Origin of the sequence: Rhodopseudomonas infernalis, assembly GCF_022271405.1 — a bacterium.
In the GTDB taxonomy this organism is placed as follows: domain Bacteria; phylum Pseudomonadota; class Alphaproteobacteria; order Rhizobiales; family Xanthobacteraceae; genus Rhodopseudomonas; species Rhodopseudomonas infernalis.
Genome location: NZ_JAJNAL010000019.1, coordinates 57,672 through 98,123 on the forward strand (window position 1 = coordinate 57,672; position 40,452 = coordinate 98,123).

45 protein-coding genes and 1 tRNA gene (1 of these 46 cut by a window edge) are annotated in these 40,452 nt (G+C 63.3%); 30 read left to right on the forward strand and 16 right to left on the reverse strand.

From position 1 onward, the window contains the following. Positions 1-380, reverse strand: the 5' portion of a protein-coding gene (locus tag LPW26_RS14355) for a hypothetical protein (protein WP_238736086.1). Its footprint begins 220 nt before the window's first position; only the first 380 of its 600 coding nucleotides appear in the window; it begins with the start codon at positions 378-380; its stop codon lies beyond the left edge, outside the window. Between the two features lie 316 nt (positions 381-696). Here LPW26_RS14355 and LPW26_RS14360 point away from each other — a divergent pair, with 316 nt between their 5' ends. Further along, positions 697-876 carry a hypothetical protein gene (locus LPW26_RS14360; protein ID WP_238736087.1) on the forward strand — a complete coding sequence of 60 codons (180 nt, stop codon included), beginning with the start codon at positions 697-699 and terminating at the stop codon, positions 874-876. 314 nt (positions 877-1,190) lie between these two features. Here the strand turns inward: LPW26_RS14360 and LPW26_RS14365 are convergent, their stop codons facing one another. From LPW26_RS14365 to LPW26_RS14375, 3 genes are all read right to left on the reverse strand, one after another. After that, positions 1,191-2,612: a tetratricopeptide repeat protein gene (locus tag LPW26_RS14365; RefSeq protein ID WP_238736088.1), complete on the reverse strand. Its 1,422-nt coding sequence runs from the start codon at positions 2,610-2,612 to the stop codon at positions 1,191-1,193. An 83-nt stretch (positions 2,613-2,695) separates the two neighbouring features. Then, on the reverse strand, positions 2,696-3,739 hold the full coding sequence (locus LPW26_RS14370; protein ID WP_238736089.1) for a protein kinase domain-containing protein: 1,044 nt from the start codon (positions 3,737-3,739) through the stop codon (positions 2,696-2,698). A 19-nt stretch (positions 3,740-3,758) separates the two neighbouring features. After that, positions 3,759-4,112, reverse strand: a complete 354-nt coding sequence (locus LPW26_RS14375; RefSeq protein WP_238736090.1) for a MarR family winged helix-turn-helix transcriptional regulator — start codon at positions 4,110-4,112, stop codon at positions 3,759-3,761. Between the two features lie 94 nt (positions 4,113-4,206). Between LPW26_RS14375 and LPW26_RS14380 the strand changes: the two genes are divergently transcribed. From LPW26_RS14380 to dinB, 6 genes are all read left to right on the forward strand, one after another. Next, positions 4,207-5,748 (forward strand): DUF2235 domain-containing protein, encoded by a 1,542-nt coding sequence (locus tag LPW26_RS14380; protein WP_238736091.1) that lies wholly within the window; start codon positions 4,207-4,209, stop codon positions 5,746-5,748. Then, positions 5,745-7,193, forward strand: a complete 1,449-nt coding sequence (locus LPW26_RS25380; RefSeq protein WP_238736092.1) for an SMODS domain-containing nucleotidyltransferase — start codon at positions 5,745-5,747, stop codon at positions 7,191-7,193. Before LPW26_RS14380 ends, LPW26_RS25380 begins: the two co-directional genes overlap by 4 nt. 11 nt (positions 7,194-7,204) lie before the next feature. Further along, positions 7,205-8,128, forward strand: coding sequence for an S-4TM family putative pore-forming effector (locus LPW26_RS14390; protein WP_238736093.1), 924 nt, complete (start codon positions 7,205-7,207; stop codon positions 8,126-8,128). An 810-nt stretch (positions 8,129-8,938) separates the two neighbouring features. Continuing rightward, a complete protein-coding gene (locus LPW26_RS14400) occupies positions 8,939-9,388 on the forward strand; it encodes a hypothetical protein (RefSeq protein WP_238736094.1) in 450 nt (149 codons plus the stop codon). Positions 9,389-9,390: 2 nt separating this feature from the next. After that, positions 9,391-10,119 carry an SOS response-associated peptidase gene (locus tag LPW26_RS14405; RefSeq protein WP_238736095.1) on the forward strand — a complete coding sequence of 243 codons (729 nt, stop codon included), beginning with the start codon at positions 9,391-9,393 and terminating at the stop codon, positions 10,117-10,119. 4 nt (positions 10,120-10,123) lie between these two features. Beyond that, entirely contained in the window at positions 10,124-11,209 is a 1,086-nt protein-coding gene (gene dinB, locus LPW26_RS14410) for a DNA polymerase IV (RefSeq protein ID WP_238736096.1), read from the forward strand. Between the two features lie 93 nt (positions 11,210-11,302). On the opposite strand, the gene LPW26_RS14415 is transcribed toward dinB, so the two are convergent. Beyond that, positions 11,303-11,839 (reverse strand): hypothetical protein, encoded by a 537-nt coding sequence (locus tag LPW26_RS14415; protein ID WP_238736097.1) that lies wholly within the window; start codon positions 11,837-11,839, stop codon positions 11,303-11,305. A gap of 101 nt (positions 11,840-11,940) precedes the next feature. Here LPW26_RS14415 and LPW26_RS14420 point away from each other — a divergent pair, with 101 nt between their 5' ends. The 5 genes from LPW26_RS14420 (at position 11,941) to LPW26_RS14440 (ending at position 14,725) form a co-directional block, all read left to right on the forward strand. Next, a complete protein-coding gene (locus LPW26_RS14420; protein WP_238736098.1) occupies positions 11,941-12,237 on the forward strand; it encodes a helix-turn-helix domain-containing protein in 297 nt (98 codons plus the stop codon). A 371-nt stretch (positions 12,238-12,608) separates the two neighbouring features. Then, positions 12,609-13,334 carry a helix-turn-helix transcriptional regulator gene (locus LPW26_RS14425; protein ID WP_238736099.1) on the forward strand — a complete coding sequence of 242 codons (726 nt, stop codon included), beginning with the start codon at positions 12,609-12,611 and terminating at the stop codon, positions 13,332-13,334. A gap of 85 nt (positions 13,335-13,419) precedes the next feature. Continuing rightward, entirely contained in the window at positions 13,420-14,076 is a 657-nt protein-coding gene (locus tag LPW26_RS14430; RefSeq protein WP_238736100.1) for an acyl-homoserine-lactone synthase, read from the forward strand. Positions 14,077-14,278: 202 nt separating this feature from the next. After that, complete coding sequence (locus LPW26_RS14435; RefSeq protein WP_238736101.1) at positions 14,279-14,458, forward strand: hypothetical protein; 180 nt, start codon at positions 14,279-14,281, stop codon at positions 14,456-14,458. Positions 14,459-14,464: 6 nt separating this feature from the next. Continuing rightward, entirely contained in the window at positions 14,465-14,725 is a 261-nt protein-coding gene (locus LPW26_RS14440) for a hypothetical protein (RefSeq protein WP_238736102.1), read from the forward strand. A 58-nt stretch (positions 14,726-14,783) separates the two neighbouring features. Here LPW26_RS14440 and LPW26_RS14445 read toward each other — a convergent pair whose 3' ends face one another. The 3 genes from LPW26_RS14445 to LPW26_RS14455 form a co-directional block, all read right to left on the reverse strand. Beyond that, positions 14,784-15,545: a hypothetical protein gene (locus LPW26_RS14445; protein WP_238736103.1), complete on the reverse strand. Its 762-nt coding sequence runs from the start codon at positions 15,543-15,545 to the stop codon at positions 14,784-14,786. Between the two features lie 4 nt (positions 15,546-15,549). Further along, entirely contained in the window at positions 15,550-16,134 is a 585-nt protein-coding gene (locus LPW26_RS14450) for a hypothetical protein (protein WP_238736104.1), read from the reverse strand. A gap of 138 nt (positions 16,135-16,272) precedes the next feature. Then, positions 16,273-16,950, reverse strand: a complete 678-nt coding sequence (locus tag LPW26_RS14455; protein ID WP_238736105.1) for a DNA-3-methyladenine glycosylase — start codon at positions 16,948-16,950, stop codon at positions 16,273-16,275. Between the two features lie 398 nt (positions 16,951-17,348). Between LPW26_RS14455 and LPW26_RS14460 the strand changes: the two genes are divergently transcribed. After that, the gene (locus LPW26_RS14460) at positions 17,349-18,407 is read left to right on the forward strand and encodes a nucleoid-associated protein (protein ID WP_238736106.1); all 1,059 of its coding nucleotides are present in this window, start codon (positions 17,349-17,351) and stop codon (positions 18,405-18,407) included. After that, a complete protein-coding gene (locus tag LPW26_RS14465) occupies positions 18,370-19,935 on the forward strand; it encodes a hypothetical protein (RefSeq protein ID WP_238736107.1) in 1,566 nt (521 codons plus the stop codon). Before LPW26_RS14460 ends, LPW26_RS14465 begins: the two co-directional genes overlap by 38 nt. 364 nt (positions 19,936-20,299) lie before the next feature. Here the strand turns inward: LPW26_RS14465 and LPW26_RS14470 are convergent. After that, positions 20,300-20,389, reverse strand: a tRNA-Ser gene (locus LPW26_RS14470). Positions 20,390-20,583: 194 nt separating this feature from the next. Then, on the reverse strand, positions 20,584-21,711 hold the full coding sequence (locus LPW26_RS14475) for an ROK family protein (protein WP_238736108.1): 1,128 nt from the start codon (positions 21,709-21,711) through the stop codon (positions 20,584-20,586). Between the two features lie 329 nt (positions 21,712-22,040). Here LPW26_RS14475 and rplU point away from each other — a divergent pair, with 329 nt between their 5' ends. The 5 genes from rplU to LPW26_RS14500 all read left to right on the forward strand — a co-directional run bounded on the left by rplU (position 22,041) and on the right by LPW26_RS14500 (position 24,191). Continuing rightward, complete coding sequence (gene rplU, locus LPW26_RS14480) at positions 22,041-22,427, forward strand: 50S ribosomal protein L21 (RefSeq protein ID WP_238736109.1); 387 nt, start codon at positions 22,041-22,043, stop codon at positions 22,425-22,427. Positions 22,428-22,514: 87 nt separating this feature from the next. Beyond that, on the forward strand, positions 22,515-22,784 hold the full coding sequence (gene rpmA / locus LPW26_RS14485; protein WP_011439148.1) for a 50S ribosomal protein L27: 270 nt from the start codon (positions 22,515-22,517) through the stop codon (positions 22,782-22,784). 128 nt (positions 22,785-22,912) lie between these two features. After that, positions 22,913-23,509 (forward strand): GNAT family N-acetyltransferase, encoded by a 597-nt coding sequence (locus LPW26_RS14490; protein WP_238736110.1) that lies wholly within the window; start codon positions 22,913-22,915, stop codon positions 23,507-23,509. Positions 23,510-23,692: 183 nt separating this feature from the next. Continuing rightward, positions 23,693-23,869: a hypothetical protein gene (locus tag LPW26_RS14495; protein WP_238736111.1), complete on the forward strand. Its 177-nt coding sequence runs from the start codon at positions 23,693-23,695 to the stop codon at positions 23,867-23,869. 151 nt (positions 23,870-24,020) lie between these two features. Next, positions 24,021-24,191: a hypothetical protein gene (locus LPW26_RS14500; protein ID WP_238736112.1), complete on the forward strand. Its 171-nt coding sequence runs from the start codon at positions 24,021-24,023 to the stop codon at positions 24,189-24,191. On the opposite strand, the gene LPW26_RS14505 is transcribed toward LPW26_RS14500, so the two are convergent. After that, on the reverse strand, positions 24,184-25,113 hold the full coding sequence (locus tag LPW26_RS14505) for a DMT family transporter (protein WP_238736134.1): 930 nt from the start codon (positions 25,111-25,113) through the stop codon (positions 24,184-24,186). The two genes, LPW26_RS14500 and LPW26_RS14505, sit on opposite strands and share 8 nt — an antisense overlap. Positions 25,114-25,288: 175 nt before the next feature. Here LPW26_RS14505 and obgE point away from each other — a divergent pair, with 175 nt between their 5' ends. Beyond that, entirely contained in the window at positions 25,289-26,350 is a 1,062-nt protein-coding gene (obgE, locus tag LPW26_RS14510; RefSeq protein ID WP_238736113.1) for a GTPase ObgE, read from the forward strand. 236 nt (positions 26,351-26,586) lie between these two features. Continuing rightward, positions 26,587-27,762: a glycosyltransferase gene (locus tag LPW26_RS14515; RefSeq protein ID WP_238736114.1), complete on the forward strand. Its 1,176-nt coding sequence runs from the start codon at positions 26,587-26,589 to the stop codon at positions 27,760-27,762. On the opposite strand, the gene LPW26_RS14520 is transcribed toward LPW26_RS14515, so the two are convergent. Genes LPW26_RS14520 through LPW26_RS14530 form a run of 3 tightly spaced genes read right to left on the reverse strand, consistent with a single transcriptional unit; the run spans position 27,695 to position 30,048 of the window. After that, positions 27,695-28,276 (reverse strand): class I SAM-dependent methyltransferase, encoded by a 582-nt coding sequence (locus tag LPW26_RS14520; RefSeq protein ID WP_238736115.1) that lies wholly within the window; start codon positions 28,274-28,276, stop codon positions 27,695-27,697. The two genes, LPW26_RS14515 and LPW26_RS14520, sit on opposite strands and share 68 nt — an antisense overlap. Then, complete coding sequence (locus tag LPW26_RS14525) at positions 28,273-29,013, reverse strand: PIG-L deacetylase family protein (RefSeq protein ID WP_238736116.1); 741 nt, start codon at positions 29,011-29,013, stop codon at positions 28,273-28,275. The genes LPW26_RS14520 and LPW26_RS14525 overlap by 4 nt, the downstream gene beginning before the upstream one ends. Continuing rightward, on the reverse strand, positions 29,014-30,048 hold the full coding sequence (locus tag LPW26_RS14530) for an acyl-CoA dehydrogenase family protein (RefSeq protein WP_238736117.1): 1,035 nt from the start codon (positions 30,046-30,048) through the stop codon (positions 29,014-29,016). 438 nt (positions 30,049-30,486) lie between these two features. Between LPW26_RS14530 and proB the strand changes: the two genes are divergently transcribed. Beyond that, complete coding sequence (gene proB, locus LPW26_RS14535) at positions 30,487-31,617, forward strand: glutamate 5-kinase (protein WP_238736118.1); 1,131 nt, start codon at positions 30,487-30,489, stop codon at positions 31,615-31,617. A gap of 3 nt (positions 31,618-31,620) precedes the next feature. Here proB and LPW26_RS14540 read toward each other — a convergent pair whose 3' ends face one another. Continuing rightward, the gene (locus LPW26_RS14540) at positions 31,621-31,917 is read right to left on the reverse strand and encodes a type II toxin-antitoxin system RelE/ParE family toxin (protein WP_238736119.1); all 297 of its coding nucleotides are present in this window, start codon (positions 31,915-31,917) and stop codon (positions 31,621-31,623) included. Next, on the reverse strand, positions 31,907-32,164 hold the full coding sequence (locus LPW26_RS14545) for a type II toxin-antitoxin system ParD family antitoxin (RefSeq protein WP_238736120.1): 258 nt from the start codon (positions 32,162-32,164) through the stop codon (positions 31,907-31,909). The genes LPW26_RS14540 and LPW26_RS14545 overlap by 11 nt, the downstream gene beginning before the upstream one ends. 119 nt (positions 32,165-32,283) lie before the next feature. Between LPW26_RS14545 and LPW26_RS14550 the strand changes: the two genes are divergently transcribed. The 8 genes from LPW26_RS14550 to LPW26_RS14585 all read left to right on the forward strand — a co-directional run bounded on the left by LPW26_RS14550 (position 32,284) and on the right by LPW26_RS14585 (position 40,273). Continuing rightward, positions 32,284-33,576 (forward strand): glutamate-5-semialdehyde dehydrogenase, encoded by a 1,293-nt coding sequence (locus tag LPW26_RS14550; RefSeq protein WP_238736121.1) that lies wholly within the window; start codon positions 32,284-32,286, stop codon positions 33,574-33,576. Positions 33,577-33,606: 30 nt separating this feature from the next. Then, the gene (locus LPW26_RS14555) at positions 33,607-34,236 is read left to right on the forward strand and encodes a nicotinate-nucleotide adenylyltransferase (RefSeq protein WP_238736122.1); all 630 of its coding nucleotides are present in this window, start codon (positions 33,607-33,609) and stop codon (positions 34,234-34,236) included. A 251-nt stretch (positions 34,237-34,487) separates the two neighbouring features. Beyond that, on the forward strand, positions 34,488-34,847 hold the full coding sequence (gene rsfS, locus LPW26_RS14560) for a ribosome silencing factor (protein WP_319942181.1): 360 nt from the start codon (positions 34,488-34,490) through the stop codon (positions 34,845-34,847). Between the two features lie 111 nt (positions 34,848-34,958). Next, complete coding sequence (gene rlmH / locus LPW26_RS14565; RefSeq protein ID WP_238736123.1) at positions 34,959-35,441, forward strand: 23S rRNA (pseudouridine(1915)-N(3))-methyltransferase RlmH; 483 nt, start codon at positions 34,959-34,961, stop codon at positions 35,439-35,441. 19 nt (positions 35,442-35,460) lie between these two features. Further along, positions 35,461-36,828 (forward strand): murein hydrolase activator EnvC family protein, encoded by a 1,368-nt coding sequence (locus LPW26_RS14570; RefSeq protein WP_238736124.1) that lies wholly within the window; start codon positions 35,461-35,463, stop codon positions 36,826-36,828. Continuing rightward, positions 36,825-38,198, forward strand: a complete 1,374-nt coding sequence (locus LPW26_RS14575) for a S41 family peptidase (protein WP_238736125.1) — start codon at positions 36,825-36,827, stop codon at positions 38,196-38,198. The genes LPW26_RS14570 and LPW26_RS14575 overlap by 4 nt, the downstream gene beginning before the upstream one ends. 158 nt (positions 38,199-38,356) lie before the next feature. Beyond that, the gene (locus tag LPW26_RS14580) at positions 38,357-39,589 is read left to right on the forward strand and encodes a divergent polysaccharide deacetylase family protein (RefSeq protein ID WP_238736136.1); all 1,233 of its coding nucleotides are present in this window, start codon (positions 38,357-38,359) and stop codon (positions 39,587-39,589) included. A 180-nt stretch (positions 39,590-39,769) separates the two neighbouring features. Next, positions 39,770-40,273: an RNA pyrophosphohydrolase gene (locus LPW26_RS14585; RefSeq protein WP_238736126.1), complete on the forward strand. Its 504-nt coding sequence runs from the start codon at positions 39,770-39,772 to the stop codon at positions 40,271-40,273. The last annotated feature ends 179 nt before the right edge of the window (positions 40,274-40,452 follow it).

Sequence of the window (40,452 nt, forward strand, 5' to 3'; positions counted from 1 at the left end):
GCGAGCGGGATCCAGGCGTGGCGCCAGATGCTACGCGCCGCCGACAGCCGCGGTTCGCGCAATACGTCCACGGTCGTGACGGCCAGAATGCCCGAACACTCCAGCGCAAAACCGAGATGCATCAGACCCTCGCCCTGCGGGTCCTCCGGTATCCGGGCGTCGACGAAATCGACCACGAAGCGGCCGTCGTCGCGATGGACGACGATGGCGTCGGTTCTGACCACCCGGTCGTCGACCACGACGGTGGGGTGGAAGTCGATGCGGCGCACGCCGACGTCAAATGTGGACTGGATCAGGAAATCGCGGCGACGGGGCCGGGCACTCGGAATCGCTTGAGCGGTCTTGAAGCTGACGAACAGGGCGGCGCTCGGCTTGTGCATGGGGGTCCTCGGTGCATGGGCGCGCAGGCGCGCGCTCCCGCACGCAGACGCGCGAAAACAGAGCGCGCGTATCGGCGCGCGATGAGGCGGATTCGTCGGACGACCAGTTGGAGGGATGTTTGAACTAGATCACAAAACGGGGGGAAAGTCAAGGATTTCGATATCCAACAGATATCTATTGGATATCTCTATGTACGGAACTAGGAATTACGATCGCCGGAATCCGCGACCGAAATTTTTAAGAAAAGCCCGCGCGGGCGATCGACAGCGTGATAGTTTCAAGAGGGAATCGAGCGACGCGGGTCAGGAAGCGGAGATGGCGAAGACGGCCAAGAAAACGAAAGCGAGAAAGGACGGCCGCCGCGCGATGCTCGTCTACATGAAGCCCGAGCTCATCGAGGCCGTGAAGGAAGCCGCGGCTGCACGCGATCAGAAAGCGTGGCAATTCGTCGAGCGGGCGGTGATCAAGGCGTTAAAATCCAAGCGCGGCGACTGAAACTGTCGATCGCCGTGACCGTTCGCAAAGGCGCGGCACTAACGTCCGGCGGTTGTGGTCGCGGGCGTTCTCGCCGAACCTTGCAGGATGGCGGATAGCTGCCGCCAGCGCTGCTGACGTATCCTGCCACCTGCAGAATACCTACTACTAGCACTCGAATCCTCCGCGCGGGACCAGCTTTCCCCTGTCGCGAATGACTTTTACGGCCGCCTCAAACAGGAATTGCCTTAAACTTGTTAGTGGAACGGTAGAATACGTTTGACTGCACAGCCGCCGGCATCCGCCATCGTACGATAAGGCGTATTCAGTTCAATTCATTCGCCTCGCCCCGAGCGGTGACGGTGTTCGACGGCAGCCTGCCAGATCTTGGCTCGCTGGACCACAATTCGGCAGTCCGGCTGATACTTCATTTCCTTCGCCAGATCCTCTGCCTGCTTAATGAATTCAGGCGCTGCCGCTGCGCCGCTCCTAGCGGCCTCAAGGGCAAGGTAAGCCGATGCCAATGCCTCAAGATTCCTATTTCCCTGCCGCTTGAAGGTTGCGATCACCTTCTTGTAGCCAGCAATTCCGTCGTCAACTTCGCCGAGACGCATGGCCAGCATGCTTGCCGTTGCGGCCAAGAACTCGGCAGGCGTATCGTCCGTTTGCTTTTTGATCAGGGCTTGCCGAAGAATCTGGGACGCCCGAACATAGTCGCCCTTCTCGATAAGTGCGAAGGCCAGGTGGTTGCGGAATAGTAGGGATTCGGGCTCCAATTCAAGACCCCGATGGGCAAGGCGATAGCCGAGCTCTATATCGCCTTTTGTGATGGCCGCGCATGAGCCTACCGCATAGGGCTTGGACGCGAACGGTTCTTCCAGCGTCCACTGTTCACAGACTTGAATGACACTGTCAAAGTCGCCTTGCCAGTAAGCGTGAAACGCACGCGCTTCGCCGGAGTCGACTACGTTATCGATCTGCTTCGACGTGACTATCTCGCCACCCAGATGCGGGTTCGCCCACTCTGCTTGTGCGAGCGAATTTCCCGTCGGGTTGATTAAGCTTGTTCGGAAGAGCTTGCGCGCGCGACGGCTGCCGTCCCGCAGGTGCACCGTTCCGATCGCAGAGGCCAATTCGGAGATATGCAGCGGCTGAAATCCGCCGTCCTCCAGCATAGTGATCCCTACCTTCAAGAACTGGGGTTTTCGATCTGCGGCTGACGAGAGCGCAATCTCTCCGGCCACCAACCAGGGATCGCACTTCGTTGCCTCGTTTCGCTTCAGCACGTCGTGTGCCTGTTCCGGATCGTCGAAGTGGAGGTACATCCGCGCGGCGCTGCGTAGGACATGCCGATCGTGGGGTGCTTGTTGCAGGGCGACTCTCATGGCCCGCTGCGCCTTGTCCTTCACGCCCTTCGATACGTATCCCAAAGCGAGATCTACCCATGACAACGCGTCGTCTGGATATTGGTGCACGTGCTGGCGTACTGATCCGACGTCTATGCTGCGGGACTCGGAACCTTCCGGGTTCAGCCGCTCGAGCAGGAGTGAGGCCTGCTTCTTGACAAGAGGCGTCGCGCCGCTCCCCTCCCGGACCAAAGAGCGGGCGGCCCGCTCGCCTTCGCTTTCGCGTCCTTCAACGAGAGCCGTTTCGACGAGTTCAGCTGCAGCGATAACGTCGTCGCTTTTCCGCCAAGCTTCCAGTCTGTCCTTGAGCTCCTGCGGAATTCGGGCATCCCGTATCGGCCTGCCCGGCATTGACAACTCTCCCGCCGCAGCAACGCGCGCGGCCGGCCTCCACCGAGGAATAACGTCTCTTTTTTTCGGAAACGCTTGTGCCGTCATGCAGCGCTACGCGAGCGCGCCGACACGGTCGTGCGCTTCAGAAGGAGGTCCGTGTAGGACTTATACCGCTCCAACGAAAACTGGCTCGCGGATCCGATCCCCTTGCGGTGGCCTCGCCTCGCGATGTCGGGATTGCACAGCTCTCGCACCATCGTGGCGATTTCGGCTTGAACCAGTGAGTCGACTGCATTCTCTAGATCGACGAGCACTTTCGAGAAAGCGTGCTGAAGATGAGGTAGGACCTGATCATAAGTGCCGTTCCAATTGGTTGGATGAAACGCCGGATCGAGTCGAGAAAACACCGCAGCTGTGACGTTGATGCCCGAAAACAGAAATGCAGCCAAATTTCCAAGCAGATAAAGATCGCAACCGATCCGCCGTACGACGAAATCGGGATGGAGATTTGAGTAGAGGTGCTCCGGCGGAGCGTAAGTCCGGTCGCCGGCCACTACGAGATTGTCCATCCAGACCTGATAACCGCGCCGCGCAGACCGACCAAAGTCACCCACACGGCAGCCTCCGTCGGCATAGGTTAGGACGTTGGATGGCTTGAGATCCTGATGAGCGATCGTCTCACGATGCAACTGCATCATGCCGAGCGTCACGTCGTTCAGGATGCTGAGGCTGATCAGACAGTCGAGCCGATTTTTGAGATCGACCTGTTTACGAACGTCGCTCTCTGCGAGCTCGAAGATAAGGTAGGCGACGCGTCCATCGATAGCGCCGAAGTTCGGGACCTGCGCGTAGCCGTGAGTCACGGCAAGCACAACCCTCGAAAGTCGCCGATCGCGGCAGTGCTCAAGAACGTCCCTTTCATGATTGTAGGCGGAGGTCATGTTCTGCAATTCGCGGGCAGGATCGAGCGCGTTGAAAGCTTCGGAGAAATCGAGCGCTTTCAAAAAATGTTCCTTGCCGGATTTGTCTTCGACGATATACGGCACCGAGAACATTCCTCCAGAACTCGGAACGTGTGCGATTTTGCTGACGACCGTCCAGCCGCCGTCGAGCGTCATCCCTGCAAGGTGTTCTGCTGCCGACATGCTGTCCTCCTCTGGAAGCCTAGGTTGTGTGCGAGTCCGCGACCAGCGCTTTTAGGAGCGCCAGACCATTTGGGGAAAGAAACAGCGCCCTGCTCCGGGGATCGCTGGTACTGATTTCCTGGCGAATGAAGGCGCGCGGCACCACCGTTTCGGACAGCTGATAGCGCCCCAGAAGTACCGACACGTGTCGGCTCACCGTCTGCTGCGGCTGCTCAAGCCTTTCGGAGAGCTCGTTTACGGAAAGTCCGGGAGCCTTGGCGATCGCTATCAGCGCAAGCACTTGGGGAAGACTGAGTTCGGCTTGGCAGGATGTAAAGACCTCGAAAAGTGTTTCGAGGCGAGACGCTTCGATGGGGTCGAATTTTTCGGGCATGATCTCATACTTGATTATCTACTCGATTATGAGTATATACCACGAAACGACATCCGCAAGCCCTGATTTTGACCTCTCACCGGGGGATACCGATATGACCAAAAACATTGTGATTTATTCTGATGGGACCGGCCAGGACGGCGGAGCTCGACCTGAGCAGCGCACCAGCAACATTTACAAAATGTACCGCATTTCGCGGGATCACGCCGAAACCGGAATCGATCCTGCAAAGCAGGTGGTCTTTTACGATGCCGGACTGGGAACGGACATTGGCGCCACGGCTATCACCGCCCCGGTTCGTTTCGTTCAAAAGCTGCTCGGGTCCGTCACCGGCGCTGGCATCAAGCGCAACATCGCGGACTGCTACGAATTCATCATCAACCATTATGAGCCGGGAGACAGGATCTTCCTGTTCGGCTTCAGTCGCGGCGCCTACACGGTCCGTAGCTTGGCCAATCTGCTGATGCTGTGCGGCGTGCCCAGCCACAGTGCCGCCGGCGGCCCGTTACGCTTCCGCAAAACCTCCAAAGATATTGCCAAAGAGGCCGTCGACACCGTGTTGGAGCACGGCGCGGGGCACCCACGCGCCGAATTTGAGGCCGAACGGTTCGAATTGGCAAGGCGCTTCCAGGCTAAGTACGGGTCCGGAGACGGTTCCGACTCTAACGTGGCTCCATACTTCATCGGTGTCTTTGATACGGTAGCCGCGTTGGGAGCGAAGGGCCTGCGGTACTTCGTTATCCAAGCCGGTCTTGCAGCTGGTGTTGCGGCCACCGCTTTCATGGGCGGCCTCCTTCTGTCGATTGCCATGGCCTTGCTATGCTCATGGTGGTTCGACGCCGGGTTCATGCTGACCGGCTTCATCTCGCAGCTCTCCATCGTCGCTGGTGCGCTCGGTGCTTTCTGGTACTGGCAAAACAAGTCGACGACGAAGACTATTTCGAACTACCCGAAAGCTGGTGAGTCGCGCTCCCACAAGGCGATCTGGAAGGGCGACAACTTCGATCGCCTGCTGAGCCGCCACGTCGCCTTTGCCCGTTCCGCGAATGCCATAGACGAGATCCGGAGGGACTTCGATCGCGTTGGCTGGGGTGGACGCGACGAGGGCGCACCACAATTCCCCGGGCACGAACGGTTCAAGCAATGGTGGTTCTCGGGAAACCACTCAGACATCGGCGGCTCCTATCCAGAGCCCGAGTCGCGTCTTTCGGATATCGCCCTGGAGTGGATGTGTCGGGAAGCCATTTCGGTGCCCGACGGCCTGCTCACCGGACCGATTATCGTCGACGGAATGAAGATGGACGGCACCGGCGACGTCGGTCAGGCGCTGAATCTATATCCTGACGCCGGAGGTGTTCAGCATTGCGAGGTCGCGGGCATGCGGGACGCGATCGACGGATTGTCCGAAATGCTGCCGAATTGGTCGTGGCTGCGGGGCCTGCTGGCCGGTCGCAACTGGCCTACTAAATTGCGCGATATTGGCAACGCGTCGAAAGTCCACCCGACCGTCGCATGGCGTTTTGAGCTAACGACCGTCGTACAGTGCGCGGCCGGAACCTCTCCCTACCGCCCTGAAGCGCTCCGCGGGCATGACGAGTTCAAGCGCTACTATCCGACTGAAGGGAGCGCATCGTGAAGCTCGTTTCACTTTTCGACGATTTCCTGAAGGATACGGTCAACCTCAACAAGACAAGGATCGACCTCCTGGACGCCAGCATCCCTGCGCTCAAGTCATTCGTCCGGGAATCCGACTGGAAGCCCAAGGTCCGCACCTTCGTCGAGCAGGGTTCATGGGCCCACCAGACCATCATCCGACCTGTCGACGGTGGAGAGTTCGACGCCGATCTGCTTGTGATGGTTGACAAGGTCGACGGCTGGACTGCCGCGGAGTACGTGAACAGCCTCGGTCGCGTCTTTTCTGGCAGCAAGGCGTATGGGGACAAGACGAAGACGTGGGACTACTGCGTCACCATCACATATGCCGGAGATCGCCGGGTCGACCTAGCTCCCTGCGTTGTCGGCCGCCTGTACGAAGGAAGCCTGGAGGTGTGCAATCGCAGGGGAACCTTCGAACTCACGTCGCCGATCGAGTACACGGAATGGATGAAGGAGCGGAACGCGTACTCCGGCAACAATTCCTTCCGCAAGGTGACACGGCTGGTCAAGTACCTTCGCGACATCAAGCATACCTTCACTTGTCCTTCGGTCCTGCTTACGACGCTGCTCGGCAACGAGATCCAGTGGTTCGAGAAGGGCAGTGAAGAGTTCGCCGACGTTCCCACCACCCTCAGGACCCTGATGGGCCGCTTGGACAATAGGCTGCGGATTCATCCGACCAGGCCTGCGGTGACGAACCCGAAGCTTCCTAGCGAGGATTTCTCCTCCCTTTTTGGCACAGACGATCAATATTCAAACTTCCGGACTGCGATCGCCCGTTACCGAAAATGGATCGATGAGGCCCATGCAACTGAAGGCCGGCAAGAGTCCATTGCGGCCTGGCAAAGGGTGTTCGGTAGCGATTTCGCGAAAGGCGAGGTCTTGAAGACCGCACAAGCACTGACCGAGAGCGGCAGCCGGTCCCTGATCGAACACTTCCTGGATTCGACCGCGGCACATGGGGGCGGGATCGTGGATCTAGTCAGGGACTTAGGCATATCGATTCTTCCACCGAGCTTCGCGAGACCGCCGCACATTCAGGCGCCGCCTTGGCGTAGCGTGCCTCAGCCTGCGGATATCGCCGTGACGGCGGAGTGGCGTTCCGCCAGCCATGTGCAAGGAGGCCGAATGGTGGCGACGGGCCAGGTGTGCAGGGCGCGAGGCGGTTTGTATTTTCGAGCGTCGCGTTCGGACGGAACCTCAGTCCCATCGGAGTATGACGTCAAGTGGAGGATCACAAACACCGGAGCCGAGGCGATGTCGAACAAGGCCGGCCGGGGTGGATTCGAGATCTCGAACAAGGCCGACGGCAGATGGGAGGAATTGGTGTATCGCGGCATCCACATTGCGGAAGCTTTTGTGGTCAGGCGTAGCGACGATGTTCTAGTCGGCGTGAGCAGGCCTTTTTACGTCGTAATCGAATGAGATGGGGCGGGATGAACACGATCGCACACGATCAGGACTCGCCTGAATTCCAGCGCTTGCTGAAGGCCCGGCAGCGCATTTATGGCGACGCCACCCGTTGTCAGTTACTTCAGATAATCATCACCGTCGTGCTGCCAGTCGCAGGCGCGGTCCTAGCGTTCGTGCACGAGGAAGCCAGGCCCTACGTGGCGCTTTACGGCTTGATCGCCACGGCGCTCGACGTGACCTGGATCGACCGAATACAGCGTCGGTTGCTGAAGGTCGCCGCAAAAATCAGCGAGGAATTCGACTGCGGCGTGCTGAAAATGCCTTGGAATTCGTTCGTCGTCGGGAAGCGCGAGGACGTGGAGGTAATAGATGCTGCCGCACGACGATGGAACGACGATCCATCGAGTATCTCCGGCTGGTACGTCGGAATCATTGCGACGGCGAGGCACCCGATGGCCCGCCTAGTCTGCCAACGTATGAACCTGCATTACGACTCCTCACTGCGGAAGAAATACGGAGCCTATTTGATCGCGGGCGCCATCGCCTCCCTTTTCGCCCTATTGGTCGGAGCGGTTGCGAAGGATCTCAAGCTAATTGACTCCGCGGCCGTCGCGGCCACGATCTCCCCCGCGATATTCTGGGCAATCCGCGAGCATTTCAGGCAGTCGGATTCCGCGACTGCTAACGAGACCTTGAAGGGTGAGGCAGAGAAGTTTCTGGACTCAGTCCGGACGAGCGGGTGCGACGATGCGGAATGCGAAAGGTGGTCGCGAGAGTTCCAGGATGCTATCTTTCAACGCCGTGTTGCCAATCCCCTGGTGTTGCCGCTGGTCTACTGGCTGATGCGCGGCGAACTCGAAAAGCAGGCGCAGGCCGGCGCCGATGCTCTCCTGAGGAAATCCGACCCCACTAGAAGCGGCGCCGCCACCGACATTATCGGGCGGTAGCATCCTGATGCCTGCGAGTTCAGCGAACTTATGGCATTTTTGGCCGCGGCACACCTATGGGCGAAGCCGGCGCGATGGACGCCCCGGAGCGCTCTCCGCTCTCCGCGCTTCGGCGTTCTTGGATAGGTTGATTGTCAGTCGGGATCGGCAGTCCGAGCGGATAAAATGAAAAACCACACTCTTTCCCAAGCGGTAGCTCATCGCACCGGAAGCTCGGAGTGTCTTGATTGCAAAGAGAATAGAGGCGATCACGGCAGGCGCAATTCTCTCAGTAGTAGTCAGAGGCTTACTCAAATCCCAGCGTGGCTGACCCGCGCCGATTGGCGCTGCTCGCGTCTCTAGGCACATACGAAGAAGCGACTCGACATTTCCGTTCTCTTTATGTTCTATACTGGATGGCCGATCATTCCGCGAGCTGGCGCATGCCGACACCGAGACAGATGGACCAATTGGCAGCTGCCGTCGGCACACAGGGCTCTTCAACACCCGAGCCTGGCCCAGCCGACGCTCTGCCGCCTGAATACTGGCAGGCTATCCTGAAGGCCGCGGAGGCCGACAGGGGCAGGCTAACGCCTAACGGCGCGGCGGGGGCGGCAGTTCTGAGCCGGATTTCCCATCCTCTTCTCCAGGTCGGCTGCCGGCGCTGCGGCCGGGCGGTCGAGATCGAGCGGACGGACGCCATCAGGCTGTATGGCCCGGACGCCACCTGGAAGGAGGCCGGGCGGCGTCTCCTAGACAAGACCTGCACGCAGCGGACCGGCCGCCATGAGGAAGACGGCTGCTGGCCGGCATTCGGCTGACGGCGCTTCGATGGCGCCGAAACATCATCCGACCCCCCTGTCGGGCGGGGACCGCAAGGTGCTGCGGAAAGAGCTGGGACGCGCCCGGGCTGTGACGACGATCCTCGCCGCCCAGTCGGCCGAGATGAGAGCGAGGGGTGAGGCCCTCATCCAGCAGGCGGACCGCTTGCTGTGCGAGAGTTGGAACGAGCGCATGTGGGCCGATGGCGGCCCGATCGACCCGTCGCCGACCATCGACCAGGCCGTCAACGGCGGCTATTGTTGGATCGAAATCGAGTGCTCGCGGTGCAGGACGCCTAACGAGGTCGACCTGGCGGGACTTCGCCACCCGTCGACGACGTGCGTTCACGACCTTGCCAGCCGCCTCCGCTGCAGCAAGTGCGCGAAGGCGGGGAAGCGACCGGCCGCCACGTTGCTCCAACTCGCGCAGCGCGCCCGGCATGCTGGCCCGGAGACCTGACCATGTGCAACCTGTACTCGATCACCACCAACCAGGCGGCCATCATCGCGCTCTTCCGGGTCGTCAATCAGTATGTCGGCAACCTCGCGCCAATGCCCGGCGTGTTTCCCGACTACAGGGCGCCAATCATACGGACCGGCGCCGGCGGCCGCGAACTCGTCACAGCCCGATGGGGCATGCCGTCGTCGGCGAAGGCGCTCTTGGATGCGGCGCAGAAGCGGGCTGACAAGCTGCGCGCCAAGGGCAAAGCCTTCGATTTCAACGAAGTGCTGCGGATGGAGCCGGACGGCGGGACCACAAATATCCGCAACGTGAAGTCGAAGCACTGGACCCGGTGGCTGGGTCCGGATCACCGCTGCGTGGTCCCGTTCAACAGCTTCAGCGAATTCAACAAGGCCGAGGGTGGCGACATCTGGTTCGCACTCGACGAGACCCGCCCCCTCGCGTGCTTCGCCGGCATCTGGACCAATTGGACCTCGGTCCGGAAGGTGAAGGAAGGCGAGACGACCAACGATCTCTATGCGTTCCTGACCACCGGACCCAACGCCGAAGTCGGCGCCATCCATCCCAAGGCGATGCCGGTCATCCTGACAACGCCCGCCGAGGTCGAGACCTGGCTGTCGGCCCCCCAGGAGGAGGCCCTGAGGCTGCAGCGCCCGCTGCCGGACGGCGCGCTGCGGATCGTTGCTCGGGGCGTGAAGAAGGACGGGGACGCGCCCGGATCCGCCTGACGCCATGACGGACGCCACGCAAGCCGCGCATCGCAAGATCATCCATGTCGACATGGATGCGTTCTACGCCTCGGTCGAGCAGAGGGACGATCCGGCGCTGCGGGGCAAGCCGGTCGCCGTGGGCGGCTCGCGCGAGCGCGGCGTCGTCGCGGCTGCGAGCTACGAGGCCCGCAAGTTCGGCGTCAGGTCGGCGATGCCGTCCGTCACCGCAAAGCGGCAGTGTCCCGACCTGATCTTCGTGAAGCCGCGCTTTGAGGTCTACAAGGCGATCAGCCAGCAGATCCGCCAGATCTTCGCGGAGCATACCGCGATCATCGAGCCGCTATCGCTGGACGAAGCCTACCTCGACGTTACGGAGAACCACCAGAATATACCGCTGGCGCGGGACATCGCCCTCGCCATCAGGGCAAAAATAAAGGAGGTGACCGGCCTCAACGCCTCCGCAGGTATCTCCTACAACAAATTCCTGGCCAAGCTCGCCTCCGATCACCGCAAGCCGAACGGCCAATACGTGATCTCGCCGGAGATGGGACCCTCGTTCGTCGAAGGGCTGCCGGTCGGCAAATTCCATGGAATTGGACCGGCGACCGCGGCCAAGTTCAACGCGCTGGGGATCCGAACCGGTGCGGATATTCTGAATCAGACGCTCGAATTCCTGCAGGCGCATTTCGGAAAGGCCGGGACCTACTACTACTGGATTTCGAGGGGCGTCGACGAGCGGCCGGTTCGGGCCAACCGCATCCGCAAATCGGTCGGTGCCGAGAACACCTTCTCCTCCGACCTCAACTCGTTCGAGGCGATGGTCGCGGAGCTCCAGCCGCTCATCGACAAGGTTTGGGGGCATTGCGAGAGAACCGGCAACCGGGGGCGGACGGTCACCCTCAAGATCAAGTTTTCGGATTTCGAAATCGCATCGCGGAGCCGGACGATGTCCGCGCCCGTGCTCAATCGGGACGCTCTTGCGAGCCGGGCGGTCGGACTTCTCGAGGCGGCGATGCCTTTGCCAAAGCCTGTTCGGCTCCTCGGCATCTCGCTGTCGTCGCTGCAGATTGAGGATGAAACCGAGCTTCAGTTCGGGTTACCGATCTGAAGGGCCCACCGGGGCCGAAATTGGCCGAGCTTAGGCGTAGCGTCTTCCGGTGGGGCCTCACAGGATCGGACATGCGCCCACAGCTAGGTCGGTCTAGCTGCCCGCATGCCTCCGGGTCAGATCGGCGACGGCTCTTCCAAGGGCCAGCCCCAAACGCTCCGGCAGGGGCGGCCCCGACCGTCCGTCGACGTCGCCGTTCAAGGCCTTGTGAAAAAAGCGCCTGCGGTTGCCCGAACCGTCGAGAAGCGACCAGGTCTGCCCGATGCCCGCCAGCAGATAGGGCAGGCCGAGTCCAAGGATAGGGGTGAATACGATCCCCCTGAACATGTTGGAGGCTGCCAGCATCGTTCGAAGGTTCGCGCTATCGATCACGTCGCGTTCGCCGTTCGACACGCCCCACAATTGGGAAAGGATACGCCGACCGACCACGAACACCTCGTCGATGAAGAAGGTCCCTTGCGATCCAGGTTGGATGACAGCCTGCACATCGACGCCGACTGCGACCTTCTTGACCAAAGTCCTCGCGCCCTCCGGGTCGATGATTTCGATGAAGGCGTAGACGGCGAGATCAAGGTCGAGCTCGCACGGCCCGAGCTGAACGATGGTGCCTTTGAGTGCGTACAGTCCCATGTGCCCCTCCTGGATGGACCGAGCAGAGCGTACCGGGCGAGACGTAAAATATGTGATAAATCACATGGCTACTTTTGGAGGAAATCCGGACCGTCCGGTCCATGGCCCAGACCGGATTCGGACGTCGTTTTCCTCAGCGGGAGTCGATTGCCGTCGAACTCCTCGCGATGAACATGCGCCGGCTGCGGCTTGCCAAAGGCTGGTCGCAGGATCAGCTTGCGGCGGCTCTGGAGGTCGAGCAGGGTGTCATCTCGCTGATCGAGAACAGGCGGGCGAACCCGACGCTTCTCATGCTGGAAGCGATCGCAGACGCGCTCGGCGTCCAACTGATTGACCTCTTCGAGGCAAACTCCAATCCAAAGGCGCGCGTCCAGTCCGCGCGCCAAGTCGACAGGTAGCGGTAAACCCTAGACCTCGGCCTCCAGGAATCCTCGCACCAGACCAACGTGCGTCCACGCGATCAGAGCGCCCGCGCGAGGGGCCGCGGTCTCCAGGCGCCCCGACCTCTATCAGCGGACGTAGCAAACAGCCTTCGCCATCGAAAAAGGGGTCGACCGCCGATTCCGCGGCAACGCTCCGGCTGAGTCTGTGCGCTGCGAGTGCGAGGAGAGGCAGCCCGTCCATGCTTCGCCATTCCTAGTGCCGTTCTGGTCATCGAGGCGGGTAGCCGCGTCGGAGAGGAGCGCCTATGCCCCTTGCGGGCCGGAAGCGTCATGATAAAAACTAACTACTCGAACTGCTCACCGATCGGCTATCCGGCGCTGGTAACATGATGAGTGGTGACTATGGGCGGAACACCATAGACTTTATCGAAGGGCTTATGGCTCTTTCGACGATCGACGAGGCATTTCGAGCTATCGAATCTGGATTTTCGGCCTTCGGATTCGAAACGATCATCATCACGGGTATCCCGAACCATCAGCAGACATTCTCGCAGATGGTGATGGCAAAGCGGTGGCCCGAGGAGTGGTTTGAGCTCTACACGCGGAAGAACTTCGACAGACATGATCCGGTCGTTCGTCACCTTCGGCAAACAATTAATCCGTTCGAATGGGCTGAAGCTCCATATCATCGAAAAGACGAGCCGCGCGCTGCGGAGGTCATGGATCGCGCCGCCGACTTTCAGATGGTTCGCGGCTTCATCGTTCCGATACACGGCCTGGCGGGATACGAGGCCGCGGTTTCCCTCGGCGGCTCAAATGTCGATCTCTGTTCCCGCAGCAAGCCGCTGCTTCATCTGATGGCCATGTACGCATTCGAGCGCGTTCGATCCCTATCGAATTCAATGCCGGTGGGGCCGCGCTTGACGGCGCGCGAGCGCGAAACCTTGAGGTGGGCAGCCCATGGCAAGTCCGCCTGGGAGATCGGCGAAATTCTTGCGATCGCGCAACGTACGGCTGAGGAACATCTATCGACGGCCGGTCGGAAGCTGGGGGCGGCAAATAAGACCCATGCGGTCGCGCTCGCCATCCGACAAAACCTCATCGCTCCCTAGCCCGATACTACACTGGGACTTTTCCCAATTTCGATCGAAGGTCCATTCCCGGAGAGTTCGCCTCGCTCATAGGTGGGAGGCGGAAATGATCCACGTTATCTCGGCAAAGGACCGGCACCTCTACGGCGATGCGGTGGAGGAGCATTTCAGGATCAGGCACCAGATCTTCGTCGGAGAACGGGGATGGAAGACGCTGGAGCGGCCGGACGGACGCGAGATCGATCAGTACGACAACAACGATACGATCTATCTGCTCGCCCTAGAGAAAGGCCGGGTCGTAGGCGGTCACCGGCTCTATCCGACCACAAAACCAAACATGATCAGCGAGGTATTTCCGCATCTCGCTGCAGTGAGCGGCTGTCCGTCGGCACCCGACATCTGGGAATGGTCACGGTATTTCATCGTCCCGGATCGGCGGGATGGGGACTTGAATCTTCGGCTGATGGCGGCCGTCCAGGAGTTCTGCCTGGAAGAAGGCATCACCCGGGTTAGCGCAGTGATCGAAATGTGGTGGCTTCCGCGATTTCAGCAGGCGGGCTTTGTACTGACCCCGCTCGGCGTCCCTGCCTTGATCGAAAATGCCTGGACGATCGCGACGCTCATTGAAATTAGCGAGACCGCGCTTCGGTCGGTCAACGCGCGATTTGGCGCAACTCGCGTTTTGCACCGTCCCTCCCCTCAGCACAGGCACGCCTCCGCCGGGCTTCGGACCGGACGTAAAGGGCAGTCATTTTTGACCTGATACGACGCTTTGCGCGAACTCAAGCACGCGTCGTCGATCTGCGGGAGACGAGATCTGCAGAAAGGCACGGACGAGAGCCAAGCTCTCCTCAGGAGGAACCTGGTAACTCGATGCCATCGGCGATGACGAATATCGAGGAAGCTTGACGACGCGCTCGGCTGTCGAGTCCTCTTCATCAACCATGATGCCCCCAGGTGAGGAAATGGCTACCGTTGATCAGATCAATCAGCTTCGAAGGTCGGTGGATGGCGCTCGCGAGCTGGCTATTGCTCTTGATATGACTACGACCGCCCACATCTTGGCAATGGCATGCCTCGATATTGCAGAGAAGCTTGACGACGAAACGGTCGATGAACCTGGCAGCGACGTCGAGCCCGAGTAGGCCCCGATGCTGATTGGTATTCTCAAGGATATTCTTGAGCGTCGGAGGCGGAACGTCGTCCTTGCCGAGGCCGACGCCGCCGACCTGATGAGAGGGTTCGGGGATTCGGCCTACGACCAGGCGCGAACTCGCGCCCGCGAAAGCGACCAACGGATCACGTTGGACGCCAATCGTCCTCCGGAGCACTGGAGGCGGGTGGGTGCAATCATCGCCAAGCGGACAGGCCGCAAATTCCAGGACACGGCGACGAAGTATCTGGAGCAATGATGCCAAAACGTTGGGGAGCGCCGCGGTCCGCCCCTAGCCGGACGAGAACCCGGCCCAATCATTTCCCAAATTCCTTGAGCAACATCCGGCAGTAAGAGTCGACGGTCTTGAAATCCTGGATCATCTGCGGATGGAATAGAATGGCAGGCGATTTTTCGTAGACTGAGTGTGTCATCCAGGGACGGAAGCGGCCGAGCTTCTGTTGCTCGCCACGCAGACGGTCGTACTCGACCCTATTGCCCTCCACGAGGGCCGCCATCGCCTTCGTGTCGAGCGCCCTGTGTGCCTCCGCAGCGGTGTCGTCAATTACGTAGGGAGCAATGTAGAGCGGGATACGGTGTGCGAGCCCATCCCGGAAGCCGATCAGGTTGGCAAGCCAATCCTTCTGGCCATCGAGAAAGGCCCTAAATTCGTCGCTAAAGGAGGGGCGGACGTACCTCTTGCCCAGACCGATCTCAAGCCGATCGAGCTTTGCGCCCCTCCTTCCGCGGAGATCCTTTTCGAGCACCCAGATCCAAGCCAAGTTCTCCATGCAGCCGAACGCGTTGATGACGAAGGTCTGGATCGCGGCGGTAGCATCCATGACGGCGGCTCTCTCCGGAATTGTGTCGAGATCCGGCGGCAGAATCTGGAACACAGTCTGCACCGAGTGGACCATCGTCGCGAGACGGCGGCAGAGACCGTGCTGCGCGTGCTCGCGTGCTAGTCCCTCTTTGTATTCGCGCATCGCATAGGCTTCCCGCAGATCGAGCAGGGCGCGTGGCAGATCGGCTAATCCGTTGTGGAGGTCGTCGACTGCTTCCTGGTTGAAGTATCCCACCGCCCTACTCCCCCACGTCCTCGACCCTCCCTCTGGGGTCGACCAGCGCGATCCCAATGCCGGCGGCCGCGCAGCGGGGAGCCAACTTGCGCCCGATCCGGCGCGTGACATCGGTAGCCGGCATGACTGCAACGAGGCGGCTACCGGGCGCCTTCATCATCAGGCGGCCGACGATCTCGCAGAGCCCCTTGTCGAGTCTCGATAGCCGGCCCGGATGCGTCGTCGCGATCGCACCTCCCTTACACTCAGCTTCGATCACGATGCCGTTGGCAAGCGCGGTGACGTCACTCAGTCCAGACCGGGGATGAATGACAATACAGCGACCCTCCGCATCTTCGAACGTTCCCGCGAACGGCCTGCGAGCGGTCGCGATTCTGCGGAAACCACGTCGCTCAAGCCAGCTCTGGAAGTCGATCTGCCGAGCGTGCTGGCCATCAGGGTGAATCTTCACCTCGCGGATGGGCTCGGTCCGGAAAAGATGCATGGCGTAAGCCAGCATGACAGCGCCTTCGTAGAAGTACCGATCGGGTTGGTCTAGAGACTTTCCTGCGGTCGGCGGACGCTCGACGATCAGGTCATCGAAATTCACATTTAGACTCCAACGGCGTGCAGCTGTGAAGAAACGTTACTCCCGTGGCTTGCTGGCACCAGTTCAGGAGCCCTGAGCCGTGATAGCTGAAATAGCCTGATTGTAGTTAGCTGAGCACTAGAACAGCAGCCTTCGACCCTACGCCGGCATCATACCCTTAGCTTTCTCGAACTTGTCCCTGATCCAGGTCTGATGGCCTGGATGTCCCCAGCGATAGAGCAGATCCTCGTCCTGGGTAACCCTTACTCTCCGTCCGTTGAGGAGCTCAGAGACGGGCTTAAGGGGACGCAGCAGGCGCAGGGGATAGTTCAGGAGTTGTACACCGTCGAGCGCGGGATCCATGCCCATCGCCTCGCCCAGCTTGAACGGTCCGTTGCAGAGCTTCTTTTCGTGTCCCCGGGCACGAGCCCTCACGTCTCGGTCAGCATCGGGCGCTCGACTGCGGCGCGCGGCCATGATGTCGATTCCGATGAGGGGGATACCTGCCCTAAGGAGGACGGTGCTCCTGGGGTCTACCTCTCCGCAAACGATGTCCATAGCCCACATGTCGCGGCTGCCATGGATGCGTGCGGTCCCGGGCGGCGTCAGATTCTTGGCTCCCCGATTGCGAAGTGAGTGATTGTCAGGGTGGAAGTGCGACGCTCGGTCTTCGCCTCCACCATAGGCCTCGACGTCTATAAGCATAACCGCGGTTTCCAGATCCCGGATGTAAGAGTGCAACACGCAACCGATCAGGCGCGGTGCCACCCGGGCAGCGGGCGGCGCGAAAAAGGCTTCGTCAACTTCAACGTATTTCTCGCCAAAGAACTCGCTCATCATAATTCCTTGTCGTCGAAATAGCGGCGAAAGTCGCTGGCGCGGTCATCGTCACGCTTGCCCTCGTCCCTTCAGCTGTGGAGGTCACGATCACGCCGACTGGCGGCCGGGGCCTGCCGACTAGCCATCGGGTGGCTTGAGTTCGCGATTCGCTTTGAGACAGGAAAACCCGGCGTTTGTCGCGAGTAGAACAAATTAAGAACAAACGATTATACTAGATGTGTGTCATTCCTGCCCACATCTCAACGCGCTCGCAAGCCGCCGCCCCCCCGGGGGCGCGCACCGAGTGGCCTGGAAATCGACAGTAGCATTGGAGAAGATTTTGCGCGCGCTTAAAAGGTGAGCGGGAGAGAATCTGCAACCAACACCCCGTTCGACGCAGTGCTCCCGGGGGCGCCATGAGCTTTCTGACCGACGATGAACTTGCATCCTTACGTATCAACCAAATGATCCTTCACGTCGTCGGGGGAAAGCAGGCGTTCGAGCCGCAGCCGACGATGGAAGGCGTCGAACACATCGAATTCTTCCTGGCGCGCATCCAGGATGCAGCCGTCAGCGGCGTTCATCGATTCGAGGAGAGGTCTGGCACCCGCGACCTGCTTCAACAGATGGCAAGTCAGACCGCGAGCTTCGAGGAGGGTGCACAGGAGCTGTCGCGTCGCTTTTCGAAGGATCACGTCGGATCGAGCAGTAACGGAGCCTTCTTCGTGTTCGAGCTCAGTACCGACGACCCAAGCGTACTGTTCTACAGTTTGATTAAATACGACTACGGCGAAGCCATCGAGCTGTATGAAGACAATGGCCGCAACGCACTGCGCCAGATCGTCCAAGCTTTCGTTCGACAGAAGCGCGCAATCCAGAAATCTTGCTTGGTGCGCGTTCGCAATGGGGTAGTCGAAAGTCACGTGTCGGCCATTGATCGGATGGGCGAGGCACCCGACCTTACCGACTATTTCCAGAAGTTCCTTGAGGTGGTTCGAGATCGAGACACGCAAGAGCTCAGTCGGAAGCTTAACGAAGTTCTGCGGACCACCCTGCAGCAATGCCGGTCGCGGCTACCGAACGGGGACGTACCGGCAGCTTTAGCGGCGACTAAGGACCATCTGCGGGGGCGTGACAGTGTGGACGACGAAGGAATCCGAGAAGCCCTATTCGTCGCCGCGGGCCGACCCTCGGAGGAGGCCCGGGCGGAGCTCGACAAGGTTTTGGCAAAGCAGTTGAAGGAAAAGAAGCTGGCGGGCGTTAGTTTTCGTCCGGATCCGAACACGCTCAGACGTGCCCCCCGCCACAAGGTCCATACCGCTGAAGGCGTTCAGTTGGTGTATCCCGGCGAGCAGGAGAACCGCGCCGTGACGAGACAACGTACCGAGGGCGGCGGCTGGACGATCACGATTAGAACAACGCAGAACTTGGTGTTGGATGAGACCGTCCCTGAAACTTCTCGCTCGAACGCTTGACGAGTGGGCCGCCGAAAAACAGGCGATCGTGACAGAGACTCGCGAGTTGTTGGTCGTCGGCAATCTGTCGGCGACCGATGCCGTCGCCCTTGTCGGAATGGTTTGCGATGACGACCTGAATCCGATCATCGAAGACGGCTCCGACGCCGTGGTCGATCCACTCGAAATCGCAGACGACTTCGCACCTTTCAAGGTCAGTCTGAGTAAACCTCCGGTGCCTGCCCACGTGAGTGCGGTTCTGACGAACACGGGTTTTGCGGACTGGCTGTCGCGTCCGCCGGAGAGCTCCATCCTGTGGTGTGGCCTGCTCGAGAACGCGTTCGACACCCAGAGCGTGCGCTTCGCGCCGTGGGGCGACGCCTCGGAATACGTATCGACCCACGCTTCGGCGACGGCGCGTAAGATAGTGCGCGAGGGAGGCTCGACGCCGCTAGTGCCGGCCGATGTCAGACCATGGCTGCTGAAGGCAGGGGTCGAGGTGCCATGGTGCGAGACTACGGCGAAGGTCTGGATAGATCGTTCTGCCGAAGCGCTATTCAGGTCTCTCTGCAACGAAGTGGAAGCGGCCGACTCGCTGATGTTTCGGGGACCTCCCGTCGTCAGGTACTCCGTTTCGCGTCCGGCGATTGACCTCATGTCCCCGAAGGGTTTCGCTGCCCTGCAAGCAGCCGGCCGTTGGGTCTTCGATCTCGATCGGGAGATAGAGACGCGTCATGGGTTGCTGACCACCGAACTGGCGCGGACCAACGTCGGAAGTACGGAGGCAGCAACTCTTTTCGAGAAGGGGGCTATCTCGGCGCTCGAAGGCGCGAAGATAGCCATGCAACTCGGACTGCAAAAACTCAGTCTGGATTCCCTGAAGGCACTTGCCGACCTCAGGAAGGCGATCTCGGACGAAGCCGCCAAGCTATCGGATGCAACCCGCCAGATTGCAACTGCCGTCGCCGGCGCGCTGTTCGCAGGCATCGGCGTGATCGCCGCGCGGTTGACCACATTGATCGGCAGCCCGGTGGTTTCAATTGCTATTTTCATTCTGGGCCTGGTGCTCTGCGCCTACGTAGCGGCCGTCATCTTTAGCGGCTTCCAGTTCATCAACATTCAACGCGATCTACGGTCACAATGGAGGGAGCGACTCTACCGCTTTCTGCCAGAGGCGGAATACGAGGCGATGGTTTCCGGACCGGCTGGGAAGTCCGAGCGCGCATTTACCAATGCGGCAATTGTCGGGGGTGTGCTGACTGGCATGCTGTTTCTGGCCGTAATGATCGTATCATATAGCCCGATGCCCGCGGCCGGCCCATCGATGCCGCAAGCAGAACGCAGTGATGCGGTGATCCCGAAGGACAACTCGCAGAGTGAACCGTCCGGTTCGCAACGCGAAGCCGTAAAGACCTCCCCAGGTTCCTATATAGTCGGGCCGCCAGCGACGAGGCATGCCCCGCCCCTCCCGACCGCCGAGCAGCGCATCCATACGCCTGCGACGCCTAACCCAAGCTCACGACCATCCGATAATCGGCCGCCGAAATAATGTCGGCGGGCAGGGGCGGCCGGCACTGTGGTTGCGCTATTGGAATCGCCCTCGTTTACCGCAACTTCCGGCGTCGATGCCTTCACCCCAGCGATATGTCGGGTGCGGCCGTTGCCCCTGACCGCAGCGCCTGAGCTGGCAGAAATGAGAATCCGGGTCGAATGCTGCGTTGGTGTCCAGGCAACAGGAGATCGGCGCTGGCCGAGATTTGGGCAACCACGGCCGGCCAAACGCGTTGCCGCCTCCGTCTCCCTGTGTCAAATTTCCACGCGCCTCAGGGGCTACACCATGGGGCTACACCCACCGCCCGCGAGCGCGTGAGAAAGCCTTGAATTACAAAGGGTTTTCGGGACGTCAGAAAACGTGGCGGAGAGGGAGGGATTCGAACCCCCGATAGGCTTGCACCTATGCCGCATTTCGAGTGCGGTGCATTCGACCACTCTGCCACCTCTCCGCGGCGCGCGCGCGGGCTGGCCCGCGTGTTGGTCGGCGGTGTTCTTAAGGGAGCCGCGGCGGATAAACAAGCCGGGCGGTGATGCTTCGCCGCAAAACTGTTGCGAGCGCCACGCCTGGCGGCGCATTGGCAGGCTCAGGGAGAGGCGTCGATGCGCCGCCCCTTGAGCGTCGTGCCTGAGCCCAGCCGCATCCTCAGTCGTCCTTGTCCTTGCGGTCCTTGTCCTTCTCCTTGGCCTTGTCCTTCTTGGCCTTTTCTTTCGGCTTGCGGTTGGTGAAACGGGCGTTGCCGAGGCCGGTGCCGACGGTCAGGACGCCCCAGCGGGTGAAATCCTGCATGAACGGGACCTCGCTGAGCCCCTGCGCCACGCCGTCGTTGTGCATCAGGATCGCGGTATCATGATCCCCTATGGTCGGGATGCCTTCGACCAGGCTGCGCGGCAGGTGGAACTTGCTGCTTTCCCAATTGCCCGGCAGATTCTGCGCGCCTTTCTCGATGGTCCCGTCGTCATTAATGACGCCAGGACACGAGATGCCGATGAACGGCGCCAGCCTGAAGCCTTCCTTCTCGGCGTCGGCGATCAGATCCTTCAGCATCTTGGTGAGCCGCTTGACGGCCCCCTCGCGGGTCGGCTCGTCATCGGCGTGACGCCACAGGTCGGACTTCCAGACCGACGCCTTGGACAGGTCCTTGGCCTTTTTCCAGCTGGTCTCGACCACGCCGCAGCGGATGTTGGAGCCGCCGATATCGACCGCCACGATGCTGTCGTGCCCCTCGAAGATCCAAGACGGCGCCAAATGCAGGCAACCGATCAGGCCGGCCTCATCCGGGTGGTTCCGGATCGGCACCAGATCGATCTTGAAGCCCTCGGACTTGAGCAGAATGTCGGTGCGGGCGATCGCCAGCTCGCCGACCCGGCTCTGGCGAAAGCCGCCGCCGACCACGATGCATTCGGTATCGGTCCAGGATTTGGTCTTGAGGAAGCGCCGGGTGACGTAGGCCAGCTCCTGGGCGAACTCTTCGATCGCGCCGTGCACCAGCGCGGCGGCCGCCACATCGTCGCCGACCAGCAGCTCGTCCAGCGTGCTTTTGCTGATTTCCTTGGTGTCTTTCTTGCCGAGCGGGTCGTCGCCGTTCTTCTTCAGTGGCTTGCGGGAGGCGTCCAGGATGCGCTGGAAGGCGCCCTTGGACGCGCGGTCGCCGAGAAAGCCATCCTCGTCCTTGAGCTCGATATTGTAGGTGTCGACGTCGACCGACGGCAGCCGCGGGGAGCCATGAGCGGCGATGCCGGCGGTGGTGGTGGTCAGCGTATCCTCAGCCATCAGTCATTCCCCCGTTTGAAAGTCGGTGACAACGGCGGCGGAACCCGTTGGTTGCACCGGCCCGACACATCACGGAGTCGGCTTGTGCTTGACGGGATTCAGGTTTTTGCCGCTTTCGCCTTGACGAGCGGCGACTCGCCGATATAAGTCGTGCACCCGGCGTGGGCAGGTCCCGCGCCGTATTGCTTTGTGCGCCCGTGCCGAAGCCCCAGCAGAGGGCTAAGCCTTTCGCATAGACCGGCGGCCCTCGAGGTCGCTACCCACAACGACTGACCAAAAAGCCGGCCCGGTTCGTCCGAGGCTGGGATCGAACACGAAGGATGAAAACGATGTTCGCAGTCATCAAAACCGGCGGCCGGCAGTACCGCGTCGTTCCGGAAGATGTGCTCGAAGTAGGCAAGATCGAAGGCGAAGTCGGCAGCATCGTGCAGCTCGGCGAAGTGCTGGTGCTGGGCGGTGATACGCCGGTGCTCGGCGTCCCCACCGTGGCTGGCGCGACCGTCGCGGCCGAGGTGCTGGACCACAAGCGCGGCCCGAAGGTGATCTCCTTCAAGAAGCGCCGCCGCAAGAATTCGAAGCGCAAGCGCGGTTATCGCGACGAGATCACGGTGCTGCGCATCACCGAAATCCTGGCCGATGGCAAGTCGCCGACGGTCGGCCCGCGGCCGAAGCGCGTCAAGGCCGAACCGGCTCCCGCAGCAGACGCCGCCGAATAAGCGGCGCCGCGCGGCAGCGGTGTCAAATCAGTGGATGATTCCGTCGCGGAAATCGTCTAGGTAGAATTTGGATTTTGGAGACGAGCCATGGCTCATAAAAAAGCAGGCGGTTCATCGCGTAACGGGCGTGATTCTGCGGGCAAGCGCCTCGGGATCAAGGCCTATGGCGGCGAGCACGTGATTCCCGGCAACATCATCGCGCGTCAGCGCGGCACCACCTGGCACCCCGGCCTCAACGTCGGCATGGGCACGGACCATACCTTGTTCGCCAAGGTGGAAGGCCGCGTCGAATTCCGCGCCAAAGCTAACGGCCGTACCTTCGTATCGGTTCTTCCGATTGCGCAGGCGGCCGAATAGACGGTGGACAAACAAGTGTCCGCCGGGTCCTGACAAACCGGCGGAGCACAAAAGGGCTCCAGGGGAGGCGGGACATCCGACCTCCCCTTTCGTTTGCGTCCGTTTGATTGATGCATCAGGAGCCCGCGATGTTGCAGGAAATCCCAACACCCACACCCTTGTTGCGCGAGGCGAGACCTTGCGTCCTCGAGACCGAGCGGCTGACGCTGCGCAAGCCGGCTCTCGCGGACGTTACGGCACTTGCTTGCCTCGCCAATGATCGCCGGGTCGCCGAGATGACCCGCCGGCTGCCGCACCCCTATACGCGCGACGACGCTGCGCGCTTCGTGACCTCGCTGGGCCAGGACCACGAGACGGTGTTCCTGATCGAGGCGGATTTCGAGCCGGTCGGCATGGTCGGCGTCGACTGGCGCAACCGCGAGGCGCCGGAGCTCGGCTATTGGCTCGGCGTGGAGTATTGGGGCAACGGCTACGCCACCGAAGCGGCGCGCGCGGTGATCGACTTCACCTTCGAGGAATATGCCGTCAAGCAAATGATCTCCGCCGCCCGGGTGATCAATCCGGCGTCGCGTAACGTGCTGGAGAAGTGCGGCTTCCAGTGGACCGGCGTCGAGCTGCACCGGATGGAAGCGATCGGCTCGTCGACGCCGGTGGACTGCTTCCGTCTGACCCGCGGCGTGTGGTCGTCGCTGAAGAGCTGGGGCAAGACCCGGCGCAGCCGCTGACGGCGCCTTTCAGAACGCCTGAATCGCAACGGCTGGGTTTTGCCCGGCCGTTTTTAATTTGATTGCTGAAAGTCGCAGCCTTCCGGCCAGCAACGCTTAACCAGACCGATGGGTGCTCGGGCCATCCCGAGTACGAAGATGTCTCCCGGTCGCTTAGCACGAACATCCACACAGGAGTTCGACATGCTGACCCACCGCTACATCCAAGCCGTTCTCGCCCGCGACATCGCCGACGACATCAAACAGGCCGACAGCGCCGCCGAAGCCTCCGAGCGACAGGCTCGCGCCGACGAGCAGCGCCAGCGCGCCGAACAGCTCAGCTTCCGCTTCGTCGATCTCGATCGCCGCTTCGGCATCTGATGCAGCGGCGGCGGGGCCACGCGCCCCGCCGGGGCCGGCGGATTGGCGAACGCTTAACCAGCGCTCCAGCCTATCTGCCCGCTCACACGCCACAATACGCCCTTTTAACGCGTCCGGTGTAGTTGCAAGACCGGCTCAGCAGGAGGCCGAGATGTCCGAACCAAGCGAACAAACCGCCGCCGAATTTCAGGCGCGCGAGGAATTCCGCCGCGATCTTGATGCGTTCGAAGCCCTGGAGCGCCAACTTCTGTCCGACGAGCGGCGCGAGCGCGCCCGCAAGCTTGCGGAGCGCTTTGCAGGCCTGAAGCTGACGATCACGTAGTCCGTTCGGGCTTGGTGATCGCCGACTTGGCGACACCGCTGCTCCGGTCGCGGAGCGCCAGGAACAGGCCCGCACCGATGATCACCACACCACCGACCACGGTCGGCAGTGTCGGCACGTCGCCGAACACCAGCCAGCCGAATGCGGCCGCGAAGATGATCATCGTGTACTGATACGGCACCACGACGCTCGCGGGCGCCAGACTCAGCGAGCGGTTGACGCACAGCAGCGCGGCCGCGGACACGATGCCCGCCAGCCCGAACCACAGCCAATCCACCGGCGCCGGTGTCATCCAGCCCGACGGCGCCATCAGCGCGGCGCCGAGCAGCGCGGTACCGACGAATTGCTGTGACGCCAGGACCATCGCGGGGGTCTGGCGCAGAAACCGCGTGATCAGCAGCAGCACCGCGAACAGCATGCTGGCTAGGATCGCGATCAGCGCCGGCCAGGTCATGGTCTGCGGTGACGGCTGTAGCGCGATCAGCACGCCGCCGAAGCCGATCACGATCACCACCGCCCGCGTCCGGTCGATCCGCTCGCCGAGAAACAGCGCGGCACCCACCGAAACGAACAGCGCCGACGCCAGATAAAATGTGATGACGTCGGCGAGCGGCAGATAAATCGTCGCGATGAAGAACGCCGCGACCTCGCAGGCCGCGACCAGCGTCCGCAGCATCTGCAGCCCCGGCCGCTCCAGCCGCCGGAACGCGGCCCGCTGCCGCCAGATCAGCGGCGCCAGCACGATCAGCCCGGCGATCGCACGCAGCAGCAGCAATTCGCCGACCGGATAGGTCGCCACCACCTTCTTGCCGAGCGCGTCGCCGAACGAAAACGCCAGCATCGCCAGCAGCATCAGGACGATGCCGGCGCCGTGCGCGCCATGATCGTCGGGGCCGGTGGACAATTTGCGCAGCAGCCCCATATCGATCATGCACCCTTGGCTCTCCGGCGGATGGCCGGATCGCCCGCGCTTATCGCCCGGCGCTTCGCGCGGACGCAAGACCGGCCACCGAATAGCCGCCACGCAGCGCAGCCGATTGGGCGGACGGCGATCGAACAGTTGCCGCGCACCCTCGCCCTGGGATACGGATAGCCCCATGAAATTCCTCGATGAAGCTAAGGTTTACATCCGCTCCGGCGACGGCGGGAACGGCTGCGTGGCGTTCCGCCGCGAGAAGTTCATCGAGTTCGGTGGACCCAACGGTGGCAATGGCGGCCGCGGCGGCGATGTGATTGTCGAGGCCGCCGACGGCCTCAACACGCTGATCGACTATCGCTATCAGCAGCACTTCAAGGCCCAGAAGGGCGTCAACGGCATGGGCAGCGACCGCCATGGCGCCAACGGCAAGAACGTCGTGCTGAAGGTCCCGGTCGGAACCCAGATCTTCGATGAGGACAAGGAAACGCTGATCCACGACTTCACCAAAGTCGGGGAGCGGTTCGTACTGGCCGAGGGCGGCAATGGCGGCTTCGGCAACGCGCATTTCAAATCATCGACCAACCGTGCGCCGCGCCACGCCAATCCGGGCCTGCCCGGCGAGGAGCGCTGGATCTGGTTGCGGCTGAAGCTGATCGCCGATGCCGGCCTGGTCGGACTGCCGAACGCCGGCAAGTCGACCTTCCTGTCCAAGGTCAGCGCCGCCAAGCCGAAGATCGCCGACTATCCGTTCACCACCCTGCATCCGCAGCTCGGCGTGGTGAATGCCGACGGCCGCGAATTCGTGCTCGCCGACATTCCGGGCCTGATCGAGGGCGCCCATGAGGGCGCCGGCCTCGGCGACCGCTTCCTCGGCCATGTCGAGCGCTGCCGGGTGCTGTTGCACCTGATCGACGCCACCTGCGAGCACGCCGGCAAAGCCTACAAGACCGTCCGCGGCGAACTCGAAGCTTACGCCGAGACGCTTGCCGACAAGATCGAGATCGTGGCGCTCAACAAGATCGACGCGGTTGAGCCGGACGAGCTCAAGAAACAGAAAGATCGGCTGAAGCGCGCCGCGAAGAAGACGCCGCTGCTGATCTCCGGCATCACCGGGCAAGGCGTGCCGGAAGCGTTGCGCGGGCTTGCGGCCGTGATCGGCGAAGCGCCGGTGTCCGACAAGGCGAAGGGCGCCGCCGAGAGCGCTGCCGACGCCAAGCCATGGGCGCCGCAGGACGCCTGATCGGCGCAGCCGTGGACGGTCATCCGGCGGCGCTGAGGCAAACGTCCAGCGCCGCGTCGGCGCCCGCCGCTCGCCTGGGCATCGCTGCCTCGTGAACCTCAGCGATATCAGCAGCTGCCATCGCGGCCGCGTTTGGAACAGAATCGCGAACGATCACTTTCCCACTGCGACGGTTTGGATCGCCTTGCGCCACAGCAGGTCGACGGACAAACAACGTACCAGTGGGTGAAGCGCGCATGAAGGCCGACCGCAGTTTCAGTGCCGTCCGCGCCGTCGTCGCCATTCCCGCACACAACGAGGCTCAACGCATCCGCCGCTGCCTGTCGGCACTGGCGATGCAGCGCGACGAGGCCGGCGCTCCGGTTCGGACCGGCGCATTCGAGATCCTGATCTTCGCCAATAATTGCACCGACGACACCGCCGCGGTGGTGCGCGCGTTCGCCGCGTTGGTGCCGCATCCGGTCGTGGTGATCGAGGCGCAACTGCCGCCCGATCAACTCTCCGCCGGCCGCGCCCGCAAGCAGGCGATGGACCTTGCGGCGGCGCGGCTGATCGAGCGCGGCGCCATCGACGGCGTGATCCTCACCACCGATGCCGACAGCTGCGTGGCGCCGACCTGGTTCGCCGCGACGATGCGCGAGATGCAGAGCGGCGTCGATTGCGTCGCCGGCTATATCGACGCCGAGCCGCTGGAGATCGTCGACCTCGGCAGCGCATTCCTGACCCGTGGCCGGATGGAAGATACTTATTTGCGGCTGCTCGCCGAGATCGACGCGCGTTGCGATCCGCGCCCGCATGATCCATGGCCGAACCATCGGGTGTCGTCCGGCGCAAGCCTGGCGCTGACGCTCGCCTCCTATCAGGCGATCGGCGGCCTGCCGCCGCGTCCGGTCGGCGAGGACTCAGCCCTGACGGCCGCGCTGGAACGCGCCGGCTTCAAGGTCCGCCATTCGATGGCGGTTTCGGTCGTGACGTCGTGCCGGCTCGACGGCCGTGCGCAGGGCGGCGCGGCCGATACGATGCGGTTGCGTCACCAGCAGACCGACGCGCCATGCGACGACGATCTTGAGCCGGCGCTGCAGGCCACGCGGCGCTCGATCTATCGCGGCCATCTGCGGCGTCTGCTGGCAGTACAGCCAGCGCACCGCGATCTGCCGCGTGGCTGGCAGGTGTCGCAGGATGCGATGCGGCTACTGTCGGAGCCCGGCGTCGTGTTCGAGGAGGCCTGGCGGCGGATCTGTTGCGACAGCCCGGCCCTGCAGCGCGGCGCGCCACTTCGGCCGTCCGATCTGCCGCGGCAGATCGCGGTCGCCAACATGATCCTGCGCCAGCTTCGGCGGCGGATCAGCTCGCCCCCAACCGCTCCAGCCGATAAACCTCGTCCTTCACGATGGCTCGAACCGGCAGCCTAGCTGCCACCGCTTGGAAAAACTGATCGCTGGCCTCGAGCCCGGTCAGCGGATAGTCGGTTTCGCCGAGCCAGTGGCACAGGATGATCTCGCCGTCCGGCCGCAGCGCGTCGATACACTGCTGCGCCACGCCCGCCAGATCCGGCGCCGCGAAGTAGTACAAGACTTCCGACAGCACGATCAGATCGAAGCGGCCAGCCGGAAACTGCTGCGGCAGCGTTGCCACGTCGAACGTCACGTTGGCGGGCACACCGCCCGCCCGCGCCGCGTCGATCGCGGTTTGCGATGCGTCGATGGCAAGCAGCTTGTCGCAGCGCGGCGCGAGCTGGGCGGTCAGAACGCCGATCGAGCAGCCGACTTCAAGCCCCGAACCGAACCGCGGCCGGCCAAGCGCCGCCAGGGTCGACTGGTACTTCTCGCGTTCGTAGTCACTGCTGCGAAACCGCCACGGATCGATGTCGGCACGATATTTTTGCTCAAAATAGTCTGCCGCGATCGTCTCGGTCCGGCGACTCATGGCGTGACCTTCAAGTAGTATTCGTAACGCCCGACGAACGGCGCCAGGGTCTGGTCGGTGAAGCGGAATCCGTCCGGGTCGTCATCGATCAGATCGGTCATCTGCGACACGTGGGCGTCGATCGCCGCGCGCTTGCGGGCCTGCTGTGCCGAGATGTCGAGCCGCAGTCCCTCGGGGGCCGGCCGGTTCAGCGGCTCGGCCGGATCGAGATGCCAGCCCCAGATCGGATACGCCCACAGCGTGATCTCCTTGTGTCGCCGGCAAACCGCCTCGGCGATGCGCGCGGTCGCCTGATGGTCACAATGCGGATCGCCGTCCCATGTCACCAGCAACGATTTGGCCGCGGCATGCACGCAGATCGCCGCGATCGCATCGACGGCGGCGTCGAACGGCGGGCCTTTGGTCGGCGCCTGGGTGTCGGGCAATCCAAGTCGATGAACATGATCGGGCGGCAGCCCGAGCAGCGCGGCAGCCTGTTCGAGTTCGGCGCGTCGCAGTTCGATGAGACGTTGCCGAGGGTAGCTCGGCGACTTCGGATGGGAGGCGCCGCCGTCCGTAATCAAAACGACCTCGGTGCGCTGGCCGGCGGCGCAGGCACAGGCAATCAAACCGCCGGCACCGAGCGATTCATCATCGGGATGCGGCGACAGCACCACGCAGGGCTGACCGCCGGTGAGATCGCCCAGCGTGCCTATCGGCAGTCGGCGGACCGCGTCCAAGTAATCCGAGGCGAGCAATCAAAACTCTCCCACAGCCAGCGATGATGTCAGCCAGGCGCGCGCGGCGTTGCTCATCGCCAGATCCGGCACGGGCTGGCGCAAATACGTCGCGAGGTCACGGCAAATCCGTTCGATCGGGTCGGGCCGGATAAACCCCTGCAGGCCAACGCCGCGCTGGACGTTCTCCATGATGTCGAGCGCGGCACGCTCGGTGACCATGCGGGTCATATTGGCGAAGGCCACGATGGCCTCTGCGTCGGCTTCGCTGCCGAACCGGCGCGCAGCCTCCTCGACCCAGAACCGCGCGGTGCGCGCTGCGGCGACGCAATTGGCGACGCGCTGTAGCTGATACGGATCCTCGCCCCGGCCGCGTGACACGAGGTGATGCCGAAACAACTCGACCAGCCGCTCCATCGCGCCCAGATGCGCCGCGCAGAACCGCCAGGCCCCGCCCGATAGATACGGCTGGCGCATGAAGTCTCCGGCGCCGCCGACCTGTTCGTCAGGCCCGATGCGAATGCCGGTGAGGTCGATCGCGCCGGTCGCCGTCGACCGCATGCCAAGCGCGGTCCAGCCGCTGAGGTCGACAGGGTGATCGGGCGCGATCCGCAACAGATACATGTACTGATCGTCGCCCGACTTGGCGGTAACGATCGGGCGCGACACGAAGCCGGCGCCCGACGCGAGGATCTTGCGGCCCCGCAATTCGTCATGGTCTGCCTGACTTGCGATCTTCAGACCGGCCGCATCGTCGGCGCCCCACACCGCCGCCAACGCGCCGTTGCGAACATCGGACGCAAGCGAAGCCTGCTGCGCCGCGGTGCCATAGCGGCAGACCAGCGCGATCGCGTTGATATGGCCTTCGATCAGCCGCGCGGTCGACAGATCGCCGGCGCCGAGCACGCGCAGCACCGTGCACAAATCACTCTGGCGATCGGAATCGATCAGGCCGAGGCCGCCGAGCGACTCCGGAAACGCCGCCATCCCCAAGCCGGACCGATGAAAATCGGCCCACAGGCTGTCGTCGATCGCCGCCTTGGCGTCCGCCGCCAAGGCGCATTCGAATGCCCGCGCGGCAAGTAACTCGGTGCGGGCGATCAGCGTCTGAATGTCGGTTGGTGCTAAAATAACTGATACTCACAGCTGGATCGGACACATCGCCGGGATGTGAATGCCAGCGTGAGAGCGAAGTTCCTCTCTGGGATGAAGCTCGATGGGCCGCCGGATGCCGACGACCAACGCTTCGGCGAGGCCGATGGCCGGTCGCGGTGAGTTCTTGGCCGGATGAGTGCGGGATGGACTGTTGCTCACGAGCCGAACGCCGCTCCCGAGGCGGGCCATACCTGGGCTACCCGCTTTTGATTTCGATTTGCCCCGTATCGTCGACCTGCCGGCCGTTCGCCGCGGCTTGCGCCGACCGGTGGCGTGCTGCAAAACGACGCGTTGCATCCCCCCGGCGCGGCAATGCGCCAAATCCCAGATCCGTGTTCGATGGCCAGCCCGAAGCTTCATGATTTCCGCCGCATCGTCGTCAAGGTCGGCTCCTCGCTGCTGATCGACTCGCACGCCGGCGAGGTCCGGGCGGACTGGCTCGCGGCGCTCGCCGCCGACATCGCCGAGCTGCATCGCGGCGGGCGCGACGTGATGATCGTCTCGTCCGGCTCGATCGCGCTCGGCCGCAGCCGCCTCAAACTGCCGCGCGGGCCGCTGAAGCTCGAAGAGAGTCAGGCCGCCGCCGCCGTCGGGCAGATCGCTCTGGCGCGGACCTGGTCGGAGGTGCTGGGCGCCCATGACATCGGCGCCGGCCAGATCCTGGTGACGTTCCAGGACACCGAAGAGCGCCGCCGCTACCTCAACGCCCGCTCCACCATCGGCAAGTTGCTGGAATGGCGCGCGGTGCCGGTGATCAACGAGAACGACACCGTCGCCACCAACGAGATTCGCTACGGCGACAATGATCGCCTCGCGGCGCGCGTCGCCACGATGGCGAGCGCCGACCTGCTGATCCTGCTGTCGGACATCGACGGCCTCTACACCGCGCCGCCCGGCAGCAACCCCGATGCGCAGCTGATCCCCGTGGTCGAGTCGATCACCGCGGAAATCGAAGGCATGGCGGGCGCGGCCGGCTCCGAACTGTCGCGCGGCGGCATGCGGACCAAGATCGAGGCTGGCAAGATCGCGACCAGCGCCGGCACCCACATGCTGATCGCCTCGGGCAAGATCGATCATCCGCTGAAGGCGATCGCAGATGGCGGCCCCTGCACCTGGTTTCTGACGCCGGCCAATCCCGTCACGGCGCGTAAGCGCTGGATCGCCGGCTCGCTGGAGCCGAAGGGGACGCTGACGATCGACGCCGGCGCAGTGGTGGCGCTACGCGCCGGCAAGAGCCTGCTGCCGGCCGGCGTGATCCGTGTCGACGGCCAGTTCGCCCGCGGCGACGCGGTGGTGGTGCGCGGCCCCGACACCCACGAGATCGGCCGCGGTCTCGTCGCCTACGACGCCGACGATGCCGACAAGATCAAGGGCCGTTCGTCGTCCGACGTGATGATGATCCTCGGCATCACCGGCCGCGCCGAGATGATCCACCGCGATGATCTGGTGGTCGGCACGGCGCCGGCTTGAAATTTACCTGAAGTCTTCAGGCGAGATGTCCTGCCGTCCGTGCATAACACGAACGACAACCACGCCGTCCTTCAGGGGTAGATAGTAAAGGACGTAGCTTCCCGACGGAAAGCTGCGCAGTTTTGGGGACAATTCCGGGCGTGCTCTGCCGAGCAAAGGCGAATGCGCCAGAACGTCAAATACCTTCTCGATGGCTTCGAGCAGACGATCCGCGGCGTTGACGTTGTCTTTGGCAACATAACTCCAGATCGCCGCAATATCGCGCTCGGCTTGCGGACTTTTCCGTGCCCTATTCGCCACGTTCCGCTGCCAGCCGCTTGCGTCCCTCGGCCTTGATACGTTCGAACATGTCGCCGACCTCTTCCATCGGCCCGCTGTCCAGCCCCTTCTGGATCTCGGCCCGCAGCGTATCGAGCTTGGCTTCCCGCGCCTGCATCAGGCGAACGCTGTCGCGCAACACGTCGTCGGCCGTCTCGTAGCGGCCGCTTTCCACCAGGCTTTCGACGAATGCCGCCGAGTGCTCGTCCAGAGTGTAGTTTCCGGCCATCTGCGCCTCCCGAGAACACCCAAAGGATAGGCATCACCCGGTTTCCCCGCAACCAGCTTGGCGTACCGCCAAATTCCGCCTATTTACATGACAGACCACGGATTTTCAGGCTTCACCCCATGACCGCCTCGCTCAAAGCTATCGACGGCTCCGCCGAACTGGCGACGCTGATGACCGATCTCGGACGCAGCGCGCGCGCTGCCGCATGGGTTCTGGCGCTGGCGCCGCCGGAGCAGAAGAACCGCGCGCTCGAGGCGATGGAAAAAGCCGTCCGCGCCGGCGCTGACAAGATTCTCGCCGCCAATGCCGAGGACGTCGCCGACGCCAAGGCCTCCGGTGCCAATGCGGCCTTTCTCGACCGCCTCACCCTGACGCCTGCGCGCGTCGAGGCGATGGCCGAAGGCATCGCGGTCGTGCGCGGCATCGCCGATCCGATCGGCGCCGTGACCGAAAGCTGGCAGCGGCCGAACGGCATGACCATAGAGCGCGTCCGGGTGCCGCTCGGCGTTGTCGCGGTGATCTATGAGAGCCGCCCCAACGTCACCGCCGACGCCGGCGTGCTGTGCCTGAAGTCCGGCAACGCCGTGATCCTGCGCGGCGGTTCGGAAAGCTTCCGCTCCGGCCGCGCGATCCATGACTGTCTGGTGCAGGGTCTTCGGGAGGCCGGTCTGCCCGAAGCGGCGATCACGCTGGTGCCGACCCGCGATCGCGCCGCCGTTGGCCTGTTGCTCGGCGGCCTGAACGGCGCCATCGACGTCATCGTGCCGCGCGGCGGCAAGAGCCTTGTGGCGCGCGTCGAAAGCGAGGCCCGGGTGCCGGTGTTCGCTCATCTGGAAGGTGTCAACCACGTTTATGTGGATCGCAGCGCCAGCCTCGACATGGCGAAGTCGATCGTGCTGAACGCCAAGATGCGGCGCACCGGCGTGTGCGGCGCCGCCGAGACGCTGCTGATCGACCGTGCCGCGGCCGCGACGCATCTGGCGCCGCTGATCGGCATGCTGATCGATGCCGGCTGCGAAGTCCGCGGCGACGACGCCGTGCAGCGCGCCGACGCGCGCGTCAAGCCGGCCGCCGATCAGGATTGGGATACGGAGTATCTCGACGCAGTGATCGCCGCCAGGCTGGTCGATGGGGTCGACGCCGCGATCGCCCACATCCATCAGCACGGCTCGCACCACACCGATGCGATCGTGGCCGAAGATGCGCACGCGGCGACGAAGTTTCTCGCCGAGGTGGATTCGGCGATCGTGCTGCATAACGCCTCGACGCAGTTCGCCGACGGCGGCGAGTTCGGCTTCGGCGCCGAGATCGGCATCGCCACCGGCAAGTTTCACGCCCGTGGCCCGGTCGGCGCCGAGCAGCTCACCACTTTCAAATATCGCGTCCACGGCACCGGGCAGACCCGGCCGTGACCCCCTCGTCCGCCGAACCCGGAGCTTGAGTTGACGCCGGATCCCGTGGCGGCCCGCCGCGCCGTTCCGGCTTACAGCCGGGGCATGCGGATCGGCCTGCTTGGCGGCTCGTTCAATCCCCCGCACGAAGCGCACCGCGCGATCAGCCGGTTCGCGCTGACGCGGCTGAAGCTCGACCGGATCTGGTGGCTGGTGTCGCCCGGCAATCCGCTGAAGGACGTGACGGCGCTGCGCGAGCTCGATGCCCGGTTGGCGGCCGCCCAGGCGATCGCCGACGATCCGCGGATCCAGGTGAGCGGCCTCGAGGCTGCGATCGGCACCCGCTACACCGCCGACACGATTGCCTATCTGCGCCAGCACTGCCCCGGCGCGCACTTCGTCTGGATCATGGGAGCCGACAATCTGGCGCAGTTCCACCGCTGGCAGCGCTGGCGGTCGATCGCGGAGGCGCTGCCGATCGCCGTGGTCGATCGACCTCCTGCCACCTTTCGGGCCCTGGCCGCACCGGCCGCCCAGGCGCTGCGCCGCTACCGCCTGCCGAACTCGGCGGCGACGACACTGGCCGACCAGGCGCCCCCGTCTTGGGTTTTCCTGACAGGCCTGAAGTCACCCATGTCGTCGACGGCGCTGCGGAACCCCGACGGAAGTTGGAAGAAATGAGGCGGCTGTGCCGTCTGGAATGTTGAAAGCCCGAACCCCACATGCCTAGTATGGTTGCCGGGCTGCGGGATTCGCCGCCCGCGATACAGTGAAAGGAAAGGTCCCTGACCACATCTGTATTGTCTCAGTCGGCGCCGCCCCAGGCAGTCGCGGCGAAAGCAGTGAAGCCGAAGGCCCCGTCGAAAGCAACGTCGAAGGCAGTTACTTCGCGAAGCACTGCTGCAGCGGCAGAAGCGCCGACGCCGGACGCGATCTCCACGACGCAGCTGTCGGCCGAGGAGACGCTCAAGCTGATCCTCTCCCGCCTCGATGACATGAAGGCGGAAGAAACGATCGCCATCGACATCCGCGGCAAGTCGGCGATGTTCGACTATGTGGTCGTCACCAGCGGACGGGCGAACCGTCATGTCGGTGCGATCGCCGAGAACGTGTCGAAAGCGCTTAAGGAAGCAGGCGTCACCAAGATCCATGTCGAGGGCCTGACCAATTGCGATTGGGTGCTGATGGATTGCGGCGACGTGGTGGTGCACGTGTTCCGGCCGGAAGTCCGCGAGTTCTACAATCTCGAGCGCTTGTGGACGCAGGGCCCTCAGCCGGCGAAGACGCTGTAGCGCCTGCCCGGGCTCCCCCGAGCCGCGGGCGTGAGTGTATGTCGCTATTGCCGGCCGGCGCCGTTTTGAAACGGCACGGTGCGGAAGGTGCGAGAGTCTGCGTATGACACTATGCGCCTAACCGTCATTGCCGTCGGCAAACTCAAGCAAGGTCCGGAACGCGACCTTGTCGAGCGCTACAAGACCCGTTTCGACGACATCGGCCGCAAGCTCGGCTTTCGCGGGCTCGACATCCATGAACTTGGAGAAAGTCGCGCGCGCGACGCAGCGACCCGGATGGCCGAAGAAGCCGCGGCGATCTCGGCCGCGATACCCGAAGGCAGCGTGCTGGTGACGCTGGACGAACGGGGACAAAGCCTCGACAGCGCAAGCTTCGCGGCGCAGCTCGGTCGTTGGCGCGACGCGTCGGTACCCGGTACCATTTTCGTGATCGGCGGTGCGGACGGACTTTCGCCCGAATTGCGGCGCAAGGCAAAGCTGTGCCTGTCGTTTGGCGCCGCGACGTGGCCGCACCAAATGGTCCGAATGATGCTGCTGGAGCAGATCTACCGGGCCGCGACGATCTTGGCGGGACATCCCTATCATCGTGCCTAGTGAGCGCCGCAGCGATCAGATGCATCACGACTTTGCGCAACAGAAGTTGGCCACGGCCGCGAGGAGCTCCTCCGGCTTCGTCTGGCCGTCGGTTGCGCTGGTGTCGGCAAGCCTGATTTCCGGCATCTGGATCGATCGCGCTGACGCGCAGACGCCACCTGTGGCAACGCCGGCGCCCTCCGCCGCCGCGACCGCAGACCTGATCCGCCAGCGCGCGCAGGAACTCGAAGCCGCGCGCGCCGAGCAGAAGCGTGCCGCCGAACTGCAGGACAAGCTCAAGGCCGACCTCGCGGCGATCGGCGAAGATCGCACCAAGCTCAATCAGCAACTGATCGACATCGCCGCCAAGGTGCGGGCCGTCGAAACCAAGATCAACGACGCCGAAGCCCGGCTGGTGCCGCTTGATGCCCGCGAAGGCCAGATCCGCACCTCGCTGGACCAGCGCCGCGGCGAGATCGGCGAAGTGCTTGCCGCCCTGCAGCGCGCCGGTCGCCGTGCCCCGCCGGCCCTGCTGGTCCGTCCCGAGGATGCGCTGCAGTCGCTGCGCACCGCGATCCTGCTCGGCGCCGTCGTGCCCAACCTGCGGGACCGCGCCGAGCGCCTCGCCACCGATCTTGGCGAACTGATCGCCGTGCGCAAGACCATCGCGGCCGAGCGCGATCAGCTCGCCGCCGACCGCAGTGCCATGACGGCCGACCAGACCCGGCTCGCCGCGCTGGTCGACGAACGGCAGCGCAAGCAAGGCTCCGTCGAAAAGGATATCGAAACCGAACGCTCCCGCGCGCTGACGCTGTCGCGCCAGGTCGACAGCCTGACCGGCCTGATCGCCAAGATGGAGCAGGATCTCAAGAGCGCCGCCAAGGCCGCTGCGGCCGCCAGCCAGAAGGGCACGCCGATGGCGAACCTCGCGGCGCTGAAGGATCCCGGCCGGCTCAGCCCGGCGATCGCCTTCGCGTCCGCCAAAGGCATGCTCGGCCTGCCGGTCAACGGCAGCAAGATCCGGGAGTTCGGCCGGCCCGACGGCGTCGGCGGCGTCGAGCGTGGTATTTCATTGTCGACGCGAGCGGGCGCCCAGGTCACAACCCCGTGTGACGGTTGGGTTGTGTATGCGGGACCGTTTCGCTCCTATGGACAACTCTTGATCCTCAATGCCGGTGGCGGATATCATGTCCTGATCGCCGGGATGGAGCGGATTTCGGTCAACATCGGCCAATTCGTGCTCACGGGAGAGCCGGTGGCGACCATGGGGACGACGTCGCAGGTCGCTTCGATCCTGGCGGCGAATGTCAGTCAGCCCGTGCTCTATATCGAGTTCCGTAAGGACGGCACTCCCATTGATCCAGGCCCATGGTGGGCCGCAAATGAAGGCGAAAAGGTTCGCGGATGATGCGCAAGACTTCGGTAATCCTCCTCAGCGCGGTCACGGGCGCTGCGCTGACACTTTTCGTCACCCAGCCGCGATCGATACTGATGGGCTCGACGGCGCGAGCCGCGACTTCGGATACCTATCGTCAGCTCAATTTGTTCGGCGACGTTTTCGAACGCGTGCGCAGCGACTACGTCGAGAAGCCGGACGACGGCAAGCTGATCGAGTCCGCGATCAGCGGCATGCTGACCGGGCTCGATCCGCATTCGAGCTACATGGACGCCAAGAGCTTCCGCGACATGCAGGTGCAGACCCGCGGTGAGTTCGGCGGTCTGGGCATCGAAGTCACCATGGAAGACGGTCTGATCAAGGTAGTGTCGCCGATCGACGATACCCCGGCCTCGAAGGCCGGCATCATGGCCAACGACATCATCACCAATCTCGACGACGAAGCCGTACAGGGCCTGACCCTGAATCAGGCGGTCGAGAAGATGCGCGGTCCGGTCAATACCAAGATCAAGCTCAAGATCATGCGGAAGGGCCAGGACAACCCGATCGAAGTCACGCTGGTGCGCGACAACATCCGGGTTCGCTCGGTGCGCGCCCGCGTCGAGTCCGACGACATCGCCTACATCCGCATCACCACCTTCAACGAGCAGACCACCGAAGGGCTCAAGCGGGAAATCGCCAACCTGACTAATCAGATCGGCGCCGACAAGCTGAAGGGCTTCATCCTCGATCTGCGCAACAATCCGGGCGGTCTGCTCGAAGAGGCCGTGACGGTCTCCGACACCTTCCTGGATCGCGGCGAGATCGTTTCGACCCGCGGCCGCAACGCCGAAGAGACCCAGCGCCGCTCGGCGCATGCGGGCGATCTGACCAAGGGCAAACCTGTGATCGTGCTGGTCAACGGCGGTTCGGCCTCGGCGTCGGAAATTGTCGCCGGCGCGCTGCAGGATCACAAGCGCGCCACGCTGGTCGGTACCCGCTCGTTCGGCAAGGGCTCGGTGCAGACCATTATCCCGCTCGGAAGCGGCAACGGCGCACTGCGGCTGACCACCGCGCGCTACTACACGCCATCAGGCAAGTCGATCCAGGCCAAGGGCATCACCCCGGACATCGAGGTGCTGCAGGACGTGCCGGAGGACCTCAAGGCCCGCACCGACACCAAGGGCGAAGCCTCGCTGCGTGGCCACCTCAAGGGCCAGGACGGCGACGAGAAGACCGGTTCGCAGTCCTACGTGCCGCCGGAGGCCAAGGACGACAAGGCGCTGAAGACCGCCGCCGACCTGCTGCACGGCATCAAGGCGACCTCGACGACGCCGGCCGCACCGGCCAGCGGCGAGAAGGCCGCGATCGACAAGCCGGCCGGCAACAAAGCGGCGAACTGATCGCCTCGCATATCGACCTTTCTGCAAAGGGCGGCTCTCGGGCCGCCCTTTTTGCTGCGCCGAGCAGACCAGGCGGCTGCGCGGTTGCGGGCCTGGGATGCCGCCCGCAGCGCGCGACGTGGTATCGTCATGGCGGGTGATTCGGGAGACGGTTGGCTGTGGCGGCGGACGAACTGAGCACACCGCTGGGTCAGAAACACGGTCGGCTGCGCCGGTTTCGGCTGCCGTTCACCGCGACCCAGGCGATCGCCACGATCCTGGGACTGTTCCTGCTCGCCTTCCTCGGCTTCGCGCTGTTCAACAATGATCCGCTCGGCGGCGAGCCGATGGCGCGGATCACGCTGAAGCCGGGCCCGCAAGACGCTGCGGCGCCGGCCGAGAAAGCGCCGGCCGATAAGGGGCCGGCGGACAAAGCCGCGACCGACAAGGCCGAGACGAAGTCCGATCACGCCGAAGCCAAGGACGCAGCAGCGCCGGGACAAAAGACCATCACCATCATCGACGGCTCGAGCGGAGCGCGCCAGAACGTCGTCGTCTCGACCGACGACAAGGCCGCCGCGCCGGCCGCAACGCCCGGCAACACCAATGGCATCAATCCCCGGCTGCTCGAGCAATCCCGCTACGGCATGATCCCAGTCGCGGCCGGCACGCTGAAGCCGTTCTCGGCTTATGCGATGGCGACCGACGCCGACCGCGCCAAGGCCGACAAGATGCCCACCGTCGCGATCGTCGTCACCGGCCTCGGCGTCGGCGCGGCGCGAACCAACGAGGCGGTGATGAAGCTGCCGCGCGCGGTGGCGCTGGCGTTCACGCCCTACGGCTCCGAACCCGGCAAGCTGGTCGAGGAGGCGCGCGCCAAGCAGCACGAGGTGCTGCTGCAGCTGCCGATGGAGCCGTTCGACTATCCGGACAACGACCCCGGCCCGCAGACGATGCTGAGCTCGGCGGCGCCCGAGCAGAATATCGACCGCCTGAACTGGCACCTCAGCCGGTTCCAGGGCTATGTTGGCGTGTCCAACTTCATGGGCGCACGTTTCGTGGCGACCGACGCGGCGATGCAGCCGATCATCCGCGACGCCGCCAAGCGCGGGCTGGGCTATCTCGACGACGGTTCGGCGCCGCGCAGCGTCGCTCCCGCGCTGGCCAAATCGCTCGCCATGCCGTTCGCCCGTGCCGATCTGACCATCGATACCGTGCCGACCGCGGCCGAAATCGACAAGGCGCTGGCGCGGCTCGAAGCGCTCGCCAAGGAGCGCGGCAATGCCATCGGGGTGGCCTCGGCGCTGCCCGTCTCGATTGAACGAATTGTTAGCTGGAGCAAGAGCTTGGAGAGCCGGGGCGTGGTCCTGGTGCCATTGACAACGGCGATGCTGAAATCAAAATCCACCTAGGGCATAAACCCGATATGTGGAACTCCGTCGTCGGAACAGTCCGGCTTCGGTGCCGTGGAAGTGAGGGGCTGGTGACCGCCCGCTGCGTTGGTGGTCTAAGGAGACTGGCCGGCGCGAAGCAACATCGCTTCGCCCGGAAACATTTGAGGTTCGCGACGAGCGAACGGAGGCACTGATCGAATGGCGCGCTACGAGGACCTGCCCTATCGAACATGCGTCGGCATGATGCTGATCAACCGTGCAGGGCTGGTTTTCATCGGACGCCGCGCTGGCGGCATCGAACATGTCGACGACACCCATGTCTGGCAAATGCCGCAGGGCGGCGTCGATCCCGGCGAGGACACCTGGGAAGCCGCCAAGCGCGAGCTCTACGAGGAGACCAACGTGCGCTCGGTCGAGAAGATCGGCGAGGTCCCCGACTGGCTGATCTACGATATCCCCCGCACCGTCGCGGGCCGGGCCTGGAAGGGCCGCTACCGTGGCCAGCGCCAGAAATGGTTCGCGATCCGCTTCACCGGCCCGGATTCCGAAATCGACGTCGTCGCGCCGGCTGGTCACAAGTCGGAATTCACCAGCTGGCGCTGGGAGCCGATGCACAACCTGCCGGACCTGATCGTGCCGTTCAAACGCCCGGTCTACGAGCGCGTCGTGAAGGAATTCTCGCAACTCGCCGCCGCGGTGTGACCGCCGCGGCGGGAGCTGCTGCCGTGTAGCCAATTCGCTTTTCCAACCGGCATTGGAAGCGAAGCGAAGCAATCCAGCGCCGAGCACGGGGCTGGATTGCTTCGCTCCGCTCGCAATGACGGGGATATGTGGTGCCACGGTCCAGGCGCGTCGGTGTGCGTCGGCGGGATGACTGCAGA

Excerpts from the sequence above, each read along its gene's own strand:
- LPW26_RS14360 (WP_238736087.1), top strand. The coding sequence starts at position 697 with ATGGCGAAGACGGCCAAGAAAACGAAAGCGAGAAAGGACGGCCGCCGC.
- LPW26_RS14365 (WP_238736088.1), bottom strand. The coding sequence starts at position 2,612 with ATGCCGGGCAGGCCGATACGGGATGCCCGAATTCCGCAGGAGCTCAAG.
- LPW26_RS14370 (WP_238736089.1), bottom strand. The coding sequence starts at position 3,739 with ATGTCGGCAGCAGAACACCTTGCAGGGATGACGCTCGACGGCGGCTGG.
- LPW26_RS14375 (WP_238736090.1), bottom strand. The coding sequence starts at position 4,112 with ATGCCCGAAAAATTCGACCCCATCGAAGCGTCTCGCCTCGAAACACTT.
- LPW26_RS14380 (WP_238736091.1), top strand. The coding sequence starts at position 4,207 with ATGACCAAAAACATTGTGATTTATTCTGATGGGACCGGCCAGGACGGC.
- LPW26_RS14390 (WP_238736093.1), top strand. The coding sequence starts at position 7,205 with ATGAACACGATCGCACACGATCAGGACTCGCCTGAATTCCAGCGCTTG.
- LPW26_RS14400 (WP_238736094.1), top strand. The coding sequence starts at position 8,939 with ATGGCGCCGAAACATCATCCGACCCCCCTGTCGGGCGGGGACCGCAAG.
- LPW26_RS14405 (WP_238736095.1), top strand. The coding sequence starts at position 9,391 with ATGTGCAACCTGTACTCGATCACCACCAACCAGGCGGCCATCATCGCG.
- dinB (WP_238736096.1), top strand. The coding sequence starts at position 10,124 with ATGACGGACGCCACGCAAGCCGCGCATCGCAAGATCATCCATGTCGAC.
- LPW26_RS14415 (WP_238736097.1), bottom strand. The coding sequence starts at position 11,839 with ATGGGACTGTACGCACTCAAAGGCACCATCGTTCAGCTCGGGCCGTGC.
- LPW26_RS14420 (WP_238736098.1), top strand. The coding sequence starts at position 11,941 with ATGGCCCAGACCGGATTCGGACGTCGTTTTCCTCAGCGGGAGTCGATT.
- LPW26_RS14425 (WP_238736099.1), top strand. The coding sequence starts at position 12,609 with ATGATGAGTGGTGACTATGGGCGGAACACCATAGACTTTATCGAAGGG.
- LPW26_RS14430 (WP_238736100.1), top strand. The coding sequence starts at position 13,420 with ATGATCCACGTTATCTCGGCAAAGGACCGGCACCTCTACGGCGATGCG.
- LPW26_RS14435 (WP_238736101.1), top strand. The coding sequence starts at position 14,279 with ATGGCTACCGTTGATCAGATCAATCAGCTTCGAAGGTCGGTGGATGGC.
- LPW26_RS14440 (WP_238736102.1), top strand. The coding sequence starts at position 14,465 with ATGCTGATTGGTATTCTCAAGGATATTCTTGAGCGTCGGAGGCGGAAC.
- LPW26_RS14455 (WP_238736105.1), bottom strand. The coding sequence starts at position 16,950 with ATGAGCGAGTTCTTTGGCGAGAAATACGTTGAAGTTGACGAAGCCTTT.
- LPW26_RS14460 (WP_238736106.1), top strand. The coding sequence starts at position 17,349 with ATGAGCTTTCTGACCGACGATGAACTTGCATCCTTACGTATCAACCAA.
- LPW26_RS14465 (WP_238736107.1), top strand. The coding sequence starts at position 18,370 with ATGAGACCGTCCCTGAAACTTCTCGCTCGAACGCTTGACGAGTGGGCC.
- LPW26_RS14475 (WP_238736108.1), bottom strand. The coding sequence starts at position 21,711 with ATGGCTGAGGATACGCTGACCACCACCACCGCCGGCATCGCCGCTCAT.
- rplU (WP_238736109.1), top strand. The coding sequence starts at position 22,041 with ATGTTCGCAGTCATCAAAACCGGCGGCCGGCAGTACCGCGTCGTTCCG.
- rpmA (WP_011439148.1), top strand. The coding sequence starts at position 22,515 with ATGGCTCATAAAAAAGCAGGCGGTTCATCGCGTAACGGGCGTGATTCT.
- LPW26_RS14490 (WP_238736110.1), top strand. The coding sequence starts at position 22,913 with ATGTTGCAGGAAATCCCAACACCCACACCCTTGTTGCGCGAGGCGAGA.
- LPW26_RS14495 (WP_238736111.1), top strand. The coding sequence starts at position 23,693 with ATGCTGACCCACCGCTACATCCAAGCCGTTCTCGCCCGCGACATCGCC.
- LPW26_RS14500 (WP_238736112.1), top strand. The coding sequence starts at position 24,021 with ATGTCCGAACCAAGCGAACAAACCGCCGCCGAATTTCAGGCGCGCGAG.
- LPW26_RS14505 (WP_238736134.1), bottom strand. The coding sequence starts at position 25,113 with ATGGGGCTGCTGCGCAAATTGTCCACCGGCCCCGACGATCATGGCGCG.
- obgE (WP_238736113.1), top strand. The coding sequence starts at position 25,289 with ATGAAATTCCTCGATGAAGCTAAGGTTTACATCCGCTCCGGCGACGGC.
- LPW26_RS14515 (WP_238736114.1), top strand. The coding sequence starts at position 26,587 with ATGAAGGCCGACCGCAGTTTCAGTGCCGTCCGCGCCGTCGTCGCCATT.
- LPW26_RS14520 (WP_238736115.1), bottom strand. The coding sequence starts at position 28,276 with ATGAGTCGCCGGACCGAGACGATCGCGGCAGACTATTTTGAGCAAAAA.
- proB (WP_238736118.1), top strand. The coding sequence starts at position 30,487 with ATGGCCAGCCCGAAGCTTCATGATTTCCGCCGCATCGTCGTCAAGGTC.
- LPW26_RS14545 (WP_238736120.1), bottom strand. The coding sequence starts at position 32,164 with ATGGCCGGAAACTACACTCTGGACGAGCACTCGGCGGCATTCGTCGAA.
- LPW26_RS14550 (WP_238736121.1), top strand. The coding sequence starts at position 32,284 with ATGACCGCCTCGCTCAAAGCTATCGACGGCTCCGCCGAACTGGCGACG.
- rlmH (WP_238736123.1), top strand. The coding sequence starts at position 34,959 with ATGCGCCTAACCGTCATTGCCGTCGGCAAACTCAAGCAAGGTCCGGAA.
- LPW26_RS14570 (WP_238736124.1), top strand. The coding sequence starts at position 35,461 with ATGCATCACGACTTTGCGCAACAGAAGTTGGCCACGGCCGCGAGGAGC.
- LPW26_RS14575 (WP_238736125.1), top strand. The coding sequence starts at position 36,825 with ATGATGCGCAAGACTTCGGTAATCCTCCTCAGCGCGGTCACGGGCGCT.
- LPW26_RS14585 (WP_238736126.1), top strand. The coding sequence starts at position 39,770 with ATGGCGCGCTACGAGGACCTGCCCTATCGAACATGCGTCGGCATGATG.